Genomic DNA, 42,741 nt, shown 5'->3' with positions numbered 1-42,741 from the left:
CAATCCGACGCGCAGGCATTCGACGCTCGGCTACGTCAGTCCGATACAGTTTGAGCAAGCTCGAGAAGCTTAGGTCGGTGTCCACTGAACCGGCAGCAGCCCATGTCTTACAGACCGCGAAAGGCTCAGGCGTGACGCAATAGAGCACTACGCCGACCAGCGCCAGTAACTACATCGCGCACAGCTACCCCGCTTCACCAACCCTCCCAGGCAAAAGCCCCCCCTCCCCCGGGCAAGCCCGCCCCTCCGAGTCACCCAACACCCCCGGCCCTCCCAACAACGCAATCAACCCACACGCCAACGTCCCCCGCCACTGCAGGTAATCGTGCCCACTGGCGAACTCAGCATGCCGCACCGGATACCCCTTGGCCCGCAGCACATCGCGCATGTGGCGCGTGGTGGTGAAGATGTTGACCGCGCCGCGCCCATCCTCAAACTGCCCGGCCTCCAGATAAAAGCGCAGCGGCAGGCGCGGGCTCGCGGCGTAGGCGCGCATCATCCAGCCGGGCGTCTGCGGCGGGCGGTCCGGTGCGGAGTCTGGTGCCCACCAGAATGAGCCGGACTGGCTCAGCACCAGGCCAAAGCGCTCGGGGTGCCGCAGCCCGGCATACGCAGCGGCCAACCCGCCGTAGCTCGACCCGGCCACCACGGTGCGCGCCGCCGGTGCCGAAAGCCCCTGTGCAGCGGCCCACGGCATCAGCTCGTCGGCCAGGAAGTCAGCAAAGGCGGGGTTGGGCGGCAGTTGCGTGGCGCGCGCCGCCGCGCTCGGGTTGGACAGGATCAGCGCGGCAGTGGGCGGAATGCGCCCTTCTGCGATGAGGTTGTCGAGCACCGTTGGCGTGGGCACGGTCGACAGGTAGGCATGCGCGTCGAACAGCACCAGCAGCGCCTGCGGGGCGACGCCGGCCGGGCGGTAGACGTAGACATCGCGCACTTCGCCCAGCCGTTGGCTGTTGAGGCGATGCGCCGTTACGGTGCCGGCCGGCACGTCCGGGTGCCGTGCGAGCCACGGCTGCGGCGGTGCGCCGGGCAACTCCAGCACGGACTTCTGCTGATACGCATCGCCCTCAGTATCCGGAAAGCGCCGGGGGTTGAGTGGATCGCGCTGCAGCGTGGCCAGCAGCAGGCGCCGGCGCTGCGCGGCGGGGGCATCCGAGTCGGGCACGTTGGGCGCGAGTTGATAGCTCAGGCGCGTGCTGGCCGGTACGGCGTAGGTCTGGTACCAGACGTCGGTGTCGCCCAGGCGCTGCAGGGCGTCGTGGTTGCCGCTTGGGCTGCCGAGCAGCGTAACGTTGCGCACCGGCCCCCGCCACAGGAAGGTCAGCAGCACCATGGGTGTGCCGGCTTGCGTGGCAGGCGCGGGTTCAACCAGTGGCGTGCCGGCTTGGGCAACGTCGTGCCAGAAAGCATCGGTGCCGGTGCCGTGGCGCACAGCCTCTGCCAGTGCGCGGATGCGCGGGCTTTGCGGCAGTTCCGGCGCGGGTTGCTGCTGGGCCTGGGCGACGATGCGTTCAATACGCAGCGCGTAGCGTGCGCCGGGCATCGGCACACCACCTGCCGCACCGGCCACGGCTGCGCCGTTCGGGTCGATGCGCAGCGTGTACACACCATCAGCAGGCGCGACGAACAGGAAACTGCGTGACAGCGATAGCGGGCTCAGCAGGCGGCGCACGTGCACATCGCGGGCATCGAGCAGGTCAAGCGCCGCAGCAGGGCCATCGAGCGTGCCCTGCACGAGGTCACCCGCATGCAGCGTCACGCGGTAAGGCAACAACGTGCCGGGTTGCCAGGTTGCGTTGACTGACTGGCCGACAGCCACGTCGGCAACCGGCACAGCCGGTGAAGCGGCAACAGCCACGTTGGCCGCCAGCGCCCAGGAGAGCAGAAAGAGAGCGTGGCGCATCAGAAGTCGATCGTAGTGGTGAGCTTGAAGGTGCGGGGCGCGTTCTGCGTGACATAGCCGTCGTTGAACGAGCCTGCCCAGTAGCTCTTGTTGAGCAGGTTTTCTACGTTGGCGAAAAAGCCGACGCGCTTGCCCATGATGCGGGTCAGGTAGCGCACGCCGGCGTCGTAGCGCGTCCAGCTATCGATGCGCTGCGTATTGGACGAGTTGACGTATTGCGCGCCGGTGTAGGTGGCGCGGCCGGCAAGCGTCAGGCCCGGTACCCAGGGCACATCCCACTCCGCACCCAGGTTGCCCGACCAGGTAGGGGAGCCGAATGCGGTGTTGCCGTCGTAGAGGCCGTTGGCGGTATGCGTGAGTACCGAGCGCGTATAGGCAACGCCGCCCAGCAGGCGCACGCCCGGTGTGACCTCACCGGCGATGGTCCACTCGATGCCGCGGTTGCGGCGTTCACCATCGGGGCTGTAGAGGTTGGTGGCGTTGTCTTTGACCAGGCTCGGCCGGCGGATCTGGAACACGCTGAGCGTTTGCGTGAGGCGGCCGTTCTCCCATTTGATGCCGGCCTCCATCTGCTTGGTCTTGTACGGCGCAAACACCTGCTGGTAGTTGCGCGCGGTGACGTCGGTCACGGTGTCGCCCTGGCTCAGACCCTCGATGTAGTTGCCGTACAGCGAGAGGCCCTGCCCCCACGGTTTGACCACCAAGCCCACCGAGGGCGTGATGGCGCTTTGGTCGTAGTCGGCAGTCTGCGCGCCGGTGGCGGCGCTGAAGCTCTTGGCCTGCACGCGCTGGTGGCGCGCGCCTAGCGTCAGCAAGACAGCCTCCTGCGCAAACGCCATCGTATCGGCCACCGCCAGGCTGGTGAGCGTGGTGTCCGAGGTCTTGGGCGGCTCGCCGGGCTCGGGCGCGATGATGGCCTGCACCGGCGCGTAGATGTTGGAGATGAACGAGCTGCTGGCGTTGTTGACCGTGCCCGTGCGCAGGTCCAACTGGGTGTAGCCGACCACCAGCCGATGTTCGACGGGGCCGGTGCGCACGGTGCCGCGCACACCGGCCTCGGCAGAGAGCGTGTCGGCAAACCCGCGCTGGTGATACGTCACGCCCGTGTAGTTGCCGTTGGGCTGGATGCCGTTGGCGCGCGTGCCGTTGATGAAGCCGGAGTAACGATGGCTGAGCGTGCCGAGCCCGGCATAGGCCGTCCAGTCGGGCGCGAAGTCGACTTCGCCATGGGCGACGATGGCCTGGTTCTCGATACGACCGTGCACGCCGCGCAGGATGTTAGTGCCCGGCGCAGGCGGGCTCACCACGTTGCGCGTGAACGAGGCCATCCAGGCGCTGCCGTTGCGGATCTCTTCGTCGCTGGCGTAGGCATCGACCGAGGCGCGCACATGCTCACCGGCGTAGTCCAGAGCGATGGCGCCCAGCTCGCGCCGCCTGCCCTGCCCGTCCAGGCCGGTGCGCCCATCGCCATAGGCGCCGTTGAAACGTATGCCCACGGCCTTGTCGTCGCCAAAGCGCCGGCCCATGTCTACCGCGCCAGCCACGTAGCCGTCGGACTGGTAGTGGGTGGAAAACTGCATGACGGGCTTGGCCGTTGCGCGCTTGGGGATCAGGTTGATGGCACCGCCCACAGCGCCGCTGGGCGACATGCCGGTCAGCAACGCGGTGGGGCCACGCAGCAGCTCCACACGGTCGATGAACTCGGTGGGGGCATGGCCGAAGGGGGCCAGGCCGTACATGCCGTTGAACGCAAGATCACTCGACGTAATGTCGAACCCGCGCACAGTGTAGTTCTCGTAGATGTGCCCGGTGGACGTGGTGTAGCGCACGGTCGGGTCATTGGCCAGCACGTCGGCAATGGTCTGCGCTTGTTGGTCCTGGATCGTGCGTGCGGTGTACGTGGTGCTGCTGTAGGGGGAGTCGATGGCGTTGGTGTTGCCCAGCAAGCCGAGCTGCGCATCACGCGCGATCTGGCCACCCGGGTAAGTCGCCCCGCGCGCGGCGGAAACGGTGGCGGTGGGCAGTGTCACCGTGGCCGAAGACGTGCCCGTAGTCTCGACCGGCGTGGGTGCAGGTGCGGGCTGGATCGCGAATCCGCCCGGCACCGGTTGCGCGTGCAGGCCGGAGCCTTGCAGGAGCGCATCCAGACCATCGGCAGCACCGTACTGGCCGTGCAGACCAGCGGTGCGGCGGCCCGCCAGGTTTGCCGCTTCGTACGACACCAGCACGCCAGCCTGCACACCAAAGCGTGTTAGCGCCGGCTGCAGCGCGCCAGCAGGAATGGCATACGACTGCCGCGCCGTTGCAGTGGCCGAGCCGGCCGGTGCCGCCTGCGCACCCGCATGCGGCGATGCCGCCACCAACAACGCGACAGCCTGACCAATAGCCAGCAGATGCCGGCGAAGACGCAAGGTGCCGGGTTGGCCGGCAAGTTGCGTTGAAGCAGACAGCGGATAGCAGCCCATCTGTGATTTCCCCCTGATGATGTTGTGGTTGGGATTGATTGCTATTCCCGTAGGCCACTTGAGGCGCGCAAAGCCCTCACATCGGAGGCAAAAACTTTTCTATGGGGTGTCGGGAAGAGGTCGCAGCGGGCACGACTCAGTCGCGCGCCGAGACCATGACCCAGTAGCGGCTGAGCGTGCGGACCTGTACAGGCAGCACGTGCGGCAGGGCTTCCAGCACGCGCCCGGTGTCATCGATCGGGAACACACCTGAGACACGCAGCGCGGCCACGTCAGGCGCGCAGCGCACCCACCCAGGGCGATACCGCCCAAGCTCGGCGAGGAAGGTTGCCAGCGGCATCTCGTGCACGGCCAGCATGCCGCGCACCCACGCTGCATCGTCCATGTTGGTGTCGTCTTGCGCGCCGGGTGCGTCGATCGCCAGCCGGGTGAAACGCATGCGCTCTCCCGCGCGAACGATACGGGCCGCATCCGGCGCCGCTGCGGGGCGAATCTCGACCGCGCCTTCCTGCACGCCGACGCGTGTGCCGCCATTGGGCAAACGGCGCACGATGAACCGGGTGCCGATCGGGCGCAGCGTGCCGTCTTCGGTATCGACGTACAACGGCCGACCTAGGGCGTCGCGGCCCGTGGTCACTTGAATGGCGCCGGCACGCACGATGATGTGGCGCGCTGCCGCGTTCAGGCGCACGTCGATTGCGCTGGCGGTATCAAGTTCGACGTGTGTGCCATCGGCCAGTTGGATGTGGCGGCGTTCGCCTGTGCCGGTTGCATAGGCATCGCCATCCGCGCCGGGTTTTGCGCAGCGCCAGGCAACGGCGCCACCCAACACCAGCGTGGCCGCTGCAACGCCAAACACGTGGCGCCGCGCCGGATTGATCACGCGCCGGGGTTGCCGAAGCACGGCACGTCCAAGATCAGCGGGCAGCGCCGCCAGCGATTGCCAGACGGCCTGCACGTGTTGCCACGCCCGCTCGTGCTCGGGATGCTGTGCGCGCCATTGCGTGCAGGCATCGTGGTCGCGCGCGGCGGCGTCGGGTGACATCAGGGTGATCATCCACTGCGATGCCTGCAGCGCAACGGCAGGATCGATCGGCGGATCAGGCTGTGTGGGAAAGGTGGCGCAAGACATCGGTGCCGGATGCGCTCAGCTAGGCCGGAAAGCAGCACTGGTGTAGCGCCTTGACCAAGTAGCGCTGCACGGTGGCAACGGACACCGCCAGTTGCGCAGCAATCTCGGCCTGCGGCACACCATCGAGCTGGAACATCAGGAACGCGCTGCGTACGGCGGGTGGGACGGCCTGCAAGCGGCGGTCCATCTCCACCAGGGTTTCCAGCACGATGGCGCGCGTCTCCAGATCCGGCACATGGGCCACGGGCAGCGCAGCTAGCGCTTCCAGATATGCCTGCTCGATCTGCCGCCGCCGGAAGAAGTTGGCCACCAACCCGTGCGCAACGGTGGCGAGGAAGGCGCGAGGCTCACGCGCGGCAATCTGCGCATCGCGTGCGAGCAATCGCATGAAGGTGTCTTGCGCAAGGTCAGCCGCATCGGCGGCATTCCCCAGGCGCCGTCGCAGCCAGCCGTTCAGCCAACCGTGGTGGGCGATGTACAGCGACTGGATTTCATCGACGGGCGGTCGCTCGACGGCGGACATTGGCAAGCATGGCGGCGTAACAAAGCGCCATATTATTGCAAATGCGAATCATTATCAACAAAGAAAGGGAATGCAGAGGGTCACGCTCCCCCCCCTTAAACCACCACCTCCGTCCGACTCACCACCTCCTTCAACCCCATAAACGACCGCACCTGCCGCACCCCCGGCAGATACAACAGCTGCTCCGCATGCAGCCGCGTAAAGCTCTCTGAGTCCCGCGTGCGGATCAGCAGGAAGTAATCAAACTCCCCCGTCACCAGGTGGCACTCCATGCAGCCGGAGATGTTCTGCGCGGCCTTCTCAAAGGCGGCGAAGGACTCCGGCGTGGAGCGGTCGAGCACCACGCCGATCAGCACCACGGTGCCCGCCCCCATCGCCTGCGGATCGAGCAGCGCGACCGTCCCCCGGATCACCTTGGCGGCCTTGAGCCGCTCCACTCGCCGCAGGCATGCAGCCGGGCTCAGGTTCACGCGCTTGGCCAGCGCGACATTGCTGATGGACGCATCTTTCTGCAGGGCGCGGAGGATCGCTTTGTCTGTTCGATCCAGCTCGGGCGGCGGTGCGGTTGGCTTTGGCACCACCTTGGTTCTTGTACGCAATTTTGTTGCCATAAATAGTAGTTACGCACAACTTCAGATACCAGCGTACCTGATTCTGCGTGCCATGATGCGTCAACAGGCCAATCTTCACAACCCTGTTTCGCGCGTTGTTCCCTAGCATGGAGGTACCCGATTCCCCCTTCACCCATTTGGACCGGAGCAACGCGCATGAACCTGCAACGCTTTCCCCGCCACCCACTCACCTTTGGGCCGACGCCCATTCAGGCGTTGCCACGTCTGTCCGCACAACTGGGCGGCAAGGTGGAGATCTACGCCAAGCGGGAGGACTGCAACAGCGGCCTGGCCTTCGGCGGCAACAAGACGCGCAAGCTGGAGTACCTGATTCCGGAGGCACTGGCGCAGGGCTGCGACACGCTGGTCACCATTGGCGGCATCCAGTCGAACCACACGCGGCAGGTGGCGGCGGTGGCGGCGCATCTGGGCATGCGCTGCGTGACCGTGCAGGAGAACTGGGTGAACTGGTTTGACGGCGCGTATGACCGCGTGGGCAACATCCAGCTCTCGCGCATCATGGGCGCGGATGTGCGGCTGGTGGATGCCGGCTTCGGCATCGAATTCAAAGCAAGCTGGGAGCAGGCGCTGGAAGACGTGCGCCGTGCAGGCGGCAAGCCCTATGCGATTCCCGCCGGTGCGTCAGACCACCCGCTGGGTGGCCTGGGCTTTGTGGGCTTTGCGGAGGAGGTACGCGAGCAGGAGAAGGCCCTCGGTTTCGCCTTTGACTACATCATCGTGTGCTCGGTCACGGGCAGCACGCAGGCGGGCATGGTGGTGGGCTTTGCGGCCGATGGTCGCGCCAACCGCGTGATTGGTATTGATGCCTCCGCCAAGCCGGAGCAGACGCGTGAGCAGATCCTGCGCATTGCGCGCCAGACGGCCGACAAGGTGGACCTGGGCCGCGATATTACGGATGCCGATGTGGTGCTCGACACGCGCTATGCGTATCCGGAATACGGCGTGCCGTCACAAGAGACGCTCGACGCCATCCGCCTGTGCGCCCGCGCCGAGGGCATGCTGACGGACCCGGTGTATGAGGGCAAATCGATGCAGGGCATGATCGATCTGATCCGCCGAGGTGACATTCCGGCGGGCTCGCGCGTGCTGTATGCGCACCTGGGCGGTGTGCCCGCGCTGAACGGTTACAGCTTCCTGTTCCGCAACGGCTGACCGGCACGCACACGACAACGGGGGGGCGTGACCTCGATCAGGCCCACTCCGGAATGTCAGGCACGCGAAGCTGCTCGACCTCCGGCAGATCAAACCCAAAGTCGTCCGCAAGCAGCGTGCGCAACGCGGCGCGATCGGCCAGTTCGATCTTCTGCGATGTGCCTGCGCGCACGATCGTGACACTGCGGTTCAACACGGAGACGCGCCCGTCTTTCGTCAGCGCGCGCAGCAAGATCTGATTGCGAAACGGTGACGCCGGATACGTTGCCGTGAAGTGGTTCCCCATTTCAAAGTCGGCCGGACCTTCCTCCTCCAACGTCGATACCCAGGCATCAACGGGCGGTTTGTCGCCTACTTGTGCGCGCAGGCTCCAGCGATTTGCATCGCGCACCATCCAATGGGTTTCCCTGTCGATCGTGGCCGGCACGCCCTCCTCCAGCGGCACCGGCACGCGCGGCGCCAACGCGCCAAACCCAGCGTCGACCACAAACGTGCCCTCTTCCAGCGGCACGGTCAGGAACATGTGCGTGCGAGCCATCTCCGTGCGGGGTCTCAATACAGTCACTCGCGCCAACTGGCGGACCGGCTGAAAGCCGAGTTGCTCCAGCACCGCAGCAAGCAGCGTCGAATGCTCAAAGCAGTAGCCGCCACGGCGTGCGCGTACGAGCTTGTTCTGGATGCTGTCGAGGTCGATGCGGATGCCGCGCCCAAGCAGCACATCCAGGTTCTCAAATGGGATGTGCTGCATGTGGGCGCGCAGCAGCCCGGCCAAGGTGTCGTAGCTGGGGCGCACATCGCCGCCCCAATGGATGCGGTTGAGATACGCATCCAGATCGATGGAAGGTGTCACGTGCAACGTCCTTGCGAAATGACCGAAGTCACGACTATGCACGACCTTTCGAGCGGCGGCGGAATTGCTGCTCAGTCACGGTGCTGCCCCACTGCGTACCTTCTTCTTCCTGGGTCAGCACAAAACCGAATGACTCGTAGAGGTGGCGCGCCGCATCCAGCCCCTTGAAGGTATCGAGGTAGGTTTCGTCAAAACGCGCATCGGCAAAGCGCATGGCGCGCGACATGAGTTCGCGCCCAATGCCGGTGCCGCGCAACGCATCATCGACGATGAACCACCGCAGGTGCGCGGCGCGGTAGTGGGGGTTGCCGTCCATCGCCAGCGAAGCCAGGCAGCGGCCGTTCTCCACGCATAGCCACAGCGCCTTGTCGTCATCAGGCAGCGCGGCCGCAAACGTGGCCAGCTCCGTTGCCACACGGCGCTCGAAAAACACGCCAAACCCCCAATGCTGCGCGTAGAACCGGCCGTGCAGGCCTGCGATGTCGCCAATGCAGCCAGGCACGTAGCCCTGGACGATCTGGACGCCGCTTTCGGTGCCACTTCCGGCGCCGCCTTGCGACGGCTTGTGATCGTTGTCATCCGCCAGCGCACTGACGTACTGCGACAACAATGCCACCAGCCTTTGCTGATCCACCGGCGTCAGGTGACGCAGCGCATTCGAGACCTGGCCGGAGGCAAACGCGTCGATATTGCGTCGCAGTTGCTGGCCAGCCTTCGTCAGGTATAGCTCGGAAGATCGGCCGTCTTCATTGGAGGCGCGCCGTTCCACCAACCCGGCGGATTCCAGCCGGGTGATCTGTCGACTGGTGCTCGACTTGTCCAGCCGCAAAAGCGCGGCCAGATCACGGGCCTGGATGCCAGGGGTGCCGGCGATCTCAAGAATGGCGTGCACCGCAGAGGGGGCGAGATCGCTCTCGGCCAGCGTATTGCGCATGAAGCCGAGTTCGCGCACGAGCTTGCGTGAGACCTCTCGCAGCTCTCGGATGGTCTGTTCGCGCGGTTGAGCGGGAGCTTCAATGAAATCCATGGCAGCCTCAATTGGTTGCACAACACAACCAATATAGTTGCGATATGCAACCTTTTCAAGCGAGCGCCACATCCAACCAAAACCGCAGAACCATATCGAAAAAGCTTCGTTCCCCCGCCAACGGAGGCTTTTTAGACTGGGCGCACTTGTTATGACGAGTTCGCCCCCAGATGACGACGTCCCCACCCTCCCCCCGCCTGCACGCGCCGCCGCTCTATGAGCGGATCAAGGGCACGCTGCGCGAGGCCATCCTCAGCGGGCGAGCCGCGCCCGATACGCTGCTGCCATCCGAAGCCGCCCTGTGCGAGCAGTTTGGCGCCAGCCGCATCACCGTGCGCCAGGCACTGGCTGATCTGCAGAACGAAGGGCTGATCTTCCGCCGCCACGGCAAAGGCACCTTTGTCAGCGCGCCGAAAGCCTTCCAGAACGTGACGGCGCTGCAGGGCTTTGCGGAAGCCATGTCTGCACAAGGACACAGCATCCATAACCGTGTGCTCCGCTTGGAAACCGTGCCCGCACCGATGGATGTGGCACAGGCGCTGCAGCTTGCACCCGGCACGCCCGTCACCGAATTGCATCGCGCGCGGTTGCTCGACCGCGCGGCGGTATCGCTGGAAGTGACGTGGCTACCGGAAGCCCTTGGGCGCGTTGTGGCCCGCGCAGATCTGGCAACGCGCGATGTGTTTCTCGTGCTGGAGCAGGACGCAGGCGTACCGCTTGGCCACGCCACGCTGGCCATTGATGCGGCGCTGGCGGACCACGCCACGGCAGCGGCACTCGACGTGGGTGCGGGCGCGCCCATCCTGCGCGTGGAGCGGCTGACGCACGACGCACATGGCAAACCCATCGACTTTGAGCGCCTCTATTTTCGCGGTGACACCTTCCAGTACCGGCTGCGGCTGGACCGGCACGTGGCCGCATCGGCGCAATCCATCTTCCCTCTGCAAGGCACCGTATGAACACGCTGGAACTGGAGTACGACCTCGTCATCGTGGGCGGCGGCACCGCCGGCCCCATGGCCGCCATCAAGGCAAAAGAGCGCAACCCCGCGCTGCGCGTGCTGCTGATCGACAAGGCGCACGTCAAGCGCAGCGGCGCCATCTCAATGGGCATGGACGGGCTGAACAACGCGGTCATTCCCGGCCATGCCACGCCCGAGCAATACACGCGCGAGATCACGCTGGCCAATGACGGCATCGTCGATCAATCCGCCGTGTACGCCTATGCACAGCACAGCTTTGCCACCATCGAGCAGCTCGACCGCTGGGGCGTGAAGTTCGAGAAGGACGAGACGGGTGACTACGCCGTGAAGAAGGTGCACCACATGGGCAGCTATGTGCTGCCCATGCCGGAGGGGCACGACATCAAGAAGGTGCTGTATCGGCAGCTCAAGCGCGCGCGGGTGGAGATCACCAACCGTATCGTCGTGACGCGCGTGCTGACGGATGTAGACGGCGCGGCGTGTGGCGTACTCGGCTTTGATTGCCGCACGGCAGATTTTCTGGTCATCCGCGCCAAGGCCGTGGTGCTAAGTTGCGGCGCCGCCGGGCGGCTCGGCTTGCCCGCATCGGGCTACCTGATGGGCACGTATGAGAACCCCACCAACGCGGGCGATGGCTATGCGATGGCGTACCACGCCGGTGCGGAGCTCGCCAACCTGGAATGCTTCCAGATCAACCCGCTCATCAAGGACTACAACGGCCCTGCTTGCGCCTACGTGACCGGCCCGCTGGGCGGCTTCACCGCCAACGCACGCGGCGAGCGCTTCATCCAGTGCGATTACTGGAGCGGCCAGATGATGTGGGAGTTCTACCAAGAGCTGCAGGGCGGCAAGGGTCCGGTCTTCCTCAAGCTCGACCACCTGGCCGAAGAAACCATCCAGACCATCGAGACCATCCTGCACACCAACGAGCGCCCGAGCCGCGGCCGCTTCCACGCCGGGCGCGGCACCGATTACCGCACGCAGATGGTGGAGATGCACATCTCCGAGATTGGCTTCTGCAGCGGGCACAGCGCATCGGGCGTCTACGTCAACGCACGTGCTGAGACCACCGTGCCTGGCCTGTACGCCGCTGGCGACATGGCCGCCGTGCCGCACAACTACATGCTGGGCGCATTCACCTACGGCTGGTTTGCCGGGCAGAACGCAGCGGACTACATCGCTGGCCGGCAAAGCGACGCGCGTGTCGACGATGAGCAGATCGCCCGCGAGCGCGCGCGCATCTTTGCACCGCTGCAACGCGAACACGGCCTCGCCCCGGCGCAGGTGGAATACAAGCTGCGCCGCATGGTGAACGACTACCTGCAGCCACCCAAGGTCACACGCAAGATGGAAATCGGCCTGCGCCGCTTTGATGAGATTGCCGAAGACATCACGCACCTGCACGCACGCAACCCGCACGAGCTGATGCGCGCGATGGAGGTCAGCTTCATTCGCGACTGCGCAGAGATGGCCGCGCGTGCATCACTCTTCCGCACGGAAAGCCGCTGGGGCCTGTACCACCACCGTGTGGATTACCCCGAGCGCGACGACGCCAACTGGTTCTGCCACACGCGCCTCTACAAAGATGCGCATGGCGCCATGACCAGTCGCAAGCAGGCTGTTGAGCCTTATGTCATTCCCGTTGATGTGCACAGTCCTGATTCGTACGCACACCTGCGCATTCCCCAAGCCGCCTGATCATGCCCCACACCACCCATACCCCGCACGACATCGCCTCGCGCAGCAGCGCGCCCGTCACCATTGACGAAGCCAAGTGCATTGCCGACAAGGGCTGCACGGTGTGCGTTGACGTCTGCCCGCTTGACCTGCTCGCCATCGATCTCACCAAGGGCAAGGCCTTCATGCAGTTTGACGAATGCTGGTACTGCATGCCCTGCGAGCAGGACTGCCCGACCGGCGCGGTGAAGGTCGACATTCCCTATCTGCTGCGTTGAGGTGGCGATGACGACAACGATCCTGGCTCGCCTGCGCGACGCCGATGCCGCCACGCGCCGCGTCGCGTTATTGCAGCTTGCCGATGAAGAAGACGCCGATGCACTGCCCGAAGTGATTGCCCTGCTGGCGGATGACCCATCTCCCGATGTGCGGCGCGAAGCCGCGCGCATGCTGGCAACGTGGGAACAATCGGACACCGTGGCCGCACTAGCACGTGCGCTGGAAGACGCCGATGCAACGGTACGCGAAGCGGCCGCGCTGGGGCTGGCCGAGTTGAAGCAGCCGGACTCCGCGCCCGCGCTGCTGCCTTACGTTGCACACGCCAGCGCCTTCGTGCGCGCCGCCGCACTGCGCGCCCTGCGGGAGCTGCGCGTGGCCGAGGCAGAAGCCCCGGCGCTGGCCGCGCTGCAAGATACAGATGCCGCCGTGCGCCGCGAAGCCGTTACCGTACTTGGCTGGCGCAAGCAGGTGGCAGCCCTGCCCGCATTGGCAGAACGCGCGCGCAGCGATGCCGATGCGGACGTGCGCCGTGCGGCAGCCGGTGCGCTCGGGCTGGCAACCGACGCATTCGTCTTGCCCGCGCTGCTGGACGCGCTGCGCGACCCGATGTGGCGTGTGCGTGAAGAAGCCGCCGCCACGCTCGGCAAGCTGCGCGCGCTGGCGCCTGAAGCCCATGTCACCCACGCCTTGGCGGAAGCGCTGGGCGATGACTACTGGCAAGTCCGCCTGCAGGCCGCCCGTGCGCTCGGCCGCTGGCACGCGGTACACACCATCGATGCCCTTACCGCCTTGCTCAACCACCCGATCAGCAATCTGCGCAAAGAGGCTGCGCTGGCACTGGGGGAAATTGGCGACACCGCCGCCCTGCCCGCGCTGCACACTGCTGCGTCCGACGGCGACCCCGAAGTTGTCAAAGCCGTGCGAATTGCATTGGCCCAGCTTGGAGCGCATCGTGCACGCGCCTGAGCGCATCGACAACGACATCGCTCAGGGCCAGCTACATCTGGTATGGGCTGATGCAACATGCTCGATCGACCACGCTGCGTTGCGCCGCGCATGCCGCTGCGCGGAGTGCCAGTTCAAGCGCCACCATGGCTTGTCGATCAGCACGCCAGACAACGTACGCATCACCACCATGGAGCCCGCTGGCTATGGCGTGCAACTCATTTTCAGTGATGGGCACGCGCGCGGCATCTTCCCTTGGGCGTATCTCGCGTCGTTGGATTCGCTTTCGTCAAATATAGTGCTGCATACGCAAACCCAATCCACGTCGCGGGCAGCCAAATGATCGACCACGTCTACATCTCCGTCACCGATATCAAGAGATCCCTGGCCTTCTACGCCGAGGCCTTGAAGCCGCTCGGCTGGAGCCTGTTCGGCAACTACAGCGCCGCATCAGGCCCTGAAGGCGTTCCTGATCTGTACGGCCTCGGCGATGACATGTACGGCAAGGGCACGGGTGTCGGATCCAGCATCTGGCTGCGTCAACGCACGCCCGGGGAAACCGGGCTGTACCTCGGGATCGTCTGCGATACCAATGAACAGGTCGACGCCGCTTACGCAGCCGCTATCAAGGCCGGCGGCATTGACGAAGGAAAGCCGGCAGACCGCACCTATTTTGCCCCCGGCTATTACGCCGCCAACGTTGCCGACTTTGATGGCAACCGTCTTGAGTTCGTGCACAAGGCGTGGAACCCCAAGCGACACGCCTAGCAAGATCTCAGACTCAGAAATTGCCAAAGCGGCCGATCCACGCGGCGGCCCCTTTGGCATGTCCTTTGAGCGCCGCGTCCAACTCCGCACGGGTCAGACCTGCCGGCAGTGCATCCGGCGCAAGATCGGTAGCGATCAGCAGGAAGACGTAGTGATGCATGCCGGTGCCTTTGGGCGGACACGGCCCAAGATAGGCTTGCTTGCCGATGGGGTTCTGGCCCATGCGCAGGGCATCGCCCGTGCCGGCGCCTTCGGGCAATCCGGTCTGCGTGGCGGGAATGCCGTAGGCCAGCCAGTGGTTCACGCCCAGGCCGCCACCACCCTGCGGGTCGCTCACGATCAGCACCAGGCTGGTGGCGCCAGCCGGCACGTCGGACCAGGCCAGCGGCGGCGAGACGTTATCGCCCGTGCAGTTCGGGTTGGCGGGGTTCTTGCCGGCGTACTTGCGGTCCATCACGCCGTTGTCGGCAAACGCAGGGGATTGGATGGTGAAGATGCCGGCCTGTGCCCCTGTTTGCGCCTGCGCGGGCAGCACGGCTGACAGAGATGCCAACAACAGCACGGCATTGCGCGACGTGCGGAGCAATCGTGGTTTCACGGTGGGTCTCCTTGGGTCCTGGGTGGAATGCGCCACCACGATACGCCAAGGCCCATGACCATGCCCGCCGCGCGAGACACATCACCACACGCAGCTTGCCGTCAGGGTCCCGTGCGACAATACCGCGCCCCGGGCGACGCACCTTCGCCCCGCTGTTTTGGCCTCACCTGACCATAGGAGACCCGGACGCATGTTCGGCGACATCACGCGTTTTCTGCTCGACACGATCTTCTCGCTCTTTGGCGCCGCGCTGCTCTTACGCGCGTGGACGCAGGCGGTGCGGCTGTCACCGCGCAATCCGCTGTCGCAGGCCATCTTTCAACTCACGGGCTGGCTGGTGCATCCGCTGCGCCGGGTGATTCCGGCCACGGGCTACATCGACTGGTCATCGCTGGTGGCGGCGTATGCCACGGCGCTCGTGTATCTGTTCCTGCTGTTGGCCTCCATGGGTGTGAGCCCATTGGCGCTCCTGCCGTGGGGCTTTGTGGCAGCGCTGTTCACGGTGCTCAAGTGGGCATTCAACGTGCTGGTGTGGGTGACCATTGCGTCGGCCATCCTGTCGTGGATGGGCCCGGCGTCGCCCATGGGCGCGGTGCTCAACACGCTGGTTGATCCGCTGTTGCGCCCGATCCGCCGCGTGGTGCCGCCGCTGGGCGGGCGGCTGGATCTCTCTCCGCTGATCCTGCTGGTGATTGCGCAGGTGCTGGTGATCGCGCTGTCGCATCTGTCGCTCTCGCCACTGCTCATGTGAGCGGGGCACGCGCCTTGCTCGACTGAAAGTGCCGGCGCTCACACTGCGCCGGCCCTATCAGGAGAGCACACATGAATACATGGAAAACGGTACTGGTTTGCGTGATCGCAGCACTGGCCCAGGCATTGGCGGCATGTACCGTGGGCGGTGCAGTGGCGGGCGGCGTGGCAGGCCATGAGCTGACGCACAGCCCGGCCGGCACGATCGGCGGCGCAGTGGCCGGCGGTGTGATCGGCCACGAGCTGAGCAAGTAGCCAGTCCGGCCCATCCCTTCTTCAGGTTTGCGCGAACAGCGCGCGATACGCGCTGGGCGAGGTGTGATACGCCCGGCTGAAATGCTGGCGCAACGATACCGCGCTGCCGAAGCCTGCCAGTTGCGCGATCGCCTCCACCGGCTGGCGCGTGGTCTCCAGCATGCGCTGTGCGTAGGCCAGACGCTGGCCGAGCAACCATTGGCCGACCGTCGCGCCGGTCAACTCGCGAAAGCGCCGCGTGAAATTGCGTCGGCTCATGGCAGCGCGTTCTGCCAGCGAATCCAGCGTGTGTGGCTCAGCCAGGTTGGCAACGGCCCAGTTCAGCAGATCCGATAAGCGATCGCCGCCCGGGGCATCGTGCAGCGGTTGCTCAATGTATTGCGCCTGCCCACCCTGCCGGTGAGGCGCCACCACCAGCCGACGCGCAATGCGGTTGGCCACCTCTGCGCCATGCCAGCGGCGCACGAGGTGCAGGCAGCAATCCAGCCCCGCAGCCGTACCGGCGGATGTCACCAGCCGGCCGTCATCGGCATCCAGATACAGCACATCGGGCACGAGCTGCACGCGCGGATAGCGCTGCGAGAATGCCTCGACCGCGCTCCAGTGCGTGGTCGCCTCGCGGCCGTCGAGCACACCGGCCTCCGCCAGCACGAACGCCCCCAGGCACAGGCCGACCACCGTGGCACCCCGCTCATATGCAGCGCGCACGGCATTCACCATGGGTGTGGGCGGGCGCTCTTGCGTGTCGCGCCATGACGGCACGATCAGCACATCGGCGCAGGCGGCGTCCTCCAGCGTCAGATCGGTCTGCACGGCAAACCCGGCGGTGGTCCGCAGGCCGCCTTTGCGAGTGGGCTCACCCGCGCAGATCCGCAGGTTGTAGGCAGGCAGCCCCGCCCAGATGCGGTCTTCAAACACCAGGCAAGGTACCGAGAGGTGAAACGGGCTGATGTCGTTGAAGGCGAGAACGGCGATTTCCCGGGGTTGCATGATGGCTCCGCACATTTGGCCCAATTTCATCGATGAATGTCTTCCGGGCCACTGTCCGGAAGGATAGCCATGCACGAAGATGCTGTCCACGGGCACCACACAACGCCCCTGACAGCAAACCCCGCAATCCACTCCGAGGAGTCCGCCATGACTGCAAACATCACCCCGAAGCGCGCCCTGATCGTCATCGATGTGCAGAACGAATACTTCACCGGCGACCTGCCGATCGAGTATCCGAACCCGCAGCAGACCGTCGCCAATGTCGGCGTTGCCATGGATACGGCGCGTGAGGCAGGCATTCCAGTAATCGTTGTGCAGCAGACCTCGCCCGCCAGCTCACCGCTGTTTGCCATCGACACCGACGGCTGGCAGTTGCACCCGGTCGTGGCCGCGCGCCCGCACGACCACTACGTGCGCAAGACGCTGCCGAGTGCATACCCGGAAACCGATCTGGCGCAATGGCTGCAAACCAACGGCATCGACACGCTGACCGTGGTCGGCTACATGACGCACAACTGCGATGCCTCCACCATCAATCACGCGCTGCACAACGGTACGGCCGTCGAGTTTCTGCACGATGCCTCGGGCACTGTGCCGTATCAAAACCAGGCCGGCTTTGCGAGCGCAGAAGAGATCCACCGCGTGTTCAGCGTGGTCCTGCAGTCGCGCTTTGCGGCGGTGATGTCGACCCAGGACTGGGTGCACAGCGTGAAGACCGGTGCGGTGCCGGTGCGCGACAACATCTACAAGTCCAATCAGCGGGCGCGTGGTCTGCTGAAGGATGAGGTGACGCAGCAAGCAGCCTGACGCACCCCGAATGCACCAGCAGGTTTGGCAGCGGGCAATACCGCCCGCTGCCCTGGTGTGCACGACGTCTTAGTCGCGCGACGTCGCCCGATATTCAACCGCTTGGAACGTGAAATCGTTGCCGCGTTTGACCACCTGCCCGATGCCCGGAAAGTCCAGATGCGCGCCTGCGACGTAATATTTGGGGTGCGCTGTCCGCTCCAAGACCTCCCTGCGGACTGCGCGCGCCTTGGGCTGGTTGTCGTCAAACTCCCATGTCAGTTCTGGGCGCCCGAATTGAATCGACGGCACGTGAACAATGTCGCCCCACACCAGGAGGTGCCCGGCGCTGCTGCTGACTTCATAGGCCGTGTGCCCCGGCGAATGCCCCGCCGCCCGCACTGCGGTGATCCGGTCGCTGACGATGAACCTGTCATCAACCGGCATCACACGATCGCGTAGTTGCGCCAACCGTCCGGTGATTTCCGACACCTCTTCTTTCGGGATCAGGATGCGCCCAGCCCCAGGAAAGGCCACCGAGCCATCAGGTGCGATAAGCCCATGCACGTGGTCTTCATGCGTGTGAGTCACCGCGACCTGCGTGATGCTGTTTCTGTCGATGCCGGCTTCCTGCAATCCATGCAGAAGCGCCCCCATCGAGTCGTCCAACGCGTTGGATGCCCCGGTATCGATCAGCACCGACGTGCCCTTGTCGATGATCAGGAAGGCGTTGACGGACAACCGCAACTGACCGCCCACCACGGGAATGCCGGCAGGCAGCGTGTCGAACGGCTCGCCGGATGTCTGGCGCAGCCTTGTCGTGGGCATATCGATGTAGCCATCGCGCAGCGCGACCACCTGAATGTCGCCAAATTCAAAGGCGGCGTAGTGCTGGCCTTGCGCAATCAATTTCATACTGCTCATGTCGCTCCTCCCGGTTTGAGATGCGGCAACGCTGGCCGTCACGGCGGCGGCGAGCATTGCAGCGGCGGCCTTTTCCCCATCAATCCCGAGAAATTTATCTCCCATAGAAGAATATAGCAAGAGAAGAGCCAAGAAAGATGGTGCAAAGCAGCGCCTCATCGCAAGCACATGCGCTTGAGACCGTCTTCTATGGTGGAAGATAATGTCGACTCTGATGTGCTTGCGTCGTCGACGCCAAGGAGGCGTGTTGCCAAGACAGGATGAAGATATGCGCGCGGCGGATGACGACGAGGCGTCGTCGCGCGCCTTTGGTGCACGTGTACGCAAGCTGCGTGACGCCGCCGGGCTGACGCTGGAACAGTTTTCCCAACGCTCGGGGGTGAGCCGGGCGATGCTGTCGAAAGTGGAACGCGGAGAAAAAAGCCCGACGATCGGGATTGCCGCCAGAATCGCCCACAGCCTGCAGACCCCATTGACGGAGCTGGTTGGGGGCGGCGCATCGGAAGGTGCGGCCGTGCTGATGCGCAGAGCCGAACGCCCCATCTTTCGCGACCCGGAAACCGGCTTTGAGCGGCATATCGTGTCACCGGCAACGGGCGGTGGACGTGTCGAACTGCTCTACCACTACCTTCCGCCCGGCGTCTCAACCGGGCTGTTGCCTGGCTACCCCGGCGGGTCGGAAAAGCAGATCGTGGTGACCATCGGCCACCTGGTCGTGGAGTTCAAGAACGCCAAGGAGTACCTCGGGCCAGGCGACTCACTCTTCTTCGAGGCGAACGTGGAGCATGGCTTCGCCAACCAGACCGCAGAGCCGTGTGGTTACTACATGGTCGTATCGCGCCACGCGTAAGCGACGCACTCAGCCGGCCAGCCCCTCTTCAACCGGCAGAAACCCCCGGAACGAGACCTCGACCTGCTCCACCATTGACGCCGACGTGGCTTCGCGCAGCGCCGCCATCAATGCTTCGAACGCGCCTTCGACAGAGGCACGGTCGGTGGCCTCGACCAGGCGCAGGCGGATCGGATGTTCGGCCGAACTGAACGTACGCGCCGCGATGTCCATGAGGTACATGCGTGCCGCAGCCAGCGAGCGCTTGCGGTTGGGCGCGGCGGGCTTGGGCGGCTCGGGCTGCGGTTCGGCAACCGGAACAAAAGCAGGCTCACCAGCAACATCGGCCGCGATCTGAATGAAACCCGCCTGCAGCAGTTCGAGCACCGCCAGCGCTTGCAGACCCAGTTGGTTCGCACGCACGGCAAGATCCTCGCCCGTAGCCTGACCGTCCACCATGATGAGCAACGCGCGGCTTGAGCGGCTGAGCGCCCCGTTGCGCGTGGCGATTTCACGGCGCCCCGCGTCTGTTTTTTCGAATCGTGCTGATAGCCCTTGCATGGTTCCCCCCGCTTTTTCTCTTCCTCCCCCGAAGATTGGGCACAACCTAAGGCGCTTTATTTGCAGAACCGTGAAACTGCACAGCTTGCACGGTGAAATCGATAAGCAAACGCTTGCGCTCAGATAGGTGTCGCCAAAGCAAAACACCCCGCCTGAAGCGGGGTGTTGCGTGGTTGCGGGTTGCGCTACTCAGTGCGCTGCAGCGGCTCCGCTCATCACCTCGTGCGAGCCACGGATGCCGTTGAACCAGGCGTTGAGCACCACCGCCACCAGCGTCCCCAGGACGATGCCGCTGTGGGTGATCGGGTGCGTCCATTCCGGGAAATGGTGGAAGAAGGTCGGCGCCAGCGTCGGCACCATGCCAAAGCCCACCGACACAGCGATGATCAGCAGGTTGTGGCGCTGGTTCTGGAAATCCACCATGCCAAGCATGCGGATACCGGCCGCAGCCACCATGCCGAACATCACCAGCCCCGCGCCACCCAGCACGTACTGCGGCACCGATGCCACCACGTACGACAGCTTCGGAAACAACCCCAGCACGATCAGCAGCACACCACCCGCCGCCGCCACATAGCGCGAACGCACGCCCGTGATCGACACCAGCCCGATGTTCTGCGAGAACGACGTATGCGGAAACGTGTTGAACACGCCGGCCACTACGGTTGCCAGACCGTCAGCGCGCAGGCCATTGGTCAGCTCATTGCGCGAGATAGGCTTGCCCACCACGTGCGACAGCGCGAGGAACATGCCGGTCGACTCCACCAGCGTGATCACGATCACGATGCACATCGAAATGATGGCCGACAGCTCAAACTTGGGCATGCCGAAGTGGAACGGCGTCACCAGCGTCATCAGCGGCGCGACGCTCGCATCGGCCAACGACACCTTGCCGAAAGCGGCGGCCACCAGCGTGCCCGTCACGATGCCCAGCAGCACGGCGATGTTGCACAGCAGCGCGTTACCGAACTTGGTCAGCAGCAGGATCGTCACCAGCACCAGCGCGGCGATCGCAAGGCCGAACGGATCGCCAAAGGCTGGGTTCGGCACCATGTGGCGCACGCCGTCCACCACCTGCGGAATCATCTGCTGGCCACCGGCGGCCCAGTTGATACCCACGCTCAGCAGCGAAAAGCCGATCAGCATGATGACTGTGCCCGTCACCACGCGCGGGAACAGGCCCAGCAGCCGGCCCATCAGCGGTGCAATGGCAATGCCGAACACACCCGAAACAATGGATGCCCCGAAGATGCCGGGCAGGCCCATGCCGGGCTCCACGCCGATGGCGATCATCGGTGCCACGGCGGCAAAGGTCACACCCATCATCACCGGCAGCCGGATCCCGAAGATCAGGAAGCCGAGCGACTGGATGAGCGTGCCGACACCAGCCGCAAACAGATCGCAATTGACGAGATACGAGAGATCGCTCTTCGACAGGCCGAGCGCATTGCCAACAATCAGCGGCACCGCAATCGCACCGGCATACATCACCAGCAGGTGCTGCAGGCCGAGCGCGAACAGACGCGGCAGCGGCAGGCGTTCGTTGACAGGATCGACGCAGATCGAGGGCGAGGGCGAGGAAAGGCCTGAGGATTGGCGCATGTCTTGTCTCCTGGGGCCACCCCCGTGTACGTGCCGGAGGCGTGCCTGGTGTGCATCGGGCAGACCGGGCGCAGGCGCCGTCTGCCGACATTTGTGCGGCGTGATGTCGCACATTTGCCGGCATCTTGGAGCGCGCCTCAGTTTATGTCAACAATTCACACCGTCTTTTGTGTACATATTTTGCGTTCTGAAATGCGTATGCGCTTCAAACATCGCCACGCCCTGGTAGGTCACGCCAGAGTCGAACCGCTGGCGGTACAGGATGACGCATCGCAGCATGCCGTTTTCGGCCACCACGGGCGTGAGATCATAGGTGCCGCTTCCGAATGGGCTGCCGCCGTGGCAGGTGGTGCCAATGTCGGGCTGGTAGTGCCGGATCAGCAGCGTCGCGCGCTGCCCGTCGGCTTGCACCTCCAGGCTGCCGAGCAGGCGCAGTGTGCCGTCCTGCCAGACCATATCCAGCGTGCCGCTCACGCAGCCTACGGGGCCGGATCCACCAACCACGGTGGGCGTCGTGAACACGCCACGGCATCCGCGCACCGTCTGCTGGCGCAATGTCAGGTCGGCCTGATCGATCACAGCGTAGTGGTAGTCCCCCGCGTCGCCGCCAACGTCCTTGGTCAGCGCGCCGACACGCACCTTGCCGCGCGTCCAGCGCCCGTGCGTGTAGCCGCGGTGGGCATAGAGATCGGCCAGCTCAGCGGTGTCGCCCATCAACCGATAGCCATTGATGCCAACGATGGCGCCCGAAGGTGTTTGCGCCAGCCATGCGGCGCTGCCGCTGACCTGTCGCGCCCCGTTGCCCAGCATGAAGCGGGGTGGCGCGCTACGGTAAACAGGCGAGCATTCAGCGGAAAACGTGGCAAACCGGGCATCTGCCAGCAGAACGGTCTGCCTGCAACCCGCCGGTTCCTGACAACCTGTCAAATAATGAGTGGTCCCCTTTTTTTATGCGCTTCGGGCACGTCCGTAACGTCGGTTTGCCCGGCCAAGTGATGAGATGAATCCATTGTGGTCCTTGAGGAAGGTTTGACTGCCGCGACTCCATAGCGGAATGTGCTGTGCAGCGCGCCTCGGCGAGGCGGTTTCAGCCTAGGCAGCGTCTCACCCAATGTTCAAGAAACAACACAACTTGATATTCCTTGATATTCAAGCGGGTTCCCTCAACTGCGGGACTCGTCCATCCCCAGCGATGCTATGAAGAACCCTCACTATGATCCGGCCAAGCCTCACCACACGCCGGACGGCTTCCGCAACCGCTACCCCCATCCGCACCCCGGCGGCGACTTCTGGAAATGGCAACGCGAGCGCCGCAAGTCAGGGCTCCCCAAGCCGCCCACGCTGGACCTCTCCTGCATTGCCCCCAACCTGACCGCGGTGCACCAGCCGCCCGACGTGCCGCAGCTCACCTGGATCGGCCACGAGACGCTGCTGCTCCAGATTGACGGGCTGAACGTGCTGACCGATCCGGTGTTCTCCGAGCGTGCCTCGCCGCTGCCGTTTGCCGGCCCGCGCCGGCACCAACCGCCGGGCCTCTCGCTCAAGCAGTTGCCGCATATCGACCTGGTGCTGATCTCGCACAACCACTACGACCATCTGGATAAAGCCAGCGTGCGGGCGCTGATGCGCCAGCCCGGCGGCGCGCCGATGTTTTTCGTGCCGCTGGGCATCGACCACTGGTTCGCGCGCAACGTGCGGGGCACGCGCCTCAGCGGTGACAACCCCAACGTACGCGCCTTCGACTGGGACGATGAGGCCAACTTCGGCCCCTTCACCGCGCACTTCTGCTCCGTGCAGCATTGGTCCGCACGCGGCCTGTACGACCGCAACCAGACGCTGTGGGGCAGTTGGGCATTGCTGCATCCGCGCCTGCGTTTCTGGTTCTCGGGCGATCTGGGGTATTCGCAGGACACACGCGACATTGGCGCGCGGTTCGGCCACTTTGATGTGGCAGCGATTGCCGTGGGCGCCTACGAGCCGCGTTGGTTCATGAAGGCACAGCACATCGACCCGACCGAGGCGGTGCAGGTCATGCAAGACATCGGCGCGCGGCAGGCGGTGGGCATCCATTGGGGCACGTTCGCACTGACGGACGAACCGCTGGACCAGCCCATCGCCGATCTGGCTGCTGCATTGAAGGTGGCCGACGTTCCCGCAGAACGCTTCGCTCTCTTCAAGCACGGTGAGACACGCGTATGGGATGCAGCGGCCCAACGCCTTGTCACCGCATTGCCCAAAGAAAAAGCGCGGCCGCGAGATGACTCGCTGGCCGCGCAGTCATTGTCTGGCAGGTAACGCTAGGGACTGAGAGCCGCTAAGCCGGCATCAGGTCGGTGTCGGCAGCCATGCACGGTCACGCAGACGGGCGCGGATGCGTGCAATCGCCTGGCTGTGGATCTGGCACACGCGCGACTCCGACACCCCCATCACAGCGCCGATCTCACGCAGGTTCAGGTCCTGCTCGTAGTAGAGGCTCATCATCAGCTTCTCACGCTCGGGCAAGCCTTCGATGGCGGCCACCACCGATTCGCGCAGATCGTGGTCCAGCAACTGGTCCAGCGGCGTGGAGTCGTTCTCTGCGGCGCGGTTCTCGATGAAGGCGTCGGCGTCTTCGCGGTCGAAATCTTCGTAGTACAGGAGCTGGCTGCCTTGTAGGTCGACCAGTTGCTTCTGGTAGTCGGCCAGCGACATGTTCAGCGCGGCGGCAATCTCGGTTTCGGTGGGCGCGCGGCCTTTCTGCTGCTGCAGCTTCTGGATCGCCTGCTCGATCGTGCGGGCATTGCGGCGCAGCCCACGCGGCAGCCAGTCGGAGCCACGCAGCTCGTCCAGGATCGCGCCGCGAATCCGCTGGGCAGCGTAGAACTCGAACTGCACGCCCTGCGTTTCTTCATAGCGCGACAGCGCATCGAGCAAGCCCATCATGCCGGCCTGGATCAGATCGTCGAGTTCGACGCTGGCCGGCAGCTTCACCATCATCTGGTTGGCAATGCGGCGTACCAGCGGTGCATACGTCGCCATCTCGTCGGACTTGGTCTTGCGACCGGTTGCGGTGTACATATCCATGCCTGCCTTTGGCGCTTCGTTCATGGTGCGCCTCAATAAACCATCTCAGCCGCGTGCGCACAGGCGCGGGGCGTCGCTGGGGGTGCCGATATTGACGTTGCTTCTGCCGACGCATCTGCCGTTGCCTGAGTCGGTTCTTGCGCCGATACCATCACCCGCGACGCCGCCGTGCTACCGGCGACATCAGCGGCCTGGGCCTCGGCGCTGGCCCAGCTCAGCATCTCTTCGGCAAGCTGGCGGAAGGCCATGGCCGAGGGCGATGCGGGAAACGCGCTCGCCACGGGCTTGCCGAGCGAGAGCGCCAGTTCTACATGCCGGTCTTCCGGCAGATAACCTGCAAAGTCGATACGGGTGTTCAGGTACTGCCCCACCGTGTTGGCCAGGTTGCCGAACACGCGCACAGCGGAGTCGACCGAATGCGCGCCGCAGACCACCGTGCGGATACCCGCGCCGCCCTGCAGCCCTGCGGTCTTCTTGAGCAGCGTGTACGCGCTCTTGATACCTTCCGGGCCATCGGAGAAAACCAGCAGTACGTCGTCGCAGGCTTCGGCCACCGTGCCCAGCGCGCGGGTGCCAAAATGCCCCGCCACCAGCGTCACGTCGGCACTGCTGTCGTGCTGCTCGAGCATGCCGGCCACGGCCAGCATGGTCTGCGCGCTCACCACAGCGGCGTCGCGGCCCATGGCGGACAGTGCAATGCGCAGGTTGTCGACAAAGTCGTCGATCTGCTCCTCTGCACCGATCACCAGCACACGGCGGCTTGCCACCTGGCCGAGCATGCGGCGCAGCCCGGCGGCCTGGTCCTTGGCGAATGGGGTCGTCATGGTCCCCTCTTTGTTCTTTATGCGAAATCGAAAGCGGCCAGGCCCGGTTCGCGGCTGCGTGCGGCGCCTTGCGCCACCAGCAGCGATTCATCCGAATCCAGCGCGAACGACGATTGCTCGGCACTTGCACGGAAGCTGCGATGGATCAGCAGCTTCTTGTTCGGTACTGCAATGTCCTCCGGCACGCGCTGGCCGTACGACACGTAGTGCAGCGGCAGGCGGCGGCGGATCATCACGTCCATCGCGTGGCCCACCGATGCGGCCTCGTCGATCTTGGTCAGGATGCAGCCGGCCAGGTTGGCATCGCGGTAGGCGCTCACCACCTCATCGAGCGTCTTGCCGTTGCTTGCGGCGTTCAGCAGCAGCAGGCGCTTGATCGACGGGCCCACGGCATGCAGCATTGCCATCTGCTCGGACACCGCGCGATCACGCTGGCTCATACCAATGGTGTCGATCAGCACCACGTGCTTTTCGCGCAGATCGTTGAGCGCCAGGCTCAGGTCTTGCGCGTCTTTCACGGCATGCACCGAGACGCCAAGGATCTTGCCGTAGATGCGCAGTTGTTCGTGGCCACCGATCCGGTAGCTGTCAGTCGACAGCAGTGCCACGCGCGAAGCGCCGTGGCGCAGTACGAAGCGCGCAGCCAGCTTGGCGGTGGTGGTGGTCTTGCCCACGCCGGTCGGGCCCATCAGGGCAAACACGCCGCCCTGGTCGAGCAGGCTGTTTTCATCCGACACGGTGGTCAGGTTCTTTTCAATGGCACGCTGCACGAAGTCCAGCGCACCTTCATACGTGTCGTGCTGCGGCATGTTCTCCAGCACGTAGCGCGTGAGCTGCGCCGAGAAGCCCGCGTTCAGCATGGTCTGGAACAGACGCGTGCGCACCGGATCGCCCAGCTTCACACCCAGCGAGGCCAGGCTCGACATTGCGTCGGTCAGCGTGCTCTTGAGCGTTTCGATCTCACCCACCATGCGGCGGGTCATGGCATCGGTTTCAGCCTTGATGTCGGCCTTGATGGTCGAACGCTGCAGGCTCACGTCGTCGCGCTCGGCGTCAGGTTTGGGCATCGAATCCTCCATGCGGACGAAGATGTCGGCCGGCTTGGCGGTCTCAACCTGCGGTTGCGGGCGGGCAATCTGCTGCTCGGCGCGCACTGCACGCGCCTGGGCTTCCACACGCTCGGCAAACGAGCGCAGCGTCGTCGGCTGGTCTGCCTGCGCACTTGCCCGGGCGGCCGGGCGCATCATCTGTTCGACAGGCTCGTCTTCCGGCACGACGGTGCGGCGGGCGATGAACTGGGCCGTGCTGGCCAGCGTCTGCGCAGCATCTTCATTGGCGCGATCCAGCGAGAGGCCTGCCAGCATGCGGGTGGAGGCGACCAGCGGATCCACACCCAGCAGCGTTTCCGATTCGCCGAGCACAACATCATCATCCACGCGTGCTTGCAGCTTGCGGCCGGCAACCGGTGCGGCAGGGGCCTCTTCCTGTGCCGGCGCGTGGGCAACGGCGACACGGCGCGCTGCGGCAAAGCGATTGCGCAGACGGGCCAGCGCATTGGGTGCGGGCGATGCTTCAGCCCCCGCCTCGGCTTGCACCGGTGCCTGCGGCTCTGCGGGTGCCTGAGCGGCGGCCTCGGCCACTGGTGCGGGCTCTGGAATCGGAGCCGGCATGCTCGGGCGGCGTTGTGCGGCCCTCGGCGCGGTCGAGTGGGTATCGACCAGCGCATCCAGGTGGGTATCGGAAGCGGCGATGACTTCGATGCCGCCCGGCACGGCGCGGTTCGAGAGGATCAGCGCGTCGTCGCCCAACTGGTCGCGCACTTTACGCAACACGTCGCGCGACGTCAGTCCGGTGAATCGATGCATTTTCATGCGCGGCCTCCAAGCATGGCGACAACCTTAATCGTTCGGTGATCTGGAATTTCAGCGTGTGACAGCACGCGCAGGCTGGGTGCGGCGCGCTTGAACAAGCGGGCCAGCATCGGGCGCAGCGCGGGCGGCACGAGCAGGACGCCCGTCTGGCCCATCTGTTCGTATTGGCGCGAAGAATCCGCGGCGGCCTGCATGAGCGAGTCGGCCAGTTGCGGTTCGATCGGGCCGGCGTTTCCGCCAACAATGCTTTGCAGCAAGATGTTCTCCAGATTCGGGTCGAGCGTGACGACCTGCATTTCGTTCTTGGTCGGAAACAGATGCTGTGCGATTGCCCGACCCAGCGCGATCCGCACAGCGGCGGTGAGTTCGGCGGGGTCTTGCGTCTTGCCTCCGTGCTCCGCCAGCGTCTCGACGATGGTGCGGATATCGCGGATGTGCAGGCCTTCGTCCAGCAGGTTCTGCAGCACCTTCTGCACGGTCGCGACGGGCAACAGCTTGGGCACAACGTCTTCGACCAGCTTCGGTGCTTCCTTGGCCAAATGATCGAGCAACTGCTGCACTTCCAAACGGCCGAGAAGCTCGGTGCTATGGGTGTAAATCAACTGATTGACGTGCGTGGCGATGACCGTGCTGCAATCGACCACCGTATAGCCCTCGGCTTGCGCGCGATCGCGCACATCGGCGGTGATCCACATGGCCGGCAGACCGAAGGTCGGGTCGACGGTGGGGGTGCCCGGCAGTTGCGTGCCCAACCGCCCACCATGCCCCTCCTGACCGCCTGGGTTGATGGCCAGGAACTTGCCCTGCTGCACCTCGCCGCTGCCGATCTCCACGCCCTTGAGCGTGATGCGGTACGACGACGGGCCCAGCTCCAGGTTGTCGCGAATGTGCACAACCGGCGCCAGGAAGCCCATGTCCTGCGTGAATTTCTTGCGGATGCCCTTGATGCGGCGCAGCAGCTCGCCGTCCTGGCTCTTGTCGACCAGCGGAATCAGGCGGTAGCCGATCTCCAGGCCCAGCACATCGACCCAGGAGACGTCGTCCCAGCTTGCCTCGGGCGTATCGACGGGGGCGATGGCCTGCAGCACCGGTTCCGGCTCGGGAATCTCGCGGCGCTTCTTCAAATACCAGCCCAGGTAGCCCAGACCGCCGCCAAACAGAATGAACGGGATGTGCGGCATGCCCGGCACCAAACCCAGCAGGCCGATCACACCGGCAGTGGTCAGCAGTACCGTGGGCATGCCGAACAGCTCGGTCGACAGTTGCTGGCCGATGTCCTTGTCGGTGGAGACGCGGCTGACCATGATGCCCGCCGCGGTGGAGATCACCAGCGCCGGAATCTGCGCGACCAGGCCGTCGCCGATGGTCAGCAGCGTGTAGTTGGTCGCGGCGTGGCCAATGTCCATGTTGTGCTGGAGCACGCCCACGGCCAGGCCGCCGATGATATTGATCAGCAGAATGGCAATACCGGCCACCGAGTCGCCACGCACGAATTTGCTGGCACCGTCCATGGAGCCGAAGAATTCGGCTTCCTGGGCGATCGTGGTGCGGCGCTTGCGGGCTTCGTCTTCGCGGATCAGGCCGGCGTTCAGGTCGGCGTCAATCGCCATCTGCTTGCCGGGCATGGCATCGAGCGTGAAGCGCGCGCTGACCTCGGCGATCCGGCCCGCGCCCTTGCTGATCACCATGAAGTTGATGATCACCAGGATGACAAACAGCACGATACCGACGGTGTAGTTGCCGCCCACCAGGAAGTGACCGAAGGCTTCGATCACCTTGCCGGCGGCGTCCGGGCCGGTGTGGCCTTCCATCAGCACCACGCGGGTGGACGCCACGTTGAGCGACAGCCGCATCAACGTGGTGATCAGCAGAATGCTGGGGAACGACGAGAAATCCAGCGGCCGCAGCGTGTGCATGCTGATCAGCAGCACGATGATCGACAGCGCGATGTTGAACGTGAACAGCAGGTCGAGGATGAACGGCGGCAGCGGCAGCACCATCATCGCCAGGATCAGGATGATCAGCACCGGGCCGGCGGCCGAGCGGTAGTCGCCCTGGCGCAGGAAGCTGGAGACTCGGAGCAGTGCGGCGTTCATCTGGAGGTACGGGAAGCGGGGGGCTTTTCGATGGATGCCATCTTGCCGGGGGTGCCGCCAAATCGAAGAAGCGAGAAAGCCGCCCAAAAGGCGGCTTTTCTTTGAAATACCCTCCCGCCGGGGGGTGCGGAAGCCGTCAGCGGCGCCGCCCAGCCCTATCCCGGGGCCGCATGACGGAGAATCCGCGCTGGGCCTCAAAGGTCCGCCGGCGGACCTTTGAGCTGCGGCCACGCCCCCTTTTGGTCCGTGCGCGGACCTCCAAGCTCCGGCGGCGCACCGGCCGAGGTCCGCTCTCGGACCTCAAAGCCCCGGCGCTGGAGGTAAAACGTACGAAGGTGGACAAAAAAGAGGCGGCATCGGACCTCGAAAGGTCCGACGTCGGAGGTCGCAGGTCCATTGATGCACCTAATAGGTGCAGACTCGGAGGTTGAAGCCCCGCACTCGGCTGTTCAAGCCCCCGCCCCAGACAGCGCGACAGAAACGGAAGCTCAGGCCTCGTCCTGCTCGTCGTCCGGTCCGGGTCGTGGCCCCGGGTCCATATCGGCGGGCACCGGCAGGTCGGTCGGACGTTTCGGCGCACGGCCGCCCACCTGATGCATACGGCGCAACTGGTAGACATAGGCCAGGACTTCCGCCACGGCAGCGTAAAGCGCCTCGGGAATCTGGTGGCCGATCTCGGTATGGCGGTACAGCGCACGGGCCAGCGGCGGCGCTTCCAGGATGGGAATCTTGTGCTCGGTGCCCAGCTCGCGGATCTTGGCCGCCACCAGATCGGCGCCCTTGGCCAGCACGCGCGGCGCGCCGCCCTCTTTCTCGGAATAGCGCAGCGCCACGGCGTAGTGGACCGGGTTGGTGACGATCACGTCGGCCTTGGGCACGTCGGCCATCATGCGGCGCGTGGCCGCCTGGCGCTGCATCGCGCGAATGCGCCCCTTGAGGTGCGGATCCCCCTCAGACTCACGGTGCTCCTTGCGCACTTCTTCCTTGGTCATCCGGTGCTTGCGGGCGTATTGCCATAGCGCCAGCGGCACATCCACGGCGGCCACCAGCAGCATCACCGCGGCCATGCAGAGAAACGCCACACCGGCCACGTGCATGACATCGCCCATGGCAGTGCGCAGGTCCTGCTGGGGCAGTTCCATGAACTCCCCCCGGTAATGCAGGATCAGCCCCCAGGCGACGCCGCCCACCAACGCGAGCTTGAGCAGCAGCCGGGGCAGCTCCAGCAGCCCTTCCACTGAAAACATGCGCGTCAGGCCCTGCAGCTTGAACAGGCGCGAGATGTCCAGCTCCAGCGGCTTGAACGAAATCGCCCCGCGCGTGAGCGCCAGCGGCGTGAGCGCAGCCACGATCAGCATGAGGATCAACCCGCCCAGCACCGTGGCCAGCGGCGTGAACTGTGTGCCGATGTAGGTCCACTGGTCCTGCGCCCGGGTGTAGTCGTAGCGGTGGAATTCCAGACAGCGCGCCAGAAACGCCGACGCTGCGCGCACGATCGACTCGCCCATCACCCACAGCCCGCCGGCACTGACGGCCATCAGGGCGAACGAACCCAGTTCCCTTGATTTGGGAACGTCGCCCTCTTCGCGCGCCTGCTCGAGGCGCCGCGGAGAGGCGGCTTCGGTTTTTTCGAGATCGCTATCGTCGGACATGCCGGGCGTGCGAGAGATGGATGACTGGACGGTCGCATTATTCCGGCAACAGGCGCCCGCTAAAGCGCAGAGAACACCGTCTCAGACAGGCTTTTTCCATGAAATGACCGTCCGCCACCGCGCAAACCTCCAAACAACTGTTTGGTAACACTGGCCTAACCAAACACCCTGCCATGGCCGCTACCATGCGCCGCAACCACGTGCGCCGTGGCACGCGCGGTACGGGTATGTCGGGCAGTCCAACCTCATCATGCAGGAGCGGATATGCGGTGGCAGTTCAAGGCCGGGGCCATCCTGGCGGCGGCAGTACTGGTCTTTGCAGGGGTGCGGCTGTTTTCGGCCGATGCCGCTGATGCTCAGCCGGCCGATCCGCCAAGACAAGCCGCTGCGGCCACGCCGCCCTCGCCCGCCCCGGCCCCTGCCGGCACGCCACCAACGCAGGCCGCCCCCGCATACAAGCCACCGCCGCCTCCCGAGCGCCCACTGCCGCCCCGCTTTACCGACTACCTCGCCCGCGAATACCCCAATTCCGCCGCCACGCGCCAGGCCCTCATGCAGATCGCCTACGGCTGGAGCCAGGCCGTCAACGACGTGCGCGGCCCGCAGGACGCCAAGCTGGCTGGTAACGAAATCGCCAAGGGCATCGCCTGCGCACTGGGCCCCGGCGTGCTCGCCAGAACCGGCATCGACCAGCAGACGATGCTCGACCGCATCAAGGCAGCACGCGCGGTCATGCTCGACAACGACAGCGACACAACGGCCTACCTGCGCTTCCAGGCGCTGGCAGGCGGCCAGTACTTCGACGACCCCGGCGCCGCCTCGTGCAGTTTCGATCCGGCCGCGCTGCCGAACTGAGTTTCCCGCCTGACTTCACCCACGCCACCAAGGAGACTGCTGCATGAAGATGAAGAGACTTGCCACCATCGTGCTCGCCGGTTCGCTGCTTGCCGCGCCACTGAGTGCCATCTCGGCCGCGCCCGGATCTGCCATCGTGTTCGTCAACGGCATCAACACCACGTTTGATGATGCGGTGGCCAACCTGCAGGTGCTCAAGACCCAGCTCAATGCGCGCGACAAGAACAACACCTACCTCTACGGCAACGCGTACAACGCCACGCAGGGGTTCTTCAGTGACATCTACCAGGTGTTCAAGCAGAAGGCCGTGGAAGGGTCGAGCCCGGCCGATTTCTGGCGCGCCATCGACGGTAACAGCCTGCCGGCCAGCGGCATGAATGCGACGCTGCAGCAGAAGTACATCGACATCCTCACGAAGAACGACATTCCGGAACTGCCGGACCACCTGAACCAGTACCGCAACTATCTGAAGGCGCAGCGCAAGGTCGTGCTGGTCGGCCATTCGCAGGGCACGCTGTACACCAACTTCGAGATCAACCTGCTGGTGACGGGGCCGGACCAGGCGCAAGGCAGGATCAGCGCGGTCAACGTGGGGAATGCGGCGCGCTATCAACTGCCGGGGTCGACCTATCTGACGTCGCATTCCGATACGGTGATCGGCGCATTGAGCCTGGTGCAGACGGTGCTGCCCGCCAACTACTCGATCGGCTGGCACCCGCTGTCGGATGCGCTGGGGCACTCGTTCTCGAAGATCTACCTGAACACGAGCTACAGCGCGGCGGGGCAGATCGTGTCGCAGGTATCCCAGCAGGCCCGCAACTGACGCAGGACTGAGCAGACGTGCGGTTCGCAATCGCGCCGCACGCCTGCACCGCAGCAGCAAGACGCTCACGGCGTCATATCGACCTGCGGAAAACTTCGTGGCCTTATGCAGGGCGCGTCCATAGCATGACCCGTTCTTTTCAAACCAGAACGGACCAACCGTCATGTCACCCGACCGAGCCATCTCCCCTGCCTTGCCCTTGCATCAACGTGCGCTGGCTGCGCTGCTTGCTGGCGCCATTGCCACACTCACTGCCTGCGGCAGTGATTCGCCGCCCGGTACATCTGCCGGTACCGTGGCCGACAGCAGCACGCCCACGCAGCCCACCACGCCTGCGCGCAAGCCCAACATCCTCTACATCATGGCCGACGACCTCGGCTATTCCGACATCCATGCCATGGGCGGGGAGATCGACACGCCCAACCTCGATGCGCTGGTGCAATCGGGCCGGCTGCTGACCAACCATCACGCCGGCACCGTCTGTGCCATCACGCGCGCGATGCTCATCTCGGGCACCGATCACCACCTCGTCGGCGAAGGCACCATGGGCGCGCCCAACGACGAGCGCGCCGGCCTGCCGGGCTACGAGGGGTATCTGAACGACCGCTCGCTGTCGGTTGCGCAACTGCTCAAGGACGACGGTTATCACACCTACATGGCCGGCAAGTGGCACCTGGGCAACGGTATTCCGGGCAGCGCCGCCAACCTGGGCAAGACGCCCGACCAATGGGGCTTTGAGCGCTCGTATGCGCTGCTGCCGGGCGCGGCCAGCAACCACTTCGGGCATGAGAACGCCAACGCCAAGAACTACACGGAAGACGGCGTCTACGTGCAGCCCGGCCAGCCTGGGCAACCGGGTGGCACCGGCGGCAGCCCGGCGGTGTTCTATTCGACGGACTTCTACACACAGAAGCTGATCAGCTACATCGACTCGCACAAGGGCGACGGCAAACCGTTCTTCGCCTATGCGGCCTATACCTCGCCGCACTGGCCGCTGCAGGTGCCGGACCCGTGGCTGCACAAGTACGCCGGCCGCTATGACGCGGGCTACGACGCCATCCGCAACGCACGCATTGCGCGACAGAAGGCGGCGGGGCTAATCCCGGCCGACTTCACCCCGTTTGCCGGCCTGCCCGGCACGACCGCGCGCTCGCCCGCCTCGCCCAACAACGGCACGGCCAACGCGCGCTACATCAACGCCAACCACGGCCCCGCGCAGGGCTATACCGACTACGGCCCCGGCTACGTCAACAAGAAGTGGAGCGACCTCACGCCGCTGGAGCGCAAGGCGCAGGCGCGCTACATGGAGATCTACGCCGGCATGGTCGAGAACCTCGACTACAACATCGGCCTGCTGATCCAGCACCTGAAAGACATTGGCGAGTACGACAACACCTTCATCATGTTCCAGTCGGACAACGGTGCGGAAGGCTGGCCGATCGACTCGGGCGCCGACCCGAAAGCCACGGATGAAGCCAACGCCACCGACCCGGTCTACTCCAAGCTCGGCACCGACAACGGCCAGGCCAACGCGCAACGCCTGCAATACGGCCTGCGCTGGGCCGAGGTGAGCGCCACGCCGTTCAATCTGGTCAAGGGGCATGCGGCTGAAGGCGGTGTTTCCGTGCCGGCCATCGTGCGCCTGCCGGGCCAGACGCAGGCGCTGCCGCCCATCACGCGTTTTACGCACGTGACGGACAACACCGCCACCTTCCTGGCCGTGGCCGGCATCGCACCGCCCAGCACACCGGCGCAACCGGCCGTGGATGGCAACGGTGTCGACCAGAACAAGGGCAAGGTGCAATACGGCAACCGCGCGGTGTATCCGGTGACGGGGGTGTCGCTGCTGGCGTCGATCAAACAGTCCGCCGATGCTGGCCCGATCCACACCCAGCCCTTCGGTGACGAGTCGTACGGCCGCGCCTACCTGCGCAGTGCAGACGGCCGCTGGAAAGCGCTGTGGACGGAACCGCCGCTGGGCGTTGCGGATGGCCACTGGCAGCTCTTCGATATCTCCAAGGACCGCGGCGAGACGACAGACGTATCCGCGCAATATCCGGATGTGGCGGCCACGCTGTACCAGCAATGGCAGGACTACATGCGCAGCGTTGGCGGTGTGGAGCCACTGCGCCCGCGCGGGTTCTACTGATGGGCGCCGTTCATAGCACCAGGCGCGTGCGCTGGGTGCTGGCGGGCGCGGCGCTGGCAGCAGCCGGCACCGTGCTGCTGCACCCAGCCGGCGGCAACATGGCGGCACGCGCAGCCAACGTGGTCGGCGCGCACACCACGCCACGCCCGCCGCTGGGCACCGCAAACGCCTGCGCCCACTACGCGGGTCTACCGCCAGGCTGGCGCCAGGACACGCGGGCCGGCATGGTGCATGTGAGCAGTGGCAGCTTCACCTTCGGCACCACGCTGGGTTATCCGGACGAACGCCCCGCCCAAGGCGCTGGCAAGACGCGCGTGAGCGGCTTCTGGATCGACCAGACCGAGGTGACCAACGCGCAGTTCGCCACCTTCGTCGCTACCACCGGGTACGTGACCGACGCCGAACGCCAGGGTGGCGCGGTGGTCTTCCACGTGCCGGACACGGCAGAACTGCAGGCGCGCCCGTACGCGTGGTGGCGCTGGGTGAAGGGCGCGGACTGGCGACACCCGACCGGGCCGGACAGCAAGCTCATCGATGTCGATAACCAGCCCGTAACGCGTGTCACCCAAGCCGATGCGCTGGCCTACGCACACTGGCTCGGCCGCGACCTGCCCACCGAAGCGGAATGGGAATACGCCGGCAAGGCCGGGCAGGACGGTGCCGACCTGGAGACGGCTCCGCGAGACGGCAATGGCAAACCCGGCGCCAACTACTGGCAGGGCATCTTCCCCGTGCTCGACACGGCGGAGGACGGCCACGCCGGCATTGGCCCGGTCGGCTGCTATGCCGCCAACGGCTTCGCGCTGTACGACATGATCGGCAACGTGTGGGAATGGACGCGCGATGCCTACACCGGCCCGCATCAGTCGCACGCAAATGGCGACACCCGTGCGGTGGCTGTGTTGGACCAGCCACAGCGCTTCGGCCAGAACAGCAACCAGCCGAACCGGCCGACGGTGATCAAGGGGGGCTCGTTCCTGTGCTCACCGGATTTTTGCGTGCGCTATCGGGCCTCGGCGCGTGAGGCGCAGGAGGCCGACCTGCCTGCTGCGCACATCGGGTTCCGGACGATTCTGCGCGACTGAGTACGGCCCCGGAAACGAAAACGCCCGCCAAAGTGGCGGGCGCTGGCAGCAAACGGGGAGCCTTGGCAGCCGATTCGTCACCCGATCTCAGAAGCCGAGGCTTTCCAACAGGTCGTCCACCTGTTCCTGGCTACCGACCACGTCCGGGTGGTCCGGGTTGATCTGCGGGCCATTCAGCAGCGACGTCGACGATGCTTCCGTGCGCAGATGCTCAGGCGCGTTCTCCAACAGGATGCCAACCAACTGACTTTCGATCAGTTGCACGACATCCAGCACCTTCTTGATCACCTGGCCGGTCAGATCCTGAAAATCCTGAGCCATCAGGATTTCCATGAGCTGCTGGTTGGTGTCGCGCGTCTTTTCCGGAACGCTGCGCAAGAAGCCGTTGGTCTGGCCGACCAGCTCGCGGATTTCCTCATCGCCCAGTTGGCGGTCCATCCACGATTGCCAGCGGTTGACCAGCGCCTCGGCGTCGGATTCCAGCGCGTCTTGCACGGGGCGTGCCGCATCGATGGCGTTGAGCACGCGGGTGGCCGCCTGCTCGGTCATGTTGGCGATGTAGTTCAGGCGGTCACGCGCGTCGGGAATGGCCGATGCAGCCTTCTCCACACCTTTGTCCAGGCCCAGCTCGCGCATGCTTTCACGCAACATGCGCGTGAGGTGGCCGATGCGCTGGAGCATCTCCGGCATGTCGGCGTGATCCACACCTTCGGTGGCTGGCGCTTGGGTGCCGGAATGCGCGCCATCATGCATCTCGCTCATCACGCCCCCTTTTCGATCTTCTCGAAAATCTTGCCCAGCTTTTCGTCCAGCGTGGCAGCGGTAAAGGGCTTGACCACGTAGCCGTTGGCGCCTGCCTGGGCGGCAGCAATGATGTTTTCCTTCTTGGCTTCGGCCGTCACCATCAGCACCGGCAGCTTGCTGATGACCGGGTTGGCGTCGCCTCGGATGCTCTGCAGCATCTGCAGGCCATCCATGTTGGGCATGTTCCAGTCCGAGATCACGAAATCGAAACGGCCTTCCTTGACCTTGGCCAGGCCGGCGGCGCCGTCTTCGGCCTCGTCGACGTTGGCAAAACCGAGTTCCTTGAGCAGGTTACGCACGATCCGGCGCATCGTCGGGAAATCGTCGACGACGAGGAATCGGTACTGGCTCTTGTCCATGGACACAATCTCCGCAAACTAACTGAATTGGGGGGTTTCGGGCTTCCTAGGCAGAGTTATCGGCGCCTGGAGCCAATTCTTGAGCACAGACCTGATCGGCCGGCCCCTCGCGGGCGAGAACCCGTTCACGATCCGTAGCCGGCAACCCGGGGTTGGCCCGGGAAGCACGGCCGTACACGTTGTACGGCGTGCATCACAGGGCCAGGATCGTGCCAGTTACACACGCGTCACACGACCGTGTGCAGACAGCTTGGCCAGCACGTGCGGGCCGATCTGCGACAGCGGCAGGACTTCGTGCACGCCGCCGTGGGCCACGGCTTCCTTGGGCATGCCGTAGACCACGCACGAGGCCTCGTCCTGGGCGACGTTATACGCGCCCGCGTTGCGCATTTCCAGCATGCCGGCCGCGCCATCCTTACCCATGCCTGTCAGGATCACGCCCAGCGCGTTGGCCCCGGCGTTGCGCGCTGCCGATCGGAACAGCACGTCCACCGCCGGGCGGTGCCTGTTGACCGGCGGCCCCTGGTCCAGCTCGGTGACGTAGTTGGCGCCGCTGCGGCCCAGCGACAGGTGCATGTCGCCCGGGGCAATATAGGCGTGGCCGGGCAGCACACGTTCACCGTGCACGGCTTCTTTCACGCGGATGCGGCACAGGCCATCGAGCCGCTTGGCAAACGAGGTGGTGAACCCCGCCGGCATGTGCTGCACGATCAGGATGCCGGGGCAATCAGGGGGCATTTCCAGCAGGAAATCCTTGATGGCCTCGGTGCCGCCGGTGGACGCGCCCACGATGATGAGCTTTTCCGTCGACGAGAAATGGGTACGGGCCTGTGCCGGCGCCACCGGGGCAGCAGGCGCGTGCTCCGCGCGAACGTGTGCGCCGTGGGACGCAGCGGTTGTGTGGGCCGCGGGCGCCGCCGTACGCGGGCGCAGCCGCGCACGTGCCGCCGCACGAATTTTGTCGGCAATCTGGTCGGCGTATTCGTTCATGCCGTCGCGCATGCCCAGCTTGGGCTTGGCAACGAAGTCCACCGCGCCCAACTCCAGCGCACGCAGCGTGGCTTCCGAGCCGCGCTCGGTCAGCGAGGAGATCATGACCACCGGCGTCGGGCGCAGGCGCATGAGCTTTTCCAGGAAGTCGAGGCCGTCCATCTTCGGCATTTCGACGTCCAGCGTCAGCACATCCGGATTGGTCTGTTTGATGAGGTCGCGCGCGATGATCGGGTCCGGCGCCACGCCCACCACCTCCATGTCGGGCTGGCTGTTGATGATCTCCTTCAGGATGCTGCGGATCAGTGCGGAATCGTCGATGCACAGCACCTGAATCTTGCGTTTGTCGTTCATATTTTCGGGGGCAAGGTCAGGAATTACGTAAACAGTTGCAGGCGCGAAGTGGGCTTCGTCGCAATGGACTTCGACAGCTTGCTGGCGTATTGGGCTTCGCTGTCCAGCTCGGCGGCGGAGCTTTGCGAGCGCAGCTTGCGCACCATGATCTGGCCGGTGGACGGCACGAAGTACACCTTGCGCGGATGCACGTCGAAGAGGTCCTTGGCGGCCACCGCCAGCCCTTCGTTGCGCAGGAATTCGAGCACGAACTTGCCGTTGCGCTCGCCCACGTCCAGCGTGCTCATGCCGGCCAGGACGGCGGCGCCGCCAAACACCTTGATCTCCAGGTGCTCGCGCCGGGCACCGGCCTTGTAGAGCTGGTTGAGCAGCACTTCCATGGCGTGCGTGCCATAGCGCATGGAGGGCGACAGGATCGATTCCCCCTCGTTGCGCGAGGGCAGCATGAAGTGGTTCATCCCGCCAATACCGAGAATCTTGTCGCGCACGCAGGCCGAGACGCACGAGCCGAGCACCGTTACCAGCATCAGGTCTTCAGTGGTGACGTAGTACTCGCCGGGCAGCACCTTCATGGCACGGCGGCTGAAGGTGGTGTCGTAGTAGGCGTGCGTGCTGGCAGCCGATTGCGCGAGCGTGGCCATGGCACCGACGGTCATGCCGCTGTCGCTGCGCACGGTGTCGGCGGCGGTGCGCAAGGTTGCGTGTGCGTTTGCTTTCTTGCCGAGTTCGATCATTTCGCCCCCGTCATCTTCGCGCGCAGTTCAGGCGCGATTTCGTACACGGTCTTGCCGCGCAGCGACCACGCGCGGGTCACCTGCAGGAAGCTCTCCGAATGGCCGGCAAACAGCAGGCCGTCGGGCTTCATCACGTCAATGAAGTGCTCGAGGATCTTGGCCTGCGTGGGCTTATCGAAATAGATCATCACGTTGCGGCAGAAGATCACGTCAAACTTCTGCTGTAACGGCCAATCACGGTCGAGCAGGTTGATCTGGCGGAAGTCGATCATGGCCTGCAGCTCGGGGCGCACACGTGCGTAGCCCTCCTGCTTGCCGGTGCCGCGCAGGAAATACTTTTTCAGGCGATCGGAGGACAGCGCCGCGACGCGCTCCATCGGATAGATGCCGGCGCGGGCACGCGCCAGTGCATTGGTATCCACATCGGACGCGACCACGCTCACCTGGCCCGGCGACATCGTGCCAAACGTCTCGGCCAGGGTAATGGCGATCGAGTACGGCTCCTCGCCGGTCGACGAGGCCGAGCACCACACGGTAAACGGCGTGCGCTTGGCCTTGGCGTGCTCGGCCAGGAGCGGAAAGTGATGCTGCTCGCGGAAGAATGCGGTCAGGTTGGTGGTGAGCGCGTTGGTAAAGGCTTCCCACTCATCAGGCAGATGGCCGTGTTCCAGCGCATCCAGGTACTCGCGGAACGAGCCGAGGTTGACCACGCGCAGGCGGCGAGCCAAGCGGCTGTAGACCATCTCGCTCTTGCGATCGGACAGCGAAATGCCGACGCGGCGATAGATCAGGTCGCGAATGCGGGCGAAATCTGCCGCGGTAAACGAAAACTCACGCGACGCGAGCGTCGGCGAAACTGGCGCCAAGGTTTGTGCCGTTTGTGCCATTGAATAACTACCCCGTAATTGCGCGAGTCTTGGCGCCCGCTTTCAGTCGATTGGCGGGCACCGGGCTTCTGGTGCCACGCCGCAGATGTTGCTGGTAATGCTGGCGAGGTGCTGGCGTCAGAAGGTGCTCCATTCATCATCATCGGCAGAAGCAGCGGACAGCTTGAGGGCTGGTGCTGCAACGGCCACCGAAACTGCGGCTGCCACCACGGGTGCAACCGAAGAATGTGCTTCCTGGGGCGCTTTTCCGCCTTGATCCAGCGCAACGGCGGGTGCTTCGGCTGGGGCCGAAGCGTCAGCAGCCACCGCAGCCGGCGCCGTCTTGGCCGCTTGCCCCGATTTGCGAGAAGCAATCGCGCGGGCCACGGAACGCACAACCTGCGTCTTGCCCCCCGGGTGAACCTCACTGCGCACTGCAGGCTTGGCGGGCTCGGCCGGCAGATGTGGCACCACGGGTGCCGCCAGTTCAGCAGACTCGTCCGTACGGAACGCCGATACTGCGGTGCGCAGCAGTTGCGCCTGCTCTTCCAGCGACAGCGCAGCGGCAGCCGCCTGCTCGACCAGCGCAGCATTCTGTTGGGTCACTTCGTCCATCTGATTGACGGCCTGGTTGACCTGCTCGATGCCGGAGCTTTGCTCATCCGATGCCGCAGAAATCTCGCCCATGATGTCCGTCACGCGCTTGACGGCCACCACCACCTCTTCGATCACCCCGCCCGCCTCCGTCACCAGGGCGGAGCCGTTGCGTACGCGGCCGACGGAATCGCCGATCAGCTCCTTGATTTCCTTGGCTGCCGTGGCCGAGCGCTGCGCGAGGCTGCGCACCTCCCCCGCCACCACGGCGAAGCCGCGCCCCTGCTCACCTGCACGGGCGGCTTCCACGGCGGCGTTCAGCGCCAGGATGTTGGTCTGGAAGGCGATGCCCTCGATCACGCCGATGATGTCCGCAATCTTCTTGCTGCTGGCGTTGATGCCCGACATCGTTTCGATCACGCGGCCCACCACCTGGCCGCCCTTGACGGCAATGTCCGATGCGCTGCCGGCCAGTGCGCTGGCCTGACGGGCGTTGTCGGCGTTCTGCTTCACGATGCTGGTCAGCTCTTCCATGCTGGAGGCGGTTTCCTCCAGCGAGCTGGCCTGCTCTTCGGTGCGTTGGGAAAGATCGGCATTGCCTGCTGCGATCTGCTTGGTGGCACTGGCAATTGAATCCGCCGAGCTCTTGATGTTGCTGATGGTGCCAGTCAGCTGCTGCTGCATCTGCGACATGGCGAAGAGCATGCTGTCCCGATCGCCGGGGCGAGTTTGCACCTGCACAGCCAGATCCCCTGCGGCAATGCGGCGGGCAACGTCGGCGGCGTATGACGGCTCACCGCCCAGCTGGCGCGACAGCCGGCGTGCGATGACGATGCCCAGCACAATGCCCAGCACGGCGCCCACACCCGCCATCACGATCATCAACAGGCGCGAGCGTTGCGCATCTTCACGGGCGCGGGCGGTAGACGCCGCAGAGACGTCCTCCATGCGCTTGACCATCTTGTCGAGCGTCTTCTCAAAGGCTGCGGTGTCGTCCAGCAGGCCTACGTTCTCTGCCGTGACGCGGCTGTCGAACTGGGTCGGGTCCAGGCCCTGCCTGTCCATCAGCGCGACGAAGTCCGTCATGCGCTTGCTCCAGACGGGGTAGATGGCATCCACCTCGCGGATCATCTTCTTGCCTTCGTCCGATACGAACTGCGGACGCACGTTCTCCACGCCGTCTTTCAGGCGCTGCATGCTCGCGTTGATCTCACCGCTCAACGCCTTGCGCTCATTGAGCGTGGTCGCAATCAACAGTGCCGTCTGCGCACGACTGGCGTGAGCAAGGCTGTTGGCCGCGCTGCCCATCTGAGTGATGGCGCGCATCTGCTTCTGCGCCAGTTCATCGCTGGCGCGCGTCAACTGCGTGATCGTGTAAATACCCAACCCGCCGATGGCCGCGCCCATGGCGGCCACGATCAGGAATCCGCCGGTCAGCACCGTGGACACCGGCAAACGCTTGATCCAACCCATGTTGTCTACCTCTCTTTTTTATATGCCCCTGTAACCGCTATCGGCCCTTGGGGGACGGCTCTTTAGAACCGCCTCGGGGTCATGCCACTTCAGAGGGGGATCGCCCCAACGTCAGCCGGCACGACTTGCCCAGGCAAAAAAAAACCTGCCCCGAAGGGCAGGCTGCACACCACAAACACACACGAGAGAGCTTTCGCGAGCAGCGAAGATCCCGTGCATACATGGTTAAAAGGTTTCCCAGTCGCTATCGTCGCCGCCTGCGGCAACGAGCTTGGGCGTTTCCAACTTGGGCGCTTGAACAGCCGCCGACGTTGTCGATCTGGCCGCTGCGGGGCGCACGCGTTGTTGTTCGCTCACGGCCGCTTCCACAACGGCCGGTTTGGGTTGTTCGTTGGTCTGCTGCACAAGGGCAGGCGTTTTACGGGCCGGCGCAACCTTGGTTGCCGCACGGCGCGCCGCCGGTTTCACCACAGCCGGCTTAGCCACGCGCGGCACGCTCGCAACCGGCCGAGCCGGTTC

General features: G+C 64.9%; 41 protein-coding genes (1 of these 41 running past the window's edge). 16 read left to right on the top strand and 25 right to left on the bottom strand.

Annotated features, from left to right (window positions below; genetic code table 11):
- Positions 1–184: 184 nt before the first annotated feature.
- The 5 genes from fes to R2N11_RS13550 form a co-directional block, all read right to left on the bottom strand.
- The gene (gene fes, locus R2N11_RS13570; RefSeq protein WP_316681404.1) at positions 185–1,903 is read right to left on the bottom strand and encodes an enterochelin esterase; all 1,719 of its coding nucleotides are present in this window, start codon (positions 1,901–1,903) and stop codon (positions 185–187) included.
- Positions 1,903–4,368, bottom strand: coding sequence for a TonB-dependent siderophore receptor (locus tag R2N11_RS13565; protein ID WP_316681403.1), 2,466 nt, complete (start codon positions 4,366–4,368; stop codon positions 1,903–1,905). Before R2N11_RS13565 ends, fes begins: the two co-directional genes overlap by 1 nt.
- A gap of 136 nt (positions 4,369–4,504) precedes the next feature.
- Entirely contained in the window at positions 4,505–5,500 is a 996-nt protein-coding gene (locus tag R2N11_RS13560) for a FecR domain-containing protein (RefSeq protein WP_316681402.1), read from the bottom strand.
- A gap of 19 nt (positions 5,501–5,519) precedes the next feature.
- Entirely contained in the window at positions 5,520–6,023 is a 504-nt protein-coding gene (locus tag R2N11_RS13555; RefSeq protein WP_199033301.1) for a sigma-70 family RNA polymerase sigma factor, read from the bottom strand.
- 95 nt (positions 6,024–6,118) lie between these two features.
- Positions 6,119–6,634 (bottom strand): Lrp/AsnC family transcriptional regulator, encoded by a 516-nt coding sequence (locus tag R2N11_RS13550; RefSeq protein WP_316681401.1) that lies wholly within the window; start codon positions 6,632–6,634, stop codon positions 6,119–6,121.
- Positions 6,635–6,790: 156 nt separating this feature from the next.
- Here R2N11_RS13550 and R2N11_RS13545 point away from each other — a divergent pair, with 156 nt between their 5' ends.
- Positions 6,791–7,807, top strand: coding sequence for a 1-aminocyclopropane-1-carboxylate deaminase (locus R2N11_RS13545; protein ID WP_316681400.1), 1,017 nt, complete (start codon positions 6,791–6,793; stop codon positions 7,805–7,807).
- Positions 7,808–7,844: 37 nt separating this feature from the next.
- Here the strand turns inward: R2N11_RS13545 and R2N11_RS13540 are convergent, their stop codons facing one another.
- Positions 7,845–8,657, bottom strand: coding sequence for an arylamine N-acetyltransferase family protein (locus R2N11_RS13540; protein ID WP_316681399.1), 813 nt, complete (start codon positions 8,655–8,657; stop codon positions 7,845–7,847).
- 34 nt (positions 8,658–8,691) lie between these two features.
- Positions 8,692–9,684 (bottom strand): bifunctional helix-turn-helix transcriptional regulator/GNAT family N-acetyltransferase, encoded by a 993-nt coding sequence (locus tag R2N11_RS13535; RefSeq protein ID WP_316681398.1) that lies wholly within the window; start codon positions 9,682–9,684, stop codon positions 8,692–8,694.
- Between the two features lie 170 nt (positions 9,685–9,854).
- Between R2N11_RS13535 and R2N11_RS13530 the strand changes: the two genes are divergently transcribed.
- The 6 genes from R2N11_RS13530 to R2N11_RS13505 are packed head-to-tail and all read left to right on the top strand — an operon-like array spanning position 9,855 to position 14,335.
- On the top strand, positions 9,855–10,643 hold the full coding sequence (locus R2N11_RS13530) for a GntR family transcriptional regulator (RefSeq protein ID WP_316681397.1): 789 nt from the start codon (positions 9,855–9,857) through the stop codon (positions 10,641–10,643).
- Positions 10,640–12,364, top strand: a complete 1,725-nt coding sequence (locus R2N11_RS13525; RefSeq protein WP_316681396.1) for a fumarate reductase/succinate dehydrogenase flavoprotein subunit — start codon at positions 10,640–10,642, stop codon at positions 12,362–12,364. The genes R2N11_RS13530 and R2N11_RS13525 overlap by 4 nt, the downstream gene beginning before the upstream one ends.
- Before the next feature lie 2 nt (positions 12,365–12,366).
- Entirely contained in the window at positions 12,367–12,621 is a 255-nt protein-coding gene (locus R2N11_RS13520; protein WP_048933573.1) for a 4Fe-4S dicluster domain-containing protein, read from the top strand.
- A gap of 7 nt (positions 12,622–12,628) precedes the next feature.
- Positions 12,629–13,588: a HEAT repeat domain-containing protein gene (locus tag R2N11_RS13515; protein ID WP_316681395.1), complete on the top strand. Its 960-nt coding sequence runs from the start codon at positions 12,629–12,631 to the stop codon at positions 13,586–13,588.
- Positions 13,575–13,910 (top strand): DUF971 domain-containing protein, encoded by a 336-nt coding sequence (locus R2N11_RS13510; protein WP_199032198.1) that lies wholly within the window; start codon positions 13,575–13,577, stop codon positions 13,908–13,910. The genes R2N11_RS13515 and R2N11_RS13510 overlap by 14 nt, the downstream gene beginning before the upstream one ends.
- Positions 13,907–14,335 carry a VOC family protein gene (locus R2N11_RS13505; RefSeq protein ID WP_199032199.1) on the top strand — a complete coding sequence of 143 codons (429 nt, stop codon included), beginning with the start codon at positions 13,907–13,909 and terminating at the stop codon, positions 14,333–14,335. Before R2N11_RS13510 ends, R2N11_RS13505 begins: the two co-directional genes overlap by 4 nt.
- Positions 14,336–14,348: 13 nt before the next feature.
- Here the strand turns inward: R2N11_RS13505 and R2N11_RS13500 are convergent, their stop codons facing one another.
- Positions 14,349–14,933, bottom strand: coding sequence for a YbhB/YbcL family Raf kinase inhibitor-like protein (locus R2N11_RS13500; protein WP_316681394.1), 585 nt, complete (start codon positions 14,931–14,933; stop codon positions 14,349–14,351).
- A gap of 190 nt (positions 14,934–15,123) precedes the next feature.
- On the opposite strand from R2N11_RS13500, the gene R2N11_RS13495 reads away from it, so the two are divergent.
- A complete protein-coding gene (locus R2N11_RS13495) occupies positions 15,124–15,684 on the top strand; it encodes a YggT family protein (protein ID WP_199032200.1) in 561 nt (186 codons plus the stop codon).
- Positions 15,685–15,755: 71 nt separating this feature from the next.
- Complete coding sequence (locus R2N11_RS13490; protein ID WP_316681393.1) at positions 15,756–15,938, top strand: glycine zipper 2TM domain-containing protein; 183 nt, start codon at positions 15,756–15,758, stop codon at positions 15,936–15,938.
- 21 nt (positions 15,939–15,959) lie between these two features.
- On the opposite strand, the gene R2N11_RS13485 is transcribed toward R2N11_RS13490, so the two are convergent.
- Positions 15,960–16,928, bottom strand: a complete 969-nt coding sequence (locus R2N11_RS13485; protein WP_306663116.1) for a GlxA family transcriptional regulator — start codon at positions 16,926–16,928, stop codon at positions 15,960–15,962.
- Positions 16,929–17,075: 147 nt separating this feature from the next.
- On the opposite strand from R2N11_RS13485, the gene R2N11_RS13480 reads away from it, so the two are divergent.
- The gene (locus tag R2N11_RS13480) at positions 17,076–17,735 is read left to right on the top strand and encodes a cysteine hydrolase family protein (protein ID WP_316681392.1); all 660 of its coding nucleotides are present in this window, start codon (positions 17,076–17,078) and stop codon (positions 17,733–17,735) included.
- Between the two features lie 69 nt (positions 17,736–17,804).
- On the opposite strand, the gene R2N11_RS13475 is transcribed toward R2N11_RS13480, so the two are convergent.
- Positions 17,805–18,695, bottom strand: a complete 891-nt coding sequence (locus R2N11_RS13475) for an MBL fold metallo-hydrolase (RefSeq protein ID WP_316681391.1) — start codon at positions 18,693–18,695, stop codon at positions 17,805–17,807.
- Between the two features lie 211 nt (positions 18,696–18,906).
- Here R2N11_RS13475 and R2N11_RS13470 point away from each other — a divergent pair, with 211 nt between their 5' ends.
- Positions 18,907–19,488 carry a helix-turn-helix domain-containing protein gene (locus R2N11_RS13470; protein ID WP_199032204.1) on the top strand — a complete coding sequence of 194 codons (582 nt, stop codon included), beginning with the start codon at positions 18,907–18,909 and terminating at the stop codon, positions 19,486–19,488.
- Positions 19,489–19,497: 9 nt separating this feature from the next.
- Here the strand turns inward: R2N11_RS13470 and R2N11_RS13465 are convergent, their stop codons facing one another.
- The 3 genes from R2N11_RS13465 to R2N11_RS13455 all read right to left on the bottom strand — a co-directional run bounded on the left by R2N11_RS13465 (position 19,498) and on the right by R2N11_RS13455 (position 22,440).
- Positions 19,498–20,028 (bottom strand): hypothetical protein, encoded by a 531-nt coding sequence (locus R2N11_RS13465; protein WP_199032205.1) that lies wholly within the window; start codon positions 20,026–20,028, stop codon positions 19,498–19,500.
- A gap of 189 nt (positions 20,029–20,217) precedes the next feature.
- Positions 20,218–21,630: a nucleobase:cation symporter-2 family protein gene (locus R2N11_RS13460; protein ID WP_316681390.1), complete on the bottom strand. Its 1,413-nt coding sequence runs from the start codon at positions 21,628–21,630 to the stop codon at positions 20,218–20,220.
- Between the two features lie 147 nt (positions 21,631–21,777).
- Positions 21,778–22,440, bottom strand: a complete 663-nt coding sequence (locus R2N11_RS13455; protein ID WP_316681389.1) for a hypothetical protein — start codon at positions 22,438–22,440, stop codon at positions 21,778–21,780.
- 387 nt (positions 22,441–22,827) lie between these two features.
- Here R2N11_RS13455 and R2N11_RS13450 point away from each other — a divergent pair, with 387 nt between their 5' ends.
- Complete coding sequence (locus R2N11_RS13450) at positions 22,828–23,925, top strand: MBL fold metallo-hydrolase (protein WP_316681388.1); 1,098 nt, start codon at positions 22,828–22,830, stop codon at positions 23,923–23,925.
- 30 nt (positions 23,926–23,955) lie between these two features.
- On the opposite strand, the gene R2N11_RS13445 is transcribed toward R2N11_RS13450, so the two are convergent.
- The 5 genes from R2N11_RS13445 to flhB all read right to left on the bottom strand — a co-directional run bounded on the left by R2N11_RS13445 (position 23,956) and on the right by flhB (position 31,136).
- Complete coding sequence (locus R2N11_RS13445; RefSeq protein ID WP_048933585.1) at positions 23,956–24,717, bottom strand: RNA polymerase sigma factor FliA; 762 nt, start codon at positions 24,715–24,717, stop codon at positions 23,956–23,958.
- A gap of 8 nt (positions 24,718–24,725) precedes the next feature.
- Positions 24,726–25,517 (bottom strand): MinD/ParA family ATP-binding protein, encoded by a 792-nt coding sequence (locus R2N11_RS13440; protein ID WP_199032013.1) that lies wholly within the window; start codon positions 25,515–25,517, stop codon positions 24,726–24,728.
- Positions 25,518–25,534: 17 nt separating this feature from the next.
- Positions 25,535–27,388 (bottom strand): flagellar biosynthesis GTPase FlhF, encoded by a 1,854-nt coding sequence (flhF, locus tag R2N11_RS13435; RefSeq protein WP_316681387.1) that lies wholly within the window; start codon positions 27,386–27,388, stop codon positions 25,535–25,537.
- Positions 27,385–29,484, bottom strand: a complete 2,100-nt coding sequence (gene flhA, locus R2N11_RS13430; protein WP_199032015.1) for a flagellar biosynthesis protein FlhA — start codon at positions 29,482–29,484, stop codon at positions 27,385–27,387. Before flhA ends, flhF begins: the two co-directional genes overlap by 4 nt.
- Positions 29,485–29,972: 488 nt before the next feature.
- Positions 29,973–31,136, bottom strand: coding sequence for a flagellar biosynthesis protein FlhB (gene flhB, locus R2N11_RS13425; protein ID WP_316681385.1), 1,164 nt, complete (start codon positions 31,134–31,136; stop codon positions 29,973–29,975).
- Positions 31,137–31,400: 264 nt separating this feature from the next.
- Between flhB and R2N11_RS13420 the strand changes: the two genes are divergently transcribed.
- The 4 genes from R2N11_RS13420 to R2N11_RS13405 all read left to right on the top strand — a co-directional run bounded on the left by R2N11_RS13420 (position 31,401) and on the right by R2N11_RS13405 (position 36,048).
- The gene (locus R2N11_RS13420; RefSeq protein ID WP_316681384.1) at positions 31,401–31,991 is read left to right on the top strand and encodes a hypothetical protein; all 591 of its coding nucleotides are present in this window, start codon (positions 31,401–31,403) and stop codon (positions 31,989–31,991) included.
- A gap of 49 nt (positions 31,992–32,040) precedes the next feature.
- Positions 32,041–32,814 (top strand): hypothetical protein, encoded by a 774-nt coding sequence (locus R2N11_RS13415; RefSeq protein ID WP_316681409.1) that lies wholly within the window; start codon positions 32,041–32,043, stop codon positions 32,812–32,814.
- 163 nt (positions 32,815–32,977) lie between these two features.
- A complete protein-coding gene (locus R2N11_RS13410) occupies positions 32,978–34,963 on the top strand; it encodes an arylsulfatase (RefSeq protein ID WP_316681383.1) in 1,986 nt (661 codons plus the stop codon).
- The gene (locus R2N11_RS13405) at positions 34,963–36,048 is read left to right on the top strand and encodes a formylglycine-generating enzyme family protein (RefSeq protein WP_316681382.1); all 1,086 of its coding nucleotides are present in this window, start codon (positions 34,963–34,965) and stop codon (positions 36,046–36,048) included. The genes R2N11_RS13410 and R2N11_RS13405 overlap by 1 nt, the downstream gene beginning before the upstream one ends.
- A gap of 87 nt (positions 36,049–36,135) precedes the next feature.
- On the opposite strand, the gene cheZ is transcribed toward R2N11_RS13405, so the two are convergent.
- The 7 genes from cheZ to R2N11_RS13370 form a co-directional block, all read right to left on the bottom strand.
- Complete coding sequence (cheZ, locus tag R2N11_RS13400) at positions 36,136–36,810, bottom strand: protein phosphatase CheZ (RefSeq protein ID WP_199032019.1); 675 nt, start codon at positions 36,808–36,810, stop codon at positions 36,136–36,138.
- Positions 36,810–37,211: a chemotaxis response regulator CheY gene (cheY, locus tag R2N11_RS13395; RefSeq protein WP_021192836.1), complete on the bottom strand. Its 402-nt coding sequence runs from the start codon at positions 37,209–37,211 to the stop codon at positions 36,810–36,812. Before cheY ends, cheZ begins: the two co-directional genes overlap by 1 nt.
- Positions 37,212–37,427: 216 nt before the next feature.
- Positions 37,428–38,555, bottom strand: a complete 1,128-nt coding sequence (locus R2N11_RS13390) for a protein-glutamate methylesterase/protein-glutamine glutaminase (RefSeq protein WP_316681381.1) — start codon at positions 38,553–38,555, stop codon at positions 37,428–37,430.
- A 23-nt stretch (positions 38,556–38,578) separates the two neighbouring features.
- A complete protein-coding gene (gene cheD / locus R2N11_RS13385; protein WP_039598565.1) occupies positions 38,579–39,196 on the bottom strand; it encodes a chemoreceptor glutamine deamidase CheD in 618 nt (205 codons plus the stop codon).
- A gap of 89 nt (positions 39,197–39,285) precedes the next feature.
- Entirely contained in the window at positions 39,286–40,176 is an 891-nt protein-coding gene (locus R2N11_RS13380) for a CheR family methyltransferase (protein WP_199032021.1), read from the bottom strand.
- A 117-nt stretch (positions 40,177–40,293) separates the two neighbouring features.
- Positions 40,294–42,222 carry a methyl-accepting chemotaxis protein gene (locus R2N11_RS13375; protein WP_316681378.1) on the bottom strand — a complete coding sequence of 643 codons (1,929 nt, stop codon included), beginning with the start codon at positions 42,220–42,222 and terminating at the stop codon, positions 40,294–40,296.
- A gap of 225 nt (positions 42,223–42,447) precedes the next feature.
- On the bottom strand, positions 42,448–42,741 hold the end of the coding sequence (locus R2N11_RS13370; RefSeq protein WP_316681377.1) for a methyl-accepting chemotaxis protein. It continues 1,557 nt past the right edge of the window; only the last 294 of its 1,851 coding nucleotides appear in the window; its start codon lies beyond the right edge, outside the window; it ends in the stop codon at positions 42,448–42,450.

Origin of the sequence: Ralstonia flaminis (genome assembly GCF_958415495.1) — a bacterium.
In the GTDB taxonomy this organism is placed as follows: domain Bacteria; phylum Pseudomonadota; class Gammaproteobacteria; order Burkholderiales; family Burkholderiaceae; genus Ralstonia; species Ralstonia flaminis.
This window is presented reverse-complemented; position numbering and strand designations above follow the sequence as displayed.

Excerpts from the sequence above, each read along its gene's own strand:
- fes (WP_316681404.1), bottom strand. The coding sequence starts at position 1,903 with ATGCGCCACGCTCTCTTTCTGCTCTCCTGGGCGCTGGCGGCCAACGTG.
- R2N11_RS13565 (WP_316681403.1), bottom strand. The coding sequence starts at position 4,368 with ATGGGCTGCTATCCGCTGTCTGCTTCAACGCAACTTGCCGGCCAACCC.
- R2N11_RS13560 (WP_316681402.1), bottom strand. The coding sequence starts at position 5,500 with ATGTCTTGCGCCACCTTTCCCACACAGCCTGATCCGCCGATCGATCCT.
- R2N11_RS13555 (WP_199033301.1), bottom strand. The coding sequence starts at position 6,023 with ATGTCCGCCGTCGAGCGACCGCCCGTCGATGAAATCCAGTCGCTGTAC.
- R2N11_RS13550 (WP_316681401.1), bottom strand. The coding sequence starts at position 6,634 with ATGGCAACAAAATTGCGTACAAGAACCAAGGTGGTGCCAAAGCCAACC.
- R2N11_RS13545 (WP_316681400.1), top strand. The coding sequence starts at position 6,791 with ATGAACCTGCAACGCTTTCCCCGCCACCCACTCACCTTTGGGCCGACG.
- R2N11_RS13535 (WP_316681398.1), bottom strand. The coding sequence starts at position 9,684 with ATGGATTTCATTGAAGCTCCCGCTCAACCGCGCGAACAGACCATCCGA.
- R2N11_RS13530 (WP_316681397.1), top strand. The coding sequence starts at position 9,855 with ATGACGACGTCCCCACCCTCCCCCCGCCTGCACGCGCCGCCGCTCTAT.
- R2N11_RS13525 (WP_316681396.1), top strand. The coding sequence starts at position 10,640 with ATGAACACGCTGGAACTGGAGTACGACCTCGTCATCGTGGGCGGCGGC.
- R2N11_RS13520 (WP_048933573.1), top strand. The coding sequence starts at position 12,367 with ATGCCCCACACCACCCATACCCCGCACGACATCGCCTCGCGCAGCAGC.
- R2N11_RS13515 (WP_316681395.1), top strand. The coding sequence starts at position 12,629 with ATGACGACAACGATCCTGGCTCGCCTGCGCGACGCCGATGCCGCCACG.
- R2N11_RS13505 (WP_199032199.1), top strand. The coding sequence starts at position 13,907 with ATGATCGACCACGTCTACATCTCCGTCACCGATATCAAGAGATCCCTG.
- R2N11_RS13495 (WP_199032200.1), top strand. The coding sequence starts at position 15,124 with ATGTTCGGCGACATCACGCGTTTTCTGCTCGACACGATCTTCTCGCTC.
- R2N11_RS13490 (WP_316681393.1), top strand. The coding sequence starts at position 15,756 with ATGAATACATGGAAAACGGTACTGGTTTGCGTGATCGCAGCACTGGCC.
- R2N11_RS13485 (WP_306663116.1), bottom strand. The coding sequence starts at position 16,928 with ATGCAACCCCGGGAAATCGCCGTTCTCGCCTTCAACGACATCAGCCCG.
- R2N11_RS13480 (WP_316681392.1), top strand. The coding sequence starts at position 17,076 with ATGACTGCAAACATCACCCCGAAGCGCGCCCTGATCGTCATCGATGTG.
- R2N11_RS13475 (WP_316681391.1), bottom strand. The coding sequence starts at position 18,695 with ATGCTCGCCGCCGCCGTGACGGCCAGCGTTGCCGCATCTCAAACCGGG.
- R2N11_RS13470 (WP_199032204.1), top strand. The coding sequence starts at position 18,907 with ATGCGCGCGGCGGATGACGACGAGGCGTCGTCGCGCGCCTTTGGTGCA.
- R2N11_RS13465 (WP_199032205.1), bottom strand. The coding sequence starts at position 20,028 with ATGCAAGGGCTATCAGCACGATTCGAAAAAACAGACGCGGGGCGCCGT.
- R2N11_RS13460 (WP_316681390.1), bottom strand. The coding sequence starts at position 21,630 with ATGCGCCAATCCTCAGGCCTTTCCTCGCCCTCGCCCTCGATCTGCGTC.
- R2N11_RS13455 (WP_316681389.1), bottom strand. The coding sequence starts at position 22,440 with ATGCTGGGCAACGGGGCGCGACAGGTCAGCGGCAGCGCCGCATGGCTG.
- R2N11_RS13450 (WP_316681388.1), top strand. The coding sequence starts at position 22,828 with ATGAAGAACCCTCACTATGATCCGGCCAAGCCTCACCACACGCCGGAC.
- R2N11_RS13445 (WP_048933585.1), bottom strand. The coding sequence starts at position 24,717 with ATGAACGAAGCGCCAAAGGCAGGCATGGATATGTACACCGCAACCGGT.
- R2N11_RS13440 (WP_199032013.1), bottom strand. The coding sequence starts at position 25,517 with ATGACGACCCCATTCGCCAAGGACCAGGCCGCCGGGCTGCGCCGCATG.
- flhF (WP_316681387.1), bottom strand. The coding sequence starts at position 27,388 with ATGAAAATGCATCGATTCACCGGACTGACGTCGCGCGACGTGTTGCGT.
- flhA (WP_199032015.1), bottom strand. The coding sequence starts at position 29,484 with ATGAACGCCGCACTGCTCCGAGTCTCCAGCTTCCTGCGCCAGGGCGAC.
- flhB (WP_316681385.1), bottom strand. The coding sequence starts at position 31,136 with ATGTCCGACGATAGCGATCTCGAAAAAACCGAAGCCGCCTCTCCGCGG.
- R2N11_RS13420 (WP_316681384.1), top strand. The coding sequence starts at position 31,401 with ATGCGGTGGCAGTTCAAGGCCGGGGCCATCCTGGCGGCGGCAGTACTG.
- R2N11_RS13415 (WP_316681409.1), top strand. The coding sequence starts at position 32,041 with ATGAAGAGACTTGCCACCATCGTGCTCGCCGGTTCGCTGCTTGCCGCG.
- R2N11_RS13410 (WP_316681383.1), top strand. The coding sequence starts at position 32,978 with ATGTCACCCGACCGAGCCATCTCCCCTGCCTTGCCCTTGCATCAACGT.
- R2N11_RS13405 (WP_316681382.1), top strand. The coding sequence starts at position 34,963 with ATGGGCGCCGTTCATAGCACCAGGCGCGTGCGCTGGGTGCTGGCGGGC.
- cheZ (WP_199032019.1), bottom strand. The coding sequence starts at position 36,810 with ATGAGCGAGATGCATGATGGCGCGCATTCCGGCACCCAAGCGCCAGCC.
- cheY (WP_021192836.1), bottom strand. The coding sequence starts at position 37,211 with ATGGACAAGAGCCAGTACCGATTCCTCGTCGTCGACGATTTCCCGACG.
- R2N11_RS13390 (WP_316681381.1), bottom strand. The coding sequence starts at position 38,555 with ATGAACGACAAACGCAAGATTCAGGTGCTGTGCATCGACGATTCCGCA.
- cheD (WP_039598565.1), bottom strand. The coding sequence starts at position 39,196 with ATGGCCACGCTCGCGCAATCGGCTGCCAGCACGCACGCCTACTACGAC.
- R2N11_RS13380 (WP_199032021.1), bottom strand. The coding sequence starts at position 40,176 with ATGGCACAAACGGCACAAACCTTGGCGCCAGTTTCGCCGACGCTCGCG.
- R2N11_RS13375 (WP_316681378.1), bottom strand. The coding sequence starts at position 42,222 with ATGGGTTGGATCAAGCGTTTGCCGGTGTCCACGGTGCTGACCGGCGGA.